Source organism: Enterobacter sp. 50793107 (assembly GCF_001463365.1).
In the GTDB taxonomy this organism is placed as follows: Bacteria; Pseudomonadota; Gammaproteobacteria; order Enterobacterales; family Enterobacteriaceae; genus Enterobacter; species Enterobacter cloacae.
Genome location: NZ_LNII01000039.1, coordinates 1 through 57,671, shown reverse-complemented (window position 1 = coordinate 57,671; position 57,671 = coordinate 1). Strand labels below are relative to the sequence as shown.

The window sequence follows — 57,671 nt, the reverse complement described above, 5'->3', positions numbered from 1 at the left end:
CTTTCCACTTTCCGTCCCATGCCTGAGACGGTCAGTCTCAAGCACCCGCCGCCACTCTAGCGAATCCCCATAAGAAAACCTTATCCACGTCACATTTCTACGAGTCGGCTCGTAATCTTTTCCGCTTCGCTCTCCCCATATTTGCCGTCAGATAACGTGATATTCATCACGCAAATACAGCGATTTATCCAGATTCAGCCTATTTATGTGGCACAGATCACTGCTGCGGCTCGCCTTTCCACTTCGAAGTGGAAAACAACTCGCTACAAACCCGCCATCGCCAACGTTAGTTTTATTCCAGAGCCATTAACGGGGTAAGACCAGTGAGTAACGGAGCGGTAATGAACGACGTTGGGGATCAGGCGGAGCAAACAGAAAAGCTCGCGAACACCATGCTACAGCAGGTTTATGCCCTGCTGGCCCGGCACAACATCATCCCCAATGCAGTACAGGAACAGATGCTCACCTCCCATGTCCGCGCGATGGCGCACCGGTCCGTGACCGGCGAGCCGCTGCCGGAAGTGGAGGCAGAGCTGTTCGACGAAATTTCACCGGATTCAATGCGGCTCGCCCGTGAAGTGGTAGCGCAGTTTGGCAACCTTCCTGATGAAGAAGCCTGGCTGCTCTCCGTTCACTTTGAAGTCGCGAAAGACAACCTTTAAGGAGCAACACATGGAACAGATTACAGTCGTGATTGGCGATCGCCTGGGTAAAGGCCAGAAAGTGGCTGCCGGTGTGGAAAAAGCGGGTGGACGTGCGGTTGTCGTGCCGGGTATGGCGGCAGATATGAAACTCGGCGACGTCATGAAAGCGGAAAACGCCACCTTCGGCATCTCCTTCTGCGGCAGCGGCGGCGCGGGTGCCATCACGGCGCAAACCAAATATGGCTACAAAGCGAAATACGGCATGCGCTCCGTGGATGAGGGGGTGACCGCCATCAACGAAGGCTGCAACGTGCTGGGCTTTGGCTTTATGGATAAAGAAGAGCTGGGCGAGCGTCTGGTGCAGGCGTGGCAGAAGAAGCACGGCGCATAAGCATGAAAGAACAGTTCACAACCACGGTGAGAGTGAAGGGGAAGGGCGACGCCAAAGCGCGCGCCTTTGCCGACGCACTCAACCACGTTCAGGCCGCGGTGATGAAAGCCTCACCGCATATCTTACTGCGTATTGAGCCACAGGATGTGCAGGTCGTTCAGGCGCAAGAAGCGGTGCGTAAAGAAGCGTTTCTGTTCTTCTTTTTGCGCCGGGAAAGACGCACCTACAGCGTGGAGCTGGATGTGACCGTCAACGTGACCGCCATCAATCTCGACCAGGTGGATTTCGTCACGCAACGCTGATTATTCATAAAAGGGCAGACTGATGTTCTTAATTATATTAATAAAATCGCTCATCATTGGCGGCCTGGTAGGCGTCGGTGTTGGAGCCGGGGCTGCACGCATGTTTCATGCGCCTACCACTCAGGGTATGGGCGCGTTTCGTACGTTGGGGGAACTGAACTCCTGCGAAGGGGATCCGGCTTCTCACTTCTCCTTTGGGTTAGGCTTCTTCTTTAACGCCTGGGCCTCTTCCGTGGCCGCAGGTGCCTTCACACAGGACGTAGACCACCGCATCATCCCAAACTGGGGTGCTGCAGCCTTGATGATCAAAAACCGTAACGTCGGCGAAACGCTGCACGATCCCCGCAAGATGGCGATTGCCTGCGGCATCATCGGCATGATTGTCGTCACCTTCCTTAACCTGACTGCCTCGTCTGTTCCGGCCGCACTGCAGGTCACCGCCGTGAAGGTGCTGGTACCGGCGGCAAACCTGCTGGTGAACACCGTGATGCCGGTGATCTTCTGGCTGGCGGCCATCGACGCGGGTAAAAAATCCGGCTTCTGGGCGACCATCTTCGGCGGCGCGGCGCAGTTGATTATGGGTAACGCCGTACCGGGCCTGGTACTGGGGATCCTGATCGGTAAAGGCGTGGAAGAGAGCGGCTGGAACCACGTCACCAAAGTGATGATGGCGGCCATCGTTCTGCTCTTCGTGCTGAGCGGCTTCTTCCGCGGCTTCGACATGAAGATGATTGAATCCTTCCATCTGACCGTGCCGAACTGGCTCGACATGATCCACAACTCGCTCAGCGGTAAATAACAGGAGCCTCTACATGGAACAGAATAAAGGTTTTTGGTATGCCGACTGGTCGTTCCCGATCTTCGTTGGCCTGCTCTCCTCCGGCGTGTTTGCCGGAACGCACATGTACTACCTCTACGGCATCGGCGCGTTTAACGAAGTGGCCTTCGTGGCGATGCTGAAAGCGGGAATTGATACCGGCGTATACGGCGCAGTGGCGGCGTTCGGCGCAAGCTTCCTGTTCGCCCGTATCATCGAAGGATCGCTGGTAGGGATCCTCGACATCGGCGGGGCGATCCAGACCGGCGTGGGTCTGGGTGTGCCAGCACTGCTGCTGGGCGCGGGGATCATGTTCCCGGTGACCAACTTCATTGCCTCGCTGATTACCGGCCTGGTGATTGGTCTGGCGATAGGCTACGTCATCATCCTGGCGCGTAAGTTCACCATCAACCAGAGCAACTCCACCTACGGGGCGGACGTGATGATGGGCGCGGGCAATGCCTCCGGTCGTTTTCTGGGGCCGTTGATTATCCTCAGCGCCATGACCGCTTCTATTCCGATTGGCGTCGGTTCCCTGCTGGGCGCGCTGCTGTTCTACATCTGGCAGAAGCCGATCACCGGCGGTGCCATCCTTGGCGCCATGATTTTAGGCTGGTTGTTCCCGGTCGCCCTTTAATACCTGCGGGCGCGCTGGCGCCCGCCTTATCAGGAGAACCCCATGTTTGATTTACTCCTGCGCCGTGCGCGCCTTAGCGACGATACCCTGACCGATATCGCCATTCTGGACGGGAAAATTGCCGCAACAGGCGACATAGACGCTCCCGCCCGCAAAACGGTGGAACTGAACGGTGACGTGTTCGTCAGCGCAGGCTGGATCGACTCCCACGTCCACTGCTACCCGAACTCCCCTATTTACCACGACGAACCGGACAGCGTGGGTATTGCCACCGGCGTCACCACCGTGGTGGATGCGGGCAGTACCGGTGCCGACGACGTGGACGATTTCTACGAAATCACCCGCAAAGCCTCAACCGAGGTCTTTGCCCTGCTGAATATCTCCCGCGTGGGGCTGATTGCCCAGAACGAGCTGGCGAATATGGCGAATATTGATGCCGATGCCGTGAAGCAGGCGGTGAAACGCCACCCTGATTTTATCGTCGGGCTGAAAGCGCGCATGAGCAGCAGCGTGGTGGGTGAAAACGGTATTACGCCGCTGGAGCGTGCGAAAGCCATTCAGAAAGAGAACGGCGACCTGCCGCTGATGGTACACATCGGCAATAACCCGCCGAATCTGGATGAAATTGCCGAGCTGCTGAGCTCGGGCGACATCATTACCCACTGCTACAACGGCAAGCCAAACCGCATTCTGACGCCCTCCGGCGAGCTGCGCGCCTCCATTACCTCTGCCCTGAAACGCGGTGTGCGGCTGGACGTAGGCCACGGTACGGCGAGCTTCAGCTTTGAAGTGGCGAAACGCGCTATCGCGATGGGCATTCTGCCGCACACCATCAGCTCGGATATCTACTGCCGCAACCGCATCAACGGCCCGGTGGGCTCGCTTTCGAGCGTGATGTCGAAATTCCTCGCCATCGGCATGTCATTGCCGCAGGTGATTGACTGCGTCACCGCCAACGCCGCCGACGGCCTGCGCCTGACGCGCAAAGGGCGTATCGAACCCGGCCTCGACGCCGACCTGACGCTGTTCACCCTTAAACGTCAGCCGACGGTGCTGACGGATGCTGAAAACGACAGCCTGCAGGCTGAACACATTCTGGTGCCGCTTGCCGCGATCCGCGCGGGCAAGGGCTACATGACCGAACAAGGGAGCACGGAACATGCCTTCGATTTATGAGAAGTACCACTTAAAGCAGGTTATCAACACCTCCGGCCGCATGACGGCGCTGGGTGTCTCCACGCCACGCCCGGAAGTGGTGCAGGCGGCGATGGACGGCATGAATCACTATTTCGAGATGAAAGATCTGGTCAATAAAACCGGGGAATACATCGCGAAGCTGCTGGACGTGGAAGGCGCGACGGTGGTCTCCTGCGCATCCGCGGGCATCGCCCAGTCCGTGGCGGCGGTGCTGGTGAAAGACAGCGACTGGCTGCTGGAAAACCTGCACGTCACTCCAGTTGAGAACAACGAAATCGTGCTGCCGAAAGGCCACAATGTTAACTTTGGCGCGCCGGTGGGCACCATGGTGGCGCTGGGCGGCGGCAAGCTGGTGGAAGCGGGCTACGCTAACGAATGCTCAGCCGAGCAGCTGGCGGCGGCCATCACCCCGCGCACCGCGGCGATCCTTTACATCAAATCGCACCACTGCGTGCAGAAAAGCATGCTCAGCGTTGAGCAGGCAGCGGTCGTGGCGCGCAAACACGATCTGCCCCTGATCGTCGATGCCGCAGCGGAAGAAGATCTGCATACCTATTACCGCTCCGGCGCCGACCTGGTGATCTACAGCGGCGCGAAAGCGATCGAAGGGCCCACCAGCGGCCTGGTGATCGGCAAGACCCAGTACGTTGAGTGGGTGAAGCGCCAGACGGCGGGCATTGGCCGCGCCATGAAGGTGGGTAAAGAGGGGATCCTCGGCCTGACCTGCGCCATCGAACACTACCTGACGGCGACTAAAGAGAGCGGGGCGGAGATGGTGGCGAAGATGACGCCGTTTATCGACGCGCTCAACACCCTGAACGGCGTTACCGCGCGCGTGGTCTGGGACAGCGCCGGTCGCGATATCGCGCGTACCGAGATTAAGTTCGACGAAGCCGTAACCGGCATCGGCACCGGCGAGCTGGTGAATGCCCTGAAGCAGGGCGAATACGCCATTTATTTCCGCGGCTACAAGGCCAACGAAGGGATTATCGAAGCGGACGTGCGCAGCGTGAACGCTGACCAGCTGAACATTGTGTACCGCCGCATAAGCGAAGTGTTAGGACAGGAGAAAAAGGCATGAAACTGACCCCCAATTTTTACCGTGACCGCGTCTGCCTGAACGTGCTGGCAGGCTCAAAAGCGAACGCCAGCGCCATTTACGAGGCGGCGGAAGGTCATGTGCTGGTGGGCGTGCTCTCCAAAAATTACCCGGACGTGCCCAGCGCGGTTGCTGATATGCGCGAGTACGCGGCGCTGATTGATAACGCGCTCTCGGTAGGCCTGGGGGCGGGTGACCCGAACCAGTCGGAGATGGTGAGCGAAATCTCCCGTCAGGTGCAGCCGCAGCACGTTAACCAGGTTTTCACCGGTGTAGCCACCAGCCGTGCGCTGCTGGGGCAGAATGAATCGGTGGTCAACGGTCTGGTCTCCCCGACCGGTACCGTCGGGATGGTGAAAATCTCCACCGGCCCGCTGAGCAGCGCGGCACCGGACGGCATTGTGCCGGTTGAAACGGCGATCGCCCTGCTGAAAGACTTTGGCGGCAGTTCAGTCAAATACTTCCCGATGGGCGGCCTGAAGTGCCGTGACGAATACCAGGCCGTGGCGGAAGCCTGCGCCCGTCACGACTTCTGGCTGGAGCCGACCGGGGGTATCGATCTGGATAACTTCGAGGCGATCCTGCAGATCGCCTTGGACGCGGGCGTGAGCAAAATCATTCCGCATATTTATAGTTCGATTATCGACAAAGCCAGCGGCGATACGCGTCCGGAAGATGTGCGTACGCTGCTTGCGATGACGAAGAAGCTGGTGAAGTAAAAACTGCCCCTCATCCCAGCCCTCTCCCCAAAGGGGAGAGGGTGTAATCGTCCCCTCTCCCCTTTGGGGAGAGGGTTAGGGTGAGGGGGGAACACACCGCACAAACCTGAAGGAGCCACCATGCACACCCGTACCCTGCTTGTCGCTTCACTCTCTTTACTGGCTAACGCCGCTATCGCCCAGCCGCAGTACGCCTGGGTCGGCACCTATAACCCCAACGGGGAAGGGCTGTACCGCTTTACCGTCGACCCGAACACCGGTGCGCTCGGCGATAAAACGCTGGTGAGTCAGCTGCCGAACGCCGCGCAGCTGGCCGTCTCGCACGATGGCAAAACGCTGTATCTGGCAAGCGAAGTGGAGCAGGGCGTGGTGCAAGCGCTACGCGTGGGCGCTAACGGCGAGCTGAGCGAGTTGAATCAGGTCTCCTCCGGCGGTGCGGGGCCGGTGTATCTTTCGCTCACGCCAAACGGTCAGCATCTGCTGGTAGCAAACTACGTAAGCGGATCGATCGCAGTGCTGCCGATCAAAGCCGATGGCAGCCTGGGTGACGCCACGGATCGACACCAGGATCAGGGTGAGCCAGGCGCTGCGAAACCGGAGGCGGCGGCAGAAGGCAGTTTTGCCATCAGCGATCATAATGGCCCCCATGCGCACATGATCGCCGCCGATCCGAGCGGGAAATATGTGTTTTCCACCGATCTGGGGTTGGATCGTATCTATCAGTACCGCTTTGACGATCGAGCCGGCAAGCTGACGCCGAACGATCCGCCGTTTATCAGCGCCTCCTCAAAAGGGGCCGGGCCGCGGCACTTTGTCTTTACGCCGAAGGGGGATGCGCTGTGGCTGATTAACGAAGAGGCGTCTACGCTCACCCATTATACGCTGGACAGCAACGGCAGGCTGAAAGAGGGCGAAACGCTCTCCGCGCTGCCAGAAGGTTACAAAGGCACCAGTTTTGCGGCCGGACTGGCGCTGAGTGCAGATGGTAAACAGCTGTACGTGGCTAACCGTTTGCATAACAGCATCGGGCACTTTACCGTAACAGCGGAGGGCACGCTGACGCATCAGGACGATGTCTGGACGCGTGGCGACTACCCGCGCACCCTGACGCTCGATAAACAGGGGCGCTGGCTGTACGTCATGAACCAGCGCAGCGACAACATAACCCGTTTCCGCGTCGGTCAGGACGGCAAGCTAAGCTTTGAGTCAGACTACACCCCGGTCGGCAGCCCATCCCAGATGGTCATTTCACCCTGAGCAGTAAGAGGACAACGACGTGCGATTTCCGAACCAACGTTTAGCGCAACTTTTCGATCTGTTGCAAAACGAGACGCTGCCGCAGGACGAGCTGGCGCAGCGGCTGTCGGTCTCCACGCGAACCGTCCGGGCGGATATTTCCGCCCTGAACGCGCTGCTGGCAAGCCACGGCGCGCAGTTTATTCTCAGCCGCGGCAATGGCTACCAGCTCAAAATTGACGATGCGGTACGTTATCAGCAGCTACAGGCTTCCCATCCGCGCGCGCTGCGCATTCCCCGTACCGGGCCGGAGCGCGTGCATTATCTGGTGGTGCGTTTTCTCACCTCGGCGTTTTCACTCAAGCTGGAAGACCTGGCCGATGAGTGGTTCGTCAGCCGCGCCACGCTGCAGAGCGACATGGTGGAGGTGCGGGAGTGGTTCCACCGCTACAACCTGACGCTGGAAACGCGTCCACGCCACGGCATGAAGCTGTTTGGCAGTGAGATGGCGACCCGCGCCTGTCTGACCGATCTGCTCTGGGAACTGGCCCAGCAGGACAGCCTGAACCCGCTGGTGACCGACGTGGCGCTCAATGCCGGAGTAGCAGAGCAGATGGTGCCCGTACTGCACGAGGCGCTGACGCGGCATCACATCCGCCTGACCGACGAAGGCGAGCTGTTCCTGCGACTCTACTGCGCGGTGTCGGTGCGCCGCATCAGCGAGGGGTATCCACTGCCGGAATTCCACGCCGAAGATGTGGAAGAGAACGTGCGTGACGCGGCGAAAGATATCGCGGTGACCATTCAGCAGCTGGCGGGCAAAGCGCTTTCCCCTTCGGAAGAGAGCTGGCTGTGCGTGCATATCGCCGCGCGGCAGATCCAGGATATCGCGCCGAGTGCCATCAATGCGGATGACGACGAAGCGCTGGTCAACTACATCCTGCGCTATATCAACACCCACTATAACTACAACCTGCTCAGCGACGAGCAGCTGCATGCGGATCTGCTTACCCATATCAAAACCATGATCACCCGCGTGCGGTATCAAATCATGATCCCGAATCCGCTGCTGGATAACATCAAGCAGCACTATCCGATGGCGTGGGATATGACGCTGGCGGCAGTCTCAAGCTGGGGCAAATACACGCCGTATGTGATCAGCGAAAACGAGATTGGCTTCCTGGTGCTGCATATTGGCGTCGGGCTGGAGCGCCACTACAACATTGGCTACCAGCGCCAGCCGCGCGTGCTGCTGGTGTGCGATGCCGGTAATGCCATGGTACGCATGATTGAGGCGGTGCTGCAGCGCAAATACCCGCAGATTGAGGTCACACGCACGCTTACGCTTCGCGAGTACGAGCAGACGGAATCCATTAGCGAAGACTTTGTGATCTCGACTGCCCGCGTCAGTGAAAAGTCTAAGCCGGTGGTGATGATCGCCCCGTTCCCGACGGACTACCAGCTGGAGCAGATTGGCAAGCTGGTGCTGGTTGACAGAACCCGTCCGTGGATGCTGGATAAATACTTCGACGCTGCGCATTTCCGTATTCTCAACGCCCCTGTGGACCAGCAAACGCTGTTCCGCGAGCTCTGCGTCCAGCTTGAAGAGGAGGGCTTTGTGGGGGCTGAGTTCCTCGACTCGGTCGTTGAACGTGAAGCCATCGTCAGCACCATGCTCGGCGACGGCATCGCGCTGCCGCACTCCCTTGGCCTGCTGGCGCAGAAAACGGTGGTCTATACCGTGCTCGCCCCGCACGGCGTCCAGTGGGGCGACGAAACCGCCCACGTCATCTTCCTGCTCGCCATCAGCAAAAGCGAATACGAAGAGGCGATGGCGATCTACGATATTTTCGTTACCTTCCTGCGCGAACGTGCGATGTCACGGCTCTGTAGCTGCGGAAATTTTGCCGAGTTTAAGACGGTGGCGATGGAAAGTTTGAGCCGGTTTTGAGAGGCGTTATCCAGAATTCGATGTAATGCGAATGTAATGCTAAACTGCATTACACATTCGATTCTCCTGGAGGCATAATGGCTACGCTTAACGTCCGTCTGGATGACAAACTCAAAAACGAGGCTTATGCCGTGCTGGAAAAACTCAATATCACCCCAACAGAAGCCGTGCGACTCCTTTTTCAGTACGTTGCGGAGACGGGGCGCATGCCGGTGAAAACGGTCACGATTAGCGACAGCGAAGATGCGCTGATACAGACAGTCCGGGAGCGACTGGCTAATCCGCAAAAGGGAATTAAGGTTAGTCTGGATAACTTATGAACTGGAATTTGACCCGAGGGTGTTAAAAGAGTGGAGCAAGCTGGGGGAGACTGTAAAAAAGCAGTTCAGGAAGAAACTTGCCGGGGTGTTGGTAAACCCCCGGATCGAATCGGCCCGTCTGCATAATCTGCCTGATTGCTACAAAATAAAACTCAGATCCCAGGGTTACCGTTTGGTCTATCAGGTTCAGGACAACGTGGTAACGGTAGTTGTCATCGCTATTGGGAAAAGAGAGAAATTAACCGTGTATCACGATGCTAACAAACGGCTATAGCGTTCAGCGCAAATGATGCACAACCTGGTTACTGCTGCCGCGCCAGATAAGCGCCGGGTCTTTTAAATCCTGTACAAATTTGCCGTCGACCAGCACGTTAATCAGATCCACCACTTCCCTTTGCTGCGCGTTCAGCTCGTTCAGCTTATAGCCCGTCCAGACCCAGATATCTTTTCCTGCGCACTCGCGGCGAATGCGTTTTACCAGCTTCAGGATCTCCGGCACGTTTTGCGGATGCAGCGGATCGCCGCCGGAGAGCGAAATTCCCTGGCGTTTGATGCGGGTGTCGTTGAGGTCGTTAATGATCCGGTCTTCCACCTCGGCAGTAAACGGCATGCCGGAATTGAGCCGCCAGGTGCTTTTGTTGTAGCAGCCAGGGCATTCGTGCACGCAGCCTGAGACAAAAAGAGTGCAGCGGGTGCCGGGGCCGTTAACGATGTCGACGGGGTAGTACTGGTGATATCGCATAGAAATGTCCAGAGAATGTATGCGCGCTGATGCCCTCACCCCGGCCCTCTCCCACGGGGAGAGGGGGAAGAGTTCCCTCTCCCTTGAGGGAGAGGGCTAGGGTGAGGGGGAGAACACGGAACTTACCCGATCTGCCCATTCCCTAAATGCTTCACGCGGCGTTTCACCTCTTCCTGCTTACCGGCGTTGAACGGACGCGCATCCGGGCTGCCAAGATAGCCGCACACGCGGCGGGTTACCGATACGCGGGCCGCATCGTGGTTGCCGCATTTCGGGCAGGTAAAGCCTTTACTGGTACACTCAAACTCGCCGGTAAAGCCGCACTCGTAGCACTCGTCGATAGGCGTGTTGGTGCCGTAATACGGCACGTGCTGATAGCTGTAATCCCACACGTCTTCCAGCGCTTTAAGGTTGTGCTGGATGTTCGGGTATTCGCCGTAGCAGATAAAGCCGCCGCTGGCGATAGGGGGATAAGCCGCTTCAAAGTCAATCTTGTCGTACGGGTTAACCTTTTTCTCCACGTCCAGGTGGAAGCTGTTGGTGTAGTAACCTTTATCAGTCACCCCTTCCACAATACCGAACTCGGCGGTGTCCAGACGGCAGAAACGGTCACACAGGTTTTCGCTCGGCGTGCTGTACAGGCTAAAGCCGTAGCCGGTCTCTTCTTTCCACTGGTCAACGGCATCGCGCAGGCGCTGAACAATGGCGATGCCTTTCTCGCGCAGCGCGTCGCTGTCATACATATGCGTGTTGCCAAACAGGGCGTTGATGGTTTCGTGAATGCCGATATAGCCCAGCGAGATCGACGCACGACCGTTTTTGAAGATCTCAGACACGTCGTCGTCTGCTTTCAGACGCACGCCGCAGGCCCCTTCCATATAGAGGATCGGTGCCACGCGTGCCTTGACCCCTTCCAGACGGGCGATGCGGGTCATCAGCGCTTTACGCGCCAGCTGTAAACGCTCATCCAGCAGCGCCCAGAAGGCGTCTTCATTTCCTTTAGCTTCCAGCGCGATGCGCGGCAGGTTCAGGCTGATCACGCCCAGGTTGTTGCGGCCGTCATGCACCTGCTCACCATTTTCGTCCTCATACACGCCGAGGAAGCTGCGACAGCCCATCGGGGTTTTAAACGAACCGGTGACTTTCACCACCAGGTCGTAGTTCAGAATGTCCGGATACATGCGCTTGCTCGCGCATTCCAGCGCCAGCTGTTTAATGTCGTAGTTCGGGTCACCAAACTTATGGTTCAGGCCGTCGCGGATGGCGAACACCAGTTTCGGGAACACCGCCGTTTTGCGGTTTTTGCCAAGACCGGAGATACGGTTACGCAGAATGGACTGCTGAATCAGACGCGACTCCCAGCTGGTTCCCAGACCAAAGCCGAACGTGACAAACGGCGTCTGACCATTCGCGGTATGCAGCGTGTTTACCTCGTACTCCAGCGACTGGAACGCGTCATAGCACTCTTTCTCGGTGCGGGAATGGGCGTAGCCGTCAGCATCGGGGATCTGCCACTCTTCCGCCGTTTTACGGTGCTTCTTAAAGCTTGCAGTAACAAACGGGGCCAGCACTTCATCAATGCGGTTAATGGTGGTGCCGCCGTAAATGTGGCTCGCGACCTGGGCGATAATCTGCGCCGTGACGGCCGTCGCCGTGGAGATAGACTTCGGCGGCTCAATCTCGGCGTTACCCATTTTAAAACCGTGGGTCAGCATGCCTTTGAGGTCGATCAGCATGCAGTTAAACATCGGGAAGAACGGCGAGTAGTCGAGATCGTGGTAGTGGATCTCTCCGCGCTCGTGCGCCGACACCACGTCGCGCGGCAACAGATGCTGACGGGCGTAGTGTTTAGCCACGATACCGGCCAGCAGGTCGCGCTGGGTCGGGATCACCTTGCTGTCTTTATTGGCGTTTTCATTGAGCAGGGCAGAGTTGGTCTGCTCGACCAGACCCCGGATTTCCTGATTCAGACGACCGCGCTTCTCACGCTGGACGTCGCGGTCGTGGCGGTACTCAATATAAGCGCGCGCTAACTGCTTGTAAGGACCAGACATCAGCTGGTTCTCAACCGCAGTCTGGATCTCGCTGATATCCACCTGGCTGCGTTCGTTCATCTGGCGGCTAACGACGTCTGCGACGGTGGCGCAGTAATCTGCGTCATCGACTCCCGCTGCTTTAGCTGCACGCAGAATGGCTTCCTGAATGCGCTCTGATTTAAACGGCACTTTACAGCCATCACGTTTCATCACATGCGGTGTCATGATCACTCCATTTTAAAAACAGGTTATCCACAGAGGTGGGGAAGTATGCACCGGGTGGATTATCAGCCAGCCCAATGACTTCCCGCGTTCCCGACCCTTGTTATCCACAATCCCGGAGAGCGGAGTCGCCGTGTTGTTGTTGGAATAGTAGACGATAAATACAAGATGTTGGGTCGGCCAGCATTTTAAGTGCTACATATAGTGATTTGCATCAAACATGTTTGCGATTTTTTTGATTCAGAACAAAGTAAAAAGACGAGAGTACAAACGGCGGGCGCTGGAGCGAATGTAAATCCGCAAAGGAAAAATCTGATTAATTATTCAACAAAAACAGTAAAGTAAGCCGGGCGCTGCTGTCGCGCCCGGCGGGAGATTACGCCTGTAGCCACCAGACGGCTTCAAACGGACGTAGCGTGGCGGTATGTGGGGCCGGGTAATTACTCATGACGGCCTGCCACTCACCGCTGAGAACATCAGATTCCCATTCATGAGACTGATGGCTGAGGTTAGCCACCACCACCAGGGTTTTCCCCTGCCACTGGCGGCGATAACACCACAGGGACGGATGTTCCGGCAGCAGATCCTGATAATCGCCCCACGTCAGCACCGGCAGGGTTTTGCGCAGGCGAATCAGCGACTGGTAGGTATAAAACACCGAATCAGGATCGTCCAGCGCCGCGCGGGCGTTGACCGTCTCGTAGTTGTCGCAGACGCCAATCCACGGCTCACCTTCGGTAAAACCCGCATTGTGCGAGGCATCCCACTGCATCGGTGTGCGCCCGTTATCGCGCGACTTACTCGCCAGAATCGCCAGTAATTCGTTCGGATCGCGGCCGTTAGCCCGCAGTTCGGCGAACATGTTCAGGCTTTCCACGTCGCGGTAATCGGTGATGCGGCTGAAGTGCGGGTTGGTCATGCCAAGCTCTTCACCCTGATAGATATACGGCGTGCCCTGCATCCCGTGCAGCACCATGCCCAGCATCTTCGCCGCCGGTACGCGGTATTCGCCTTCATCGCCAAAGCGCGACACAATGCGCGGCTGATCGTGGTTACACCAGAACAGCGCGTTCCACGCTTTGTTATGCATCCCCTGCTGCCAGTGATTGAAGAGGGTTTTCAGCGCCACGAAATCCGGTTTTGCCAGCGTCCATTTTTCGCCGCCGGGGTAATCCACCTTCAGATGATGGAAGTTAAAGGTCATCGACAGCTCGCGCCCGTCGAGAGAGGCATACTGCTGGCAGTTCTCCAGCGAGGTGGAGGACATCTCGCCCACCGTCATCAGATTACGCGGCGTAAAGACGTCGCGGCTCATCTCCTGGAGATATTCATGACTGCGCGGCCCGTCAGTGTAGAAGCGGCGACCGTCGCCAATATCGTCATTCGGGAAAGCCTGGTCTTTCGAAATCAGGTTAATCACATCCAGACGCAGGCCGTCCACGCCGCGATCGGCCCAGAACTCGCACACCTTTTTCAGTTCAGCGCGCACGGCCGGATTCTCCCAGTTGAGATCCGCCTGCTCCGGGGCGAAGAGGTGCAGATAATACTGCTCGCTCTCGGCGTGCCAGCGCCAGGCGTTGCCGCCGAATTTGGAGCGCCAGTTGTTGGGAAGCTGCTCCGGCGTGCCGTCGCGCCAGATATAAAACTGGCGGTACGGGCTGGCTTTATTCAGTGATTCACGGAACCAGGCGTGCTGGGTTGACGTGTGGTTAAACACCATATCCAGCACGATGCGAATGCCGCGTTCATGCGCCTGGGCGACCAGCTCGTCAAAGTCATCCAGCGTGCCGTACGCCGGGTCGATGGCGGTGTAATTCGCAACGTCGTAGCCGTTATCGACCTGCGGGGAGATGTAAAACGGCGTCAGCCAGATGGCGTCAATACCGAGGGTTTTCAGGTAGTCCAGCCGCTGCGTCACGCCGCACAAATCGCCGGTGCCGCTGCCGGTCGTGTCCTGAAAACTTTTTGGGTAAATCTGATAGATGACTCCGTTCTGCCACCAGTGAGGAAGGGTATTCATAGTGCGTTCCTGCAAATGCGAAGGGGCGCAACTGCGCCCCGAAAGATGAAGTTAAACAATCTGCAGCGCGCCCTGACGGAACTTACGCTGGTAAACCACGGTGGTGAGCGCCATAGGGACGATGATCGCGATGGCCATCGCCAGGGCAAACACCTGCCAGAAGGCGGGCTGAATGGAGAGAATACCCGGCAGGCCACCAACGCCGATGCCGTTTGCCATCACGCCGTTGAGACCACACACCAGACCCGCCAGACCCGAGCCGATCATGGCGCAGAGCATCGGGAAGCGGTATTTCAGGTTGATACCGTACATCGCCGGTTCGGTGACCCCGAGATACGCGGAGATGGCGGCCGGAACGGAAATTTCACGCTCGTTATGCTTACGGCTGACCAGAATAATGCCCGTTACGGCAGATGCCTGAGCGATGTTAGACAGCGCGATAATCGGCCAGACCGGCGTGCCGCCAAGGCTCTGGATCATCTGCATATCAATCGCCAGCGTGGTCTGGTGTACGCCGGTGATCACCAGCGGGGCGTACAGGAAGCCGAACAGCGCGGCACCAATCGGCGCGAAGCTGCCGGTCATCAGGTGACGGACGGCAAAGGCCACGCCGTCGCCGATCATGCGGCCAAACGGACCGATAAAGGCGTGCGCCAGGAACACCGCCAGGATCAGCGAGCAGACCGGCACCACCACCAGATAGAGGTAATCTGGCACGATGCGTTTCAGGCGCGTCTCAATAAAGCCCAGCGCCAGACCCGCCAGCAGTGCCGGGATAACCTGCGCCTGATAGCCCACTTTGGCGATGGTGAACAGGCCAAAGTTCCACACTTCCGGCGCCTGCTGGCCAAGTAAGTAAGCGTTCATTAACTGCGGAGAGACCAGCGTTACGCCGAGTACGATACCCAGAATCGGGGTACCGCCCATTTTGCGCACGGCGGACCAGCAAATCCCCACCGGCAGATAGAAGAAGATCGCTTCGCCAATCAGCCACAGGAAGTCGTAAATGGTTTTCAGCGCCGGGTACATCTGCGCCAGGGTTTTGCCGTCGCTCATCGGCACATCACCGATGACGTTACGGAAGCCTAAAATTAAGCCCCCGCTGATCAGCGCCGGCAGCAGCGGGAAGAAGATCTCTGCGAAGTGGGAGATAAGCTGCTCGTGCCATTTCATATTCTGGCGCGCGGCCTTTTTGGCCTGCTCTTTATCTGCCGCGTTGTGCCCGGTAGTGGCGAGCAGAGCCTGATAGTAATCGCCCACTTCGGTACCAATAACCACCTGGAACTGCCCGGCGTTGGTGAAGCAGCCTTTCACCATCGAAAGCGCTTCAATCGCTTTCGGATTGGCTTTGGCCGGATCGTTCAGCACGAAGCGCAGGCGGGTAATACAATGGCTGACCGTCGCGATGTTTTCGCGACCGCCCACCAGGACGATCAGCTGATCGATATCTGCTTGTTTGACTTTACTCATCATGAAACCTCATGACAGATGGGAGGGGTGTAATGACCTGAGCGCAAGCCTACTCCTTCAGCGGGACGGCGAAAATGGGAACGTTCCCGAAATCGGGCGAAGATCACAATAAACCGATTTATGGCGGTTATGAAAGATGGACGGGAATGACGATTTGGCGGGGTTCTGCGCGCCCGTTGATCTGCTCAATCAGCTGTGCGGCGGCCTGACGGCCGGACTCAGCGTAGCCCGGATCGACGGTGATGATCTCCGGGTGCAGGAACTTCATCAGCGGGGTACTGCCTACGCTGGCAACCTGCAGCTCGTCGATGCGCTGTTCCTGTAAATATTTGCTCGCACCCAGCGCCAGGGTGTCGGTCGCGCACACCAGCGCGGTGGTCTGCGGGGTCAGCACGCTGGCGACCTGTTCATAGCCCTGCTTCATGCCAAGCCCGGGCAGGGAAGCCACGGCAGAGAGGTTGTGCTTTTTGCAAAACGCCAGATAGGCTTCATGACGGCGTTTGCCGGTGGTGACGTCCGCGTGCGGTACGCCAAGATAGCTGATATGGCGATGGCCTTTATCGTACAGACGCTGCATCAGGGTAATAATCGCCCCTTCATCGTCATAGCAGACGGACGCAAATCCGTGGGCATCGCGTGCCAGCAAGACCAGCGAGGGTTGCCAGGGTTTGAGCATCTCCTCTTTAATGCCGGTAAAGCCAAACAGGACCACCCCGTCGATGTTGCGTCGCGCCAGCATCCCCAGATGCTCTTCCACCAGCTGTGGCGAGAACTGGCTCTCCATCATGATTGGATCGTAACCCTGCTCATAGAAGGCGGGCAGCATGGTTTGTACGGCGAGGTTTTCAGAGAGAGAATCCAGACGCGAGACAATAATGGCGACCACTTTATCGCTCTGTCCGCGCATGGCGCGTGCGGAACGGGAAGGTGAAAACCCGTGCTGATTCATCACCGCCTCGACGCGCTCGCGCGTGCGTTCGCTGACACCGCTCTCGTTGTTCAGCACGCGCGACACGGTGGATTTCCCCACGCCGCTTAAACGCGCAATGTCTTTAATCGTAAGGCGGTTTTGCATGCTGTATTCCCTGTAACAACGATAACGGTGTCAAATGAGCCTAATGCTATAGCGCTAATTCGCTATGGGCAAAGTCTGGTTTACGTTCGGTTTATTTGAGGGTGGGTATAATACCGCCCGACGCGCCGCTTAGGGTACGGTTAAATCCTTATACTGCGCGGCGTACCCCTTATTTTTACTTACCGGAGGCGACATGGATCCCGATCCCACACCTCTCCTGACCAGGAGAACCCCTTCTTTCCGGTAAGCCAGCCTTGTGCTGTCTCACCGGTGATGTGAGGCAGCAACGTTCTGAACGTTCCTGCTTGAAAATTTAAGTGCCTGTCAGGTACGGCTTTGCCACGCCTGCAGGAATGACTGCGTCCGCCCAGGCGGATGCGGGGGAATGACTATGTTTAAAAATATCACCCGGCAGCTGCAGGCGCTGCTGAGCCGCCACCTGCCACACCGTCTGGTTCAGCGCGATCCGCTGCCAAACGGCAAAAATTTCTCCGGCGCCACTATTCCCGCCAGCCTGACCGAGCGTTGCCTTAACGTGGCGGCGATGGATGAGAACGAAGTCTGGCGCGCCTTTAACGGACACCCGGAAGGGCTGAATGCGGCTGAAGTGCAAAAAATCCGGGCCGTGCATGGCGATAACCTTATCCCGGCGCAAAAACCAGCGCCGTGGTGGGTACATCTGTGGATCTGCTACCGCAACCCCTTCAATCTGCTGCTGACGGTGCTGGGCATTATCTCTTACGCCACTGAAGATCTGTTTGCCGCAGGCGTTATCGCCCTGATGGTGGGGATCTCCACGCTGCTGAACTTTATCCAGGAAGCGCGCTCAACCAAAGCGGCGGATGCCCTGAAGGCGATGGTCAGCAACACCGCGACCGTGTCGCGAGTCATCAACGATCTGGGTGAAAACGCCTGGGTCGAACTGCCCATCGACCAGCTGGTGCCGGGCGATCTGGTGAAGCTCGCCGCCGGGGATATGATCCCGGCGGATTTACGCATCATCCAGGCGCGCGATCTGTTCGTGGCCCAGGCCTCGCTCACCGGGGAGTCCCTGCCGGTGGAAAAGGTGGCGCGGAGCCGCGATCCGCAGCAGATGAACCCGCTTGAGTGCGATACCCTGTGCTTTATGGGCACCACGGTGGTCAGCGGCACGGCGCAGGCGATTGTCATCGCCACCGGCGGCAATACCTGGTTTGGTCAGCTTGCCGGACGTGTGACAGAGCAGGAGAGCGAGCCGAATGCGTTCCAGAAAGGGATTGGCCGCGTCAGCATGCTGCTGATCCGCTTTATGATGGTGATGACGCCGATTGTGCTGCTGATCAACGGCTACACCAAAGGCGACTGGTGGGAAGCCGCGCTGTTTGCGCTCTCCGTGGCGGTTGGCTTAACGCCGGAAATGCTGCCGATGATTGTCACCTCCACCCTGGCGCGCGGGGCGGTGAAGCTGTCAAAACAGAAGGTAATCGTCAAACACCTCGACGCCATTCAGAACTTTGGCGCGATGGACATTCTCTGCACCGACAAAACCGGCACGCTGACGCAGGATAAAATCGTGCTGGAGAACCACACCGACATCGCCGGTAAAACCAGCGAACGCGTGCTGCACAGCGCCTGGCTGAACAGCCACTACCAGACCGGGCTGAAAAATCTGCTCGATGTTGCGGTGCTGGAAGGGGTGGATGAAGAGTCTGCCCGCTCACTCTCTGGCCGCTGGCAGAAGGTGGATGAGATCCCGTTCGATTTTGAGCGCCGCCGGATGTCGGTGGTGGTCAGCGAGCAACCGGATGTGCACCAGCTGATCTGCAAAGGCGCGTTGCAGGAGATCCTCAATGTTTCCACCCAGGTGCATTACAACGGCGACATCGTGCCGCTGGACGACACCATGCTGCGCCGCATCAAACGCGTCACGGATAACCTGAACCGTCAGGGGCTGCGGGTGGTGGCGGTGGCGAGCAAATTCCTGCCTGCGCGCGAGGGAGACTATCAGCGTATCGACGAATCCGATCTGATCCTCGAGGGTTATATCGCATTCCTCGATCCGCCGAAAGAGACCACCGCTCCGGCGCTGAAAGCGCTGAAGGCCAGCGGGATCACCGTGAAAATCCTTACCGGCGACAGCGAGCTGGTGGCCGCCAAAGTATGCCACGAAGTGGGGCTGGACGCGGGTGACGTGGTGGTAGGCAGCGATATCGAACACCTCAGTGACGACGAGCTGGCTCAGCTTGCCCGGCACACCACGCTGTTTGCCCGCCTGACGCCGATGCACAAAGAGCGCATCGTCACCCTGCTGCGTCGCGAAGGGCACGTGGTGGGCTTTATGGGCGATGGTATCAACGACGCGCCCGCGCTGCGTGCGGCGGATATTGGCATCTCCGTGGACGGGGCGGTGGACATCGCCCGCGAAGCGGCAGACATCATCCTGCTGGAAAAGAGCCTGATGGTGCTGGAAGAGGGCGTGATCGAAGGGCGTAGGACTTTTGCCAACATGCTGAAATACATCAAAATGACCGCCAGCTCCAACTTCGGTAACGTCTTCAGCGTGCTGGTGGCGAGCGCGTTTCTGCCGTTCCTGCCGATGCTGCCGCTGCATCTGCTGATCCAGAACCTGATGTACGATGTCTCTCAGGTGGCGATCCCGTTTGATAACGTCGACGACGAGCAGATCCAGAAGCCGCAGCGCTGGAACCCGGCGGATCTGGGGCGTTTTATGCTCTTCTTTGGCCCGATCAGCTCCATCTTTGACATCCTGACCTTCTGCCTGATGTGGTTTGTGTTCCACGCCAATACACCGGAACATCAGACCCTGTTCCAGTCCGGCTGGTTCGTGGTGGGGCTGCTGTCGCAAACGCTGATTGTGCATATGATCCGCACACGTCGTATTCCGTTCATCCAGAGCCGTGCCGCCTGGCCGCTGATTGTGATGACGGGGATTGTGATGGCGCTCGGCATCGCGCTGCCGTTCTCACCGTTGGCCAGCTACCTGCAGCTGCAGGCGCTGCCGCTGAGCTACTTCCCGTGGCTGGTGGCGATCCTCGCGGGCTATATGGTGCTGACGCAGATGGTGAAAGGGTTTTACGCGCGTCGGTATGGGTGGCAGTAGGTTATGTTAGCCGGGTGGCGGCTTCGCCTTACCCGGCCTACTACCCGAAACGTAGGCCCGGTAAGCGCAGCGCCACCGGGCAATAGCTTTTCTCCCAAATTCAACAACCTGTGATCTCCGTCGGCGCATTCGCTTGACGACAAATTGAGCGCATGTTAACAGAATGTTTTGCCTTTATACCCTAAATAATTCGAGTTGCATGAAGGCGGCAAGGGAGTGAATCCCCGGGAGCTTACATAAGTAAGTGACCGGGGTGAACGAGTGCAGCCAACGCACAGGCAACTTGAAGTATGACGGGGATATTTGGCCCGTCAGATAAGGAACATTCATGTTACGGTACAGCCTCTTAACCGCCGGGCTGCTGCTCGGCGCGTCAGCGTTTGCCGCCCCGGCAGGCGATCTTCCCCTGATGCCCTGGCCTGCGAAGGTTGAACGCCCGACCACTCAGGGCGCGCTGGTGCTTAATAATCAACTCTCCGTAAGCGTCAGCGGAGACGATCTCGGTGACGCCGTTAACCGCCTGCGCCAGCGCATTGCCCTGCAAACCGGCTGGACGCTGCAGGCGCAGGCCGACAAACCCGAAAAACCGACCATCCGCATTGCCATCGCCAAAAAAGTGAAGCCGCAGCCGCTGCCGGACAGCGACGAAAGCTACAGGCTGACGGTGGATGCCAACGGGGTGGATATCTCCGCCAACACCCGCTTCGGCGCGCTGCGTGCCATGGAAACGCTGCTCCAGCTGGTACAAAACGGCGCGGAAAACACCTCTGTACCGTGGGTGACCATTGAAGATTCCCCGCGCTTCCCGTGGCGCGGGCTGCTGCTGGACTCGGCGCGCCACTTTATCCCGCTGGCGGATATCAAACGCCAGATCGACGGTATGGCCGCGGCAAAACTCAACGTGCTGCACTGGCATTTAACCGACGATCAGGGCTGGCGTTTCAGCTCAAAGCGCTATCCTAAGCTGACCCAGCTTGCCAGCGACGGGCTGTTCTACACGCCAGAGCAGATGCGCGAGATTGTCCGCTATGCTGCCGAGCGCGGTGTCCGCGTCGTACCGGAGATCGATATGCCAGGCCACGCCTCGGCCATTGCCGTGGCCTACCCGGCGCTGATGAGCGCGCCGGGGCCGTACGAAATGGAGCGCCACTGGGGAGTCTTAAAGCCGGTGCTGGATCCGACCAAAGAGGCTACTTACGCCTTTGCTGACGCGATGGTCAGCGAACTGGCGGCGATCTTCCCCGATCCTTATCTGCACATCGGTGGCGATGAGGTGGACGACAGCCAGTGGAAAGCGAATCCAGCCATTCAGCAGTTTATGCGCGACCACAAGCTGGCGGATAGCCACGCGCTGCAGGCGTATTTCAACCGCAAGCTGGAAACGATCCTTGAAAAACACCACCGGCAGATGGTGGGCTGGGATGAGATCTACCATCCCGATCTGCCCAAAAGCATTCTGATCCAGTCCTGGCAGGGGCAGGATGCGCTGGGACAGGTGGCGCAGAACGGCTACAAAGGGATCCTCTCGACGGGCTTCTATCTCGATCAGCCGCAGTCCACCGCTTACCACTACCGCAATGAGATCGTTCCGCAGGCTTTAAACGGCGTGGACGTGATTGCCGACACCGACAGCGCCCAGAGCTGGGCCTTCTCCATGCCGCGTCTGAAAGGCAAGCCGGTCGAAGGCAGCTTTACGCTGGTGAAAGGGGAGTCCGGCTGGCGCGGATTTATTGATTTTGCCGGCAAGTCCCGCCGCGCGGTGGACAACATTGCGTGGCGCGATGACAATCAGGTGACGTTTACCGTTGATACCTGGATGGGCGAAACGCGCCCGGTGGTGTCGGTTGATAACGATAAGCTCACGGGTTATTTCCTGGTGGGGAATGTCCGCTACCCGATCAGCGGCACGCGTCTGGATGAGGTCCCTAAAGGCACTCCGCCAGTGGTGCCGGATATCGCGCATCAGGTTAATCTGCTTGGCGGAGAAGCCGCGCTGTGGGCGGAAAACGTGGTGGCGCCGGTGCTGGATATCCGTCTGTGGCCGCGTACCTTTGCGGTGGCGGAGCGGTTATGGTCCGCGCAGGATGTTACCGATGTCGACAACATGTACACCCGCCTGCAGGCGATGGACAGCTGGTCGACGGTCTCGGTCGGGCTGCAGCAGCACACCCAGCAGCAGGTGCAATTCACGCGCCTTGCCGGGAATGCCGATACGCTGCCGCTGCAAATCCTCGCCCAGGCTGTGGAGCCTGCGCAGTATTACACTCGTCAGCATCTCAAATTCCAGGCCGGAAACTACCATCAGTTTGAGCCGCTCAACCGCTTCGCGGATGCGCTGAACGCTGAAAGCGCCACTGTGCGCCAGATGAACAAATGGGCCGACCGTCTGGTGAGCGACGCCGAGGATACCGAAAGTGCCGACGCGCTGCGCCATGTGTTTAACCGCTGGCAGAGCAATATCAGCGACGCGCTGGCACTGAGTGAAAACAGCTATCAGCTGAAGGCGATCAAGCCGGTGATTCAGGAGGTGGATAAGCTGGCCTCGATTGGCCTGAGGCTCACCGATCTGGTAGCGCGTCAGGGCACGCTGGACGATAAAGAGATCGCCTCAATTCAGAGCGAGCTGGATAACGCGGCGAAGGTTCAGGACGAAGTGGTGATTGCGGCGGTGTACCCGCTGGAGACGCTGCTGCGCGCGACGCGGAATCAGTAGACCCCCTCACCCTAACCCTCTCCCAGGGGGAGAGGGAATTAATACACCCTCTCCCTTTGGGAGAGGGCCGGGGTGAGGGAATCAGACGACTCAGTGCTTAAGCACCCACGCCTCTTTCCAGTGTGAACCGGTGCCCGGCTCAAACTGGGTCGCATACTTGCTCCACTGCACGCAGTAGCCGCTGTACGGGAAAGGCTTACACTGGTAGGTCTTACCGTCTTTTGGCTGCAGCACCACAGTGCCTGCTTTGTACGACGCGATGTTATCCGGGAAGATGTAATCATGCTGACCGGTGCTGTTGTCCGCCGCGGCTTCCTCTTCCAGCATCAGGTTCAGCACATCCTGCGCAAACAGCGTGCCGTCTTTATTGGTGGCGTAGTACTTCAGCATGTGGTGACCCGCCTCAACGCCGGTCAGCGTCAGGGTGACGTCCTGATTCACGTTATTCATCTCCTGCTTCAGGTACCCTTTTTCCGCCCCGTGATGGTTCATGACGTGGGCTTCGAAATCGACGTTACCGTGGGTATTCACATGGAAGGTGACGGTCGCATTGCCGTTCTCGATTTTGCTGTAGTGCAAATTGCTGACGGCGATGGTTTCATTGACCTCTGCCTTCTGCTCTTCGTACGAAATCGCAACGGACTGCAGGGCGCTGCCCTCTTTGACGAATACGCTGTTCGCGCCATGGACCGGGCTAATCTCGCCGCCCTCATCCTTCACGCCGACGCGAATGTCCTGGTGCGCGGTGTTAATTTTCTGCGCCAGATCGTACGACCACTGGTTGGCATCCCCCTGCGCGGCCGTGGCGATCGTTATTTCCGTGCGCAAGGACGTCACTTCACCGTGCGCATCGAAGAAGCGGGCAATGACCTTATCGCCGACGTTCAGGTTATTTCCCGCAATCTGGCCGCTGAGGACCTTGCTCCACTCTGATTCGATACCGGCACCGTCATCCGGGGTAACATTGCCGCCGTTACCAAAATCAACGTCAATGGCCTGGTAGAAACTGTTCGAGGTATCCGCTATTTCCCAGACGCCATAAATCACCTGGTAACCCGTTCGCGCAGGTACATTACAGGTCATGGCTTTGCGCATCGCGGGGGCCTGGCCATTTCCATTCACGGTACAGAACGGGGTTAATTCAAACTGATCGCGGGTCAGGGGTTTATTCGGATCCCAGTTTTGTTTGGTGATGTAGTAACGCCAGTTGGTGGTTTTGTGCGGCGCGGTGTGATACCAGACAAACTCATGCGGGCCGGCGGTCATGGGGCTTTTCGTCCACGCGTTCAGGCTCTGTTTATCCAGCTGGGAGTAATTCGCAATCCCCGCGCTGGCAAGCTGGCCGTCTGGCGGCATCGCACCGCCCGGGAAGCCGGAGGTTTTCTCCACGCTCTGCGGTTCATACTGAACGGAGCCACAGTCAATGTTTTGACCGAGCTTGCACATATAAGCGCGGCTGGCAGGAGACTCAATATATCCGTGCGCTAAAGCGGATGAGGCAACGGTCAGGGTCGCCATCGCAAGGGCAATCTTTGATAATTTCATTGTTAGTCCATTAATAATAAATACGCAGGGTGATGTTATTAATGGCGGGTGGGGAAGGTCATGCTGTGGTGAGAGGAAAAATAACCAAAAAAAATGGACAGCCGAAGCCGCCCATTCTCTGCTGCTATCAATCAGCGACGTACGGCAATCGCTTCGATTTCAATTTTCACGTCTTTTGGCAGACGAGCCACTTCCACGCAGGAGCGCGCCGGGAAAGAGGCGTTATGCTCGGTGAAGAACGCTTCATAAGTGGCGTTAACGGTGGCGAAATCGTTCAGATCTTTCACGAAAACGGTGGTTTTCACGATGTCGCCCACTTTCAGGCCTGCGGATTCCACGATCGCCTGCACGTTTTCCAGCGACTGACGTGCCTGCGCCGCTACGTCGGCTGGCACTTCACCGGTCTTCGGGTTCACCGGGATCTGGCCAGAGGTAATAATCATGCTACCCAGATCAACGCCCTGAACGTATGGGCCGATAGCCGCTGGTGCATTTTCCGTCGCGAGTACTTTGGTCATGATTTCTCCAGAATAACAGCTGATTTAAGAGTCCCGGCCATTATAGGGAGGCCGGGATCCTTTACCAACCTCAATTAGTTGGCCAGCACCACATAATGAGAAAACTCTTTTTCGCAGTATTTGCATTTGAGTGCGATGTCATCGGCGCGTTTTTTCACTGCGAAGCTGGAGGAGACCGGCTCCGCGTGGCTGATGCAGTTGCTGTTCGGGCAAACCAGCACGCTCTCAATCCGCTCCGGCAGGCTTGGGCGTGATTTGCCCACCACGTCGTAATTGTCGATGCGGTTAACGGTGGCGTCCGGCGCGTACAGCGACAGCTGGTTAACCTGCTCGTCGGTCAGGAAAGTATTCTCGATCTTGATCAGGTCCTTGCGGCCCATTTCGCCTGACGGCAGATTCAGGCCGATGGTGATGCGCTGGTCGGTTTCGGTCAGTTTAAACAGCGTCAGCAGCTTAAAGCCGACCTGCGCAGGGATGTGGTCAATCACGGTGCCACGTTTGATGGCTTCAACCTGGAGTTTGTTATCGTGTGTCATTGTCGTTTCCCCTTACAGAGCCAATTCGCGATTCAGAACCAGTGCCAGTAACGCCTGGCGGGCGAAGATGCCGTTTCCGGCCTGCTGGAAGTACCAGGCGTGCGGCGTTTTATCCACGTCTGTGGTGATCTCATCGATGCGCGGCAGCGGGTGCAGCACCTTCATGTTGTCGCGCGCGCCCTCGAGGTCGCTGGCGCGCAGCACAAACTGCGCCTTCACGTTGGCGTACTCGGACGGATCCAGACGCTCTTTCTGCACGCGGGTCATATACAGAATATCCACGTTGCCCATCACCTCTTCGATGCTGGCGTGCAGGCTCCACGGAATGCCTTTTTCATCCAGCATGTCGAGAATGTACTGTGGCATCGCCAGCGCGTCCGGGGCGATGAAGAAGAAGCGGTTGCCGTTGAATTTCGCCAGCGCCTGGGTCAGGGAGTGAACCGTGCGGCCATATTTCAGGTCACCTACCATGGCGATGTTCAGGTTTTCCAGACGGCCCTGGGTCTCCTGAATGGTGAACAGATCCAGCAGGGTCTGCGTCGGATGCTGGTTGGCACCGTCACCGGCGTTCAGCACCGGAATACCGCCGGAGAACTCGGTCGCCAGACGGGCCGCGCCCTCCTGCGGGTGACGCATTACAATCGCGTCAACGTAGGTGCTAATCACTGAAATGGTATCCGCCAGGGTTTCGCCTTTTTTACCCAGCGACGTGTTGCTGCTGTCTGAGAAGCCCACCACGCTCGCGCCCAGGCGGTGCATGGAGGTTTCAAAGGAGAGGCGCGTGCGGGTCGAGGCTTCAAAGAAGCAGCTCGCAATCACCTTGTGCTTCAGCAGCTCCGGTTGCGGATTGGCCTTCAGTTTTGCCGCGGTTTCCAGAACCAGTTCCAGCTCTTCGCGGCTGAGGTCGTTTATGGAAATGATGTGTTTTTGATAAAGCGGATTCATGTTTATCTCCTGACGCCGGGCAAAAAAAAGCCCCTCAAATGAGGGGCTCTGGGAATAGGTTTAGCAACGGGAAGAAAAACGGCAGGCCAGCGTCTGATTTCAGACGCGGTAAGACGTTATGTCGAACACGCTTGACCATGCTTCCTCCCGGCAAATTGTCGGGCATTATACGCACCCCGATGTCCGGATCAAGCAATTTAATGCACGCTTTACTTAATACAAACGGTTCTTTGTGAATATTAATGCGTTCTGAGTAAATAATTAATTTGCTTATGCACCAGCGCGGTACGTTTCACCACCCGGGGGGCGACCCAGACAATACTGCTTCCGGCAACCACGCCTAAAATTTCCGGTAACTGGTGATAATCCAGAATGCGCGCCACCGCGCGGCCATATCCGGCCACGGTATGAATAAGGATAAATTCGCTATTATGCTCCACGCTGACCACCATTTCGGAAACTGTACGTGCGGCGTCGGGGGCAGGGCGCAGAAGAGGATTCAACGAATAAATCTTTAGCCCTTTGGCATTTCGAATTTTTATGACACCAAGCAACTTGAGCAGACGTGAAACGGTGGACTGGCTGATGGTCTCAAAACCACGCTCCTGCAAATCGCGGCGAATCTCTTCCTGGGAGAGATAGCTCTTTTCTGCGATCAGGCGCTGACAGACCGTCAGCTGTAGCTGTTCTTTTGGAGAGTAATCACCATATTCCGTCATAACTATTTCCCATGTAAGTGGCTGAAACAAAACGCCCGGTGGCGCTACGCTTACCGGGCCTACAACGTCAAAACATCACAATACTGCCCCCAGGCTTAACGCCACCATGATCACCACCGTGAGTATCCCCAGCAGCGGCGCCACCCATTTCAAGTAGCGCACATAGGGCACGCGGGCGATAGCCAGCCCGCCCATAACCACCGCGGAGGTGGGCGTCACCAGGTTAACGATACCGGAGGCTGACTGGTAAGCCGTGACTACCAGGTCGCGGTTGACGTTAGCGAAATCGGCAAGCGGTGCCATGATCGGCATCGTCAGAACGGCCAGGCCGGATGAAGAAGGCACAAGAAACGACAGCACCACTTCCAGCCAGTACATCACGTTGATAAACGCCACCGTGGATAACCCGCTGACCAGCCCTTCCGCGCTGTGCAAAATGGTGTGGGTAATCATGCCCTTATCCATGATGACTACGATACCGCGGGCGATGCCGATAATCAGCGCGACGCCCAGCAAATCTCGTGCGCCGTTGATAAACGTTGAGGTCAGCTCCTCTTCGCTCATGCGGGCGATAAGCCCCACGATAATGGCGCTGGCGAGAAACACCGCCGAGATCTCCGCCATCCACCAGCCCAGCACCGCCACGCCGTAAATCATCACCGCGAAGGCGAGGGCGAAAATGACCAGGATGATTTTGCGTACCGGGGTAAATTCCAGCGTCTGTGCGTCTTTGTTACCGAGGAAATGGGCGCGGTTCTCTTCCTGTTTGTCTGCAACGATGGAAAGAGACGGATCCTGGCGCACCTTACGGGCGTAACGCATTACCCATGCCACGCAGATGATCCAGCCGATGACCAGCAGCGCCACGCGCAGGGCGATCCCGTTGGTGAAGGGGATCCCGGCGGCGTTGGCGGCGATCACCGTGGCGAAGGGGTTGATGGTAGAGCCGAGCGTGCCGATCCCCGCGCCGAGCAACACGGTGGAGGCCGCAACAACCGGATCAAAACGGGCGGCCAGCATCACCGGCACCAGCAGGGTGTAGAACGGCAGTGACTCTTCGGCCATGCCGTAGATGGTGCCGCCTGCGGCGAACAGCGCCATCAGGATCGGGATCATCCACTCTTCACGCCCGCGTAATCGCGTGGTGACGCGCTCGATCCCGGCGTCGATCGCCCCGGTTTTGGTGACGATCCCGAGAAATCCCCCGATGATCAGAATAAACAGCGCTACGTCGATCGCCCCGGCCTGGCCGGACTCCGGATCGTACAGCCCGGCAATGGGAGCCATCAGTACGGAAACCAGCCCCTGCGGGTGGGCCGCCACGTGCGCGTAGGTCCCGGCAACCGGCACGTCCTTGCCGAGCGCCTCGTTCATTGCCATATGGTACTGTCCGGCCGGAATAATCCACGTCAGCACGGCCACGACGGCAATCAGAAAAAAGAGAATGGTGTAAGCGGAGGGAAACTTAAACTTGCCCATGATGTTCTCCTGAACCCCGGCGCACCCCGTGGCGCGCCGGGCGGTGATTAGTCGCCGAGTGTCGCCACCATGACGGCTTTTATGGTGTGCATACGGTTTTCTGCTTCGTCGAAGACAATAGAGTTTGGTGATTCAAAGACCTCTTCCGTCACCTCCAGCCCTTTCAGGCCGTAGGCCATCTCAATTTCGCGGCCCACTTTGGTGTGTTCGTTGTGAAACGCCGGCAGGCAGTGCATAAACTTGACGTTCGGGTTGCCGGTGGCCTTCATCACCTGCGCATTGATTTGATACGGCTTCATCAGGCTGACGCGCTCGGCCCAGGCTTCCTTCGGCTCTCCCATGGAGACCCACACGTCGGTGTAGAGGAAATCGGCTCCCTGCACACCTTCTTCTACGTCGTCGGTAAGGGTGATGCGTGCGCCCGTTTCTTTGGCGATGGCGCGGCACTGCTCAACCAGCCCCGCTTCCGGCCAGAAGGACTTTGGTGCCACCAGGCGGATATCCATCCCCATCTTGGCCGCACCGACCATCAGCGAGTTGCCCATGTTGTTGCGCGCGTCGCCCAGATAGGCAAAGCTCAGCTCCGGCAGGGTTTTGCCCGGCGAGTGCTCCAGCATGGTCATCAGATCGGCGAGGATTTGAGTGGGGTGGAACTCGTCAGTCAGGCCGTTCCATACCGGCACACCCGCGTACTCGCCCAGCTCTTCGACGATGGCCTGGCCGTAGCCGCGATACTCGATGCCGTCATACATGCGGCCCAGCACGCGGGCGGTGTCTTTCATCGACTCTTTATGACCAATCTGCGAGCCGCTTGGGCCGAGGTAGGTGACCTGCGCGCCCTGGTCAAATGCGCCCACTTCAAAGGCGCAGCGGGTGCGGGTGGAGGTTTTCTCAAAAATCAGGGCGATGTTTTTCCCGACCAGGGTTTGCTTTTCACGTCCGGCTTTTTTGGCGGCCTTCAGTTCGATGGCGAGGTCGATCAGGTACTGGATCTCCGCCGGGGTATAGTCCAGCAGTTTGAGGAAGTTGCGGTTTTTCAGGTTGATGGTCATGTGGGAAATCCTTTTTAAAATTTTGCGGTCTGGTGCCCTCACCCCGGCCCTCTCCCACGGGGAGAGGGAGAGTCGGGTGAGGGGGAAGTTATTCAGTTACGAATCAACGTGCCTTTCTCGCCCGCGAGGATCTCCGCGCCGTCAGCCAGCGCGCCGATCCCGGCAATCCCGTTGCAGGCCTCAACAAATTCGCGGCAGGCGGCCACTTTCGGCCCCATTGAACCGGCGTCGAACGCCATGCCCTTGAGCAGTTCCGGCGTCACCTGTGCCAGCGGACGCTGGGTTGGTTTGCCCCAGTCGAGGTACACCGCGTCGGCATCGGTGAGGATCAGCAGGGCATCCGCCTCAATCTGGCGCGCCAGCAGGGCGGCGGAGAGGTCTTTGTCGATCACCGCCTCAATGCCGTGATAGCCATTGGCGTTTTCCACCACCGGCACGCCGCCACCGCCGTTGCAAATTACCAGGTGGTCGCGCTGGATTAGCGCCGCGATGGCATCGCTCTCAACGATGCGTTTCGGCTGCGGAGAGGGCACCACGCGGCGGAAGTAGCTGCCGTCGGCCTTGAACACCCAGCCTTTCTCTGCCTGTAGCGTTTTTGCCTGGGCTTCGCTGTAGACCGGGCCGATGTACTTGGTCGGGTTGCTGAAGGCCGGGTCGGCGGCGTCCACCTCCACCTGGGTGAGCAGGACGCTCACCTCGCGCTGGGGCAGGCTGTTTTTCAGCGCCTGCTGGAGCATGTAGCCGATCATCCCCTGGCTTTCGGCACCGAGAACGTCCAGCGGGTAGGGGGCGACTTTGTCGTAGGCGCTGTTCTGCAACGCCAGCAGCCCGACCTGCGGCCCGTTGCCGTGCACCAGCACCACGCGCCACTGCTCCGTCAGCCCGGCGATGGTTCGGGCCGCGAGATCGATGTTTTTACGCTGGATCTCGGCTTCTAGCGGTTCGCCGCGTTTGAGCAATGCGTTGCCGCCCAGGGCCACAACCAGAGTGGGTTTTCGTTCCATAGTGGCTCCTTAAATTCCGTCGCGTTCCAGTGGGCAGCTCATGCAGCGCGCGCCGCCGCGACCGCGTCCCAGTTCGTCGCCCGGGATAGGCAGCACGGTGATCCCCGCTTTGTCGTATTTCTCGTTGGTCCAGACGTTGCGCTCGTAGCCGATCACCACGCCCGGGCGGATGGTGAGCACGTTGTTGGCGTCGTTCCACTGCTCGCGTTCAGCTTCAAAGGCGTCGCCGCCGGTGGTGATCAGGCGTACCTGATTAATACCGAGCGCTTTCTCGATGGCGTGCAGCAGGTCGGTTTCCTGGGTGCGCAGCAGGCCGCCGCGTCCGTCCGGGGTGAGCGTCCAGCACTGGGCGTCTTTACGCACCACTTCCGGGTAGACGGAGAAGGTGTCCACGTCGATGTGGGTCATGACGGTGTCGAGGTGCATGCAGGAGCGGTGTTTTGGCAGCTCAACGGCAATCACGCGCTCGGCCTGGCGATGTTTAAACAGGCTGTTAGCGAGGAACTCCACGCCCTGCGGGGTGGTGCGTTCAGACATGCCAATTAATACCGCACCGCGGCCAATCACTAATACGTCGCCGCCTTCCAGGGTGGCGTGGTCATAATTAATATTCTCGTCGCCGAAATACTTAATAAATTCGCCATCGGCGAATGCCGGGTGCCAGCGATATATGGCTCGCAGGTTATTGGTTTCACGCTGGCGGGCCGGTTTGGCCATCGGGTTAATGGAGACGCCGTTATAAATCCAGCACGAGGTATCGCGGGTAAATAAATGGTTTGGCAGCGGCTTCATAATAAAATCATTCGCCGTGTGGGTATCCACCACCATATTTTTAATCGCCGCCGGAATTTCACCGTAGGTTAATCCGCCGCTCAGTCTGCGCGCCAGTTCCCGGTGCGGCATATCTGCCAGCCAGCCGCGCACGTCGCTGGCAAAGGTTGGGCCGAGGCGGTAGTCGGAGATTTGCGTCTCCAGCAGCCAGGCTTTCGCCTCTGCAATATCAAGCGTTTGAGTGAGAAGGTCGGTCAACAGCAGGACTTCCACACCCTGCTCGCGCAGCGTGTTTGCGAAAATGTCATGCTCCTCACCCGCCCGCTCAACCGAGAGCACATCATCAAATAACAGCTCCTTACAGTTTGATGGCGTTAAGCGTTTAAGACTTAAATTTGGGCGGTGCAGCATCACGCTACGCAATTGACCAATTTCAGAACCGACATAATGCTTTTCCATAATTATTCCTTTAACTGTTTTTCAGAATAAAAAGGGCATGCGCCATATTCGTGTAATGATATGGCGGCTAAGCTCAATTGATTTCGTGGTCAATAGTAGGCGCTTAAATAAACCGTATTGTGATGTTGCTCACGTGAAATTAGGTATTGAGTGGTTTGTTTTCATTTGCATGATTCGCATCAGATAATGATTAATTTGATATTATTAGCCGGTGAATAGCTAAGCAGGATCCGTTGGCATTATTTGAGGTTGTTATTATTTTGTAGAATTTAATGTTTTGACATATTTAGTTATGATATTGATTTTAAATGATTTTATTTTATGTGCAGAATGACTATGCACAATAGCCAATTAACTATTTTTGACTTAAGAAAAATCAATAAATAATTATGGAATTTAATAGCAAATAATCAAAATGATAAAGTGTGAAGCTGGCGCGAGTTTTATGATGAAGGCAGTACAATCAGTGAGTTAGCGACACGGCATCGTCACGACGCGCTGAGGTTATGCATAACAACTGCATAAATGCCTGTGAGGGATTAACAGCAGATTAACACCTTTCCCGATAAACATGCGTTCGCGCAACTCTCCGCGAAAAAGGGCTGGTATGGCAGTTTGAATTCTCGTATAAAAGATAAAAATGAAACGGTGTTTTATTATGAGGGTTTAATTATGATTATCGGCAACATCCACCATCTGCAAGCCTGGCTACCGGAACCCCTGCGTCAGGCCATCGAGCACGTTAAAGCCCACGTCACCGACGCCACCCTGCCGGGCAAACACGACATCAACGGCAACAACCTGTTTTATCTGGTCTCCGAAGACATGACCCAGCCGTTTGCCGAGCGCCGCGCGGAGTACCATGCGCGCTATCTGGACATTCAGATTGTGCTCAAAGGGCAGGAAGGGATGACGTTCAGTACCTTGCCACACGGCACGCCGGACACCGACTGGCTGGCGGATAAAGACATCGCGTTCCTGCCGGAAGGCGAGCAGGAGAAAACCGTGGTGCTGAGCGAAGGGGATTTCGTGGTGTTCTGGCCGGGTGAAGTACATAAGCCGCTGTGCGCGGTGGGGGCGCCTGCTAAGGTCAGGAAAGTGGTTGTTAAGATGTTGGTGGAGTAATTTCCCCTCACCCCGGCCCTCTCCCCGTGGGAGAGGGCCGGGGTGAGGGCACCAGACCGCACCCACGCAATATGTGATCCAGCTTAAACTTCCCACACTCCCTCCTCATCTCTCATTTACCTGTGCTTTTTCTGCGTCATAGTATGATCGTTAAATTAATGAACGCCGTTCTATAATGTAGAACAAAATAATTCAGCAAGGAGATCTCATGCCGCAGTCCGCGTTGTTCACGGGAATCATTCCCCCTGTCTCCACCATTTTTACCGCCGATGGCCAGCTTGATAAGCAGGGCACCGCCGCGCTGATCGACGATCTGATCGCGGCAGGCGTTGACGGCCTGTTCTTCCTGGGCAGCGGCGGTGAGTTCTCCCAGCTCAGCGCCGAAGAGCGTAAAACCATTGCCCGCTTTGCTATCAATCATGTCGATCGTCGTGTGCCGGTGCTGATCGGCACCGGCGGCACCAACGCCCGGGAAACCATTGAACTGAGCCAGCACGCCCAGCAGGCGGGGGCGGACGGTATCGTGGTGATCAACCCCTACTACTGGAAGGTGTCTGAAGCGAACCTGATCCGCTATTTCGAGCAGGTGGCCGACAGCGTCACGCTGCCGGTGATCCTCTATAACTTCCCGGCGCTGACCGGGCAGGATCTGACGCCGGCGCTGGTGAAAACCCTGGCCGACTCGCGCAGCAACATCGTCGGCATTAAAGACACCATCGACTCCGTGGCCCATCTGCGCAGCATGATCCACACCGTCAAAGCCGCCCATCCGCACTTCACCGTGCTGTGCGGCTACGACGATCATCTGTTTAATACCCTGCTGCTCGGCGGCGATGGGGCGATCTCGGCCAGCGGCAACTTTGCTCCGCAGGTGTCGGTGAATCTTCTGAAAGCCTGGCGGGATAAAGACGTGGCGAAAGCGGCTGAGTATCATCAGACCTTACTGCAAATACCGCAGATGTATCAGCTGGATACGCCGTTTGTGAACGTCATTAAAGAGGCGATTGTGCTCTGCGGCCGCCCGATTTCTACCCACGTGCTGCCGCCCGCCTTTGCGCTGGACGAGCCGCGTAAGGCGCAGCTGAAAACCCTGCTGCAACAGCTCAAGCTCTGCTGAGTCGGACGATAACCATGACCATCGAGAAAATTTTCACCCCGCAGGATGATGCGTTTTATGCCGTCATCACCCATGCGGCGGGGCCGCAGGGCGCGCTGCCGCTGACTCCGCAGATGTTGATGGAATCCCCCAGCGGCAACCTGTTCGGCATGACCCAGAACGCCGGGATGGGGTGGGACGCCAACAAGCTGACCGGCAAAGAGGTGCTGATTATTGGCACTCAGGGCGGCATCCGCGCCGGTGACGGACGGCCGGTTGCGCTGGGCTACCACACCGGGCACTGGGAGATCGGCATGCAGATGCAGGCCGCGGCGAAGGAGATCACCCGCAACGGCGGGATCCCGTTTGCGGCCTTCGTCAGCGATCCGTGCGACGGGCGCTCGCAGGGCACACACGGGATGTTCGACTCCCTGCCGTACCGCAACGATGCGGCGATTGTGTTTCGTCGTCTGATTCGCTCCCTGCCGACGCGCCGGGCGGTCATTGGCGTGGCGACCTGCGATAAAGGGCTGCCTGCCACCATGATTGCGCTGGCCTCGATGCACAATCTTCCGACCATTCTGGTGCCGGGCGGGGCGACGCTGCCACCGACCGTGGGCGAAGACGCGGGCAAGGTGCAGACCATCGGCGCGCGCTTCGCCAACCATGAACTCTCCCTGCAGGAGGCCGCCGAGCTGGGCTGTCGCGCCTGCGCGTCGCCGGGCGGCGGATGTCAGTTCCTCGGCACGGCGGGCACCTCGCAGGTGGTGGCCGAAGCGCTGGGTCTGGCGCTGCCGCACTCCGCGCTGGCGCCGTCCGGGCAGGCGGTGTGGCTGGAAATTGCCCGCCAGTCGGCGCGGGCGGTGAGCGAGCTGGATAACCGCGGCATCACCACGCGCGATATCCTCACCGATAAAGCCATCGAAAACGCCATGGTGATCCACGCGGCGTTCGGCGGCTCCACCAATTTACTGCTGCACATCCCGGCCATCGCCCACGCGGCGGGCTGCACGATCCCGGACGTAGAACACTGGACACGCGTCAACCGCAGGGTGCCGCGCCTGGTCAGCGTGCTGCCCAACGGCCCGGACTATCACCCGACCGTGCGCGCCTTCCTTGCGGGTGGCGTGCCGGAGGTGATGCTCCACCTGCGCGATCTCGGTCTGCTGCACCTGGATGCCATGACCGTCACCGGCCAGACGGTGGGCGAGAACCTCGACTGGTGGCAGGCGTCCGAGCGCCGTAAGCGCTTCCGCCAGTGCCTGCGCGAGCAGGATGGCGTGGATCCGGATGATGTGATCCTCCCGCCGGAGAAGGCAAAAGCGAGAGGGCTGACCTCGACGGTCTGCTTCCCGACGGGCAACATCGCGCCGGAAGGATCGGTGATCAAGGCCACGGCCATTGACCCGTCGGTGGTGGGTGACGATGGCGTTTACCGTCATACGGGCCGGGCGAGGGTGTTTGTCTCGGAAGCTCAGGCCATTAAGGCCATCAAGCAGGAAGAGATTAAACAGGGCGATATCATGGTGGTGATCGGCGGCGGGCCGTCCGGTACCGGCATGGAAGAGACCTACCAGCTCACCTCTGCGCTGAAGCATATCTCGTGGGGCAAGACGGTGTCGTTAATCACCGATGCGCGCTTCTCGGGGGTGTCGACGGGCGCCTGCTTCGGCCACGTGTCGCCGGAAGCGCTGGCAGGCGGGCCGATTGGCAAGCTGCGCGACAACGACATCATTGAGATTGCCGTGGATCGCCTGACCCTGACGGGCAGCGTCAACTTTATCGGCACCGCAGAAAACCCGCTGACGCCGGAAGAGGGCGCGCGCGAGCTGGCAGTAAGACAGACGCACCCGGACCTGCACGCTCATGACTTTTTGCCGGACGATACCCGCCTGTGGGCGGCATTACAGTCGGTGAGCGGCGGCACCTGGAAAGGCTGTATTTATGACACCGATAAAATTATCGAGGTAATTAACGCCGGTAAAAAAGCACTCGGACTTTAATTATTTTCTGAGCGATACCGTCTACGGGAAATAACCCGTGGACGGTTTTCGCGTATCTGAAATTTATCAATTTAAACAATGTTTTGCGATATATCGGTGGCGTCACAAAAGCAAAATATCGTAATTCGGAAATAAGATATGACCATTGCTGGTTAATTGAGCAGCTCATTACACTCCATTAACACGATGTTGTGAAATCAGCATACGAAAATAAAGGTGCGATGATGATGCAATTAACCATGAAAGATAAAATTGGCTACGGGCTGGGTGACACCGCCTGCGGCTTTGTCTGGCAGGCCACTATGTTCCTGCTGGCCTACTTTTATACCGACGTGTTTGGCCTGTCGGCGGGCATTATGGGCACGCTGTTTTTGGTCTCCCGCGTGCTCGACGCCGTGACCGACCCGCTGATGGGGCTGCTGGTGGACCGCACCCGCACGCGCTACGGCCAGTTCCGCCCGTTCCTGCTGTGGGGGGCGATCCCGTTTGGCATCGTCTGCATGCTGACCTTCTACACGCCGGATTTCTCTGCGCAGGGCAAAATCATCTACGCCTGCGTAACCTACATTCTGCTGACCCTGGTTTACACCTTCGTTAACGTGCCGTACTGCGCCATGCCGGGCGTGATTACCGCCGACCCGAAAGAGCGTCACGCCCTGCAGTCGTGGCGTTTCTTCCTGGCGGCGGCGGGCTCGCTTGCCATTAGCGGCATCGCGCTGCCGCTGGTGAGCATCATCGGCAAAGGGGACGAGCAGGTGGGCTATTTCGGCGCCATGTGCGTGCTGGGGCTGACCGGCGTGGTGCTGCTCTACGTCTGCTTCTTTACCACCAAAGAGCGCTACACCTTTGAGGTTCAGCCGGGCTCGTCGGTGGCGAAAGACCTTAAGCTGCTGCTGGGCAACGGCCAGTGGCGGATCATGTGCGCGTTCAAGATGATGGCGACCTGCTCCAACGTGGTACGCGGCGGGGCGACGCTTTACTTCGTCAAATACGTGATGGATCACCCGGAGATGGCGACCCAGTTTTTACTCTACGGCAGCCTCGCCACCATGTTCGGCTCGCTCTGCTCCTCCCGTCTGCTGGGCCGCTTTGACCGGGTAAAAGCCTTCAAGTGGATCATCGTCGCCTACTCGCTGATCAGCCTGCTGATTTTCGTCACCCCGGCGGAGCATATTGCCTTGATTTTCGCCCTCAACATCCTGTTCCTGTTCGTCTTCAACACCACCACGCCGCTGCAGTGGCTGATGGCCTCTGACGTGGTGGATTACGAGGAGAGCCGCAGCGGGCGACGCCTCGACGGGCTGGTGTTCTCCACCTATCTGTTCAGCCTGAAGATTGGCCTGGCGATTGGCGGGGCGGTGGTGGGCTGGATCCTCGCGTATGTCAACTACTCCGCCAGCAGCAGCGTGCAGCCGGTGGAGGTGCTGACCACCATCAAAATTCTGTTCTGCGTGGTGCCGGTGGTGCTCTACGTGGGCATGTTCATCATGCTGTCGTTCTATAAGCTCACCGATGCCCGCGTGGAGGCCATCAGCCAGCAGCTGATCAAGCACCGCGCGGCACAGGGCGAGGCCGTTCCCGACGCTGCGACAGCCGCATCCCATTAACCGGAGGCAATATGGAAATCACCAACCCAATACTCACCGGCTTCAACCCGGACCCGTCTTTATGCCGTCAGGGCGAGGACTACTACATCGCCACTTCGACCTTCGAGTGGTTCCCGGGCGTGCGCATCTATCACTCCCGTGACCTGAAAAACTGGTCGCTGGTCAGCACCCCGCTGGACCGCGTGTCGATGCTGGACATGAAGGGCAACCCGGACTCCGGCGGCATCTGGGCACCGTGCCTGAGCTATGCCGACGGCAAATTCTGGCTGCTCTACACCGACGTAAAGATTGTCGACTCGCCGTGGAAAAATGGCCGTAACTTCCTGGTCACTGCGCCGTCCATCGAGGGGCCGTGGAGCGAGCCGATCCCGATGGGCAACGGCGGGTTTGACCCGTCCTTGTTCCACGACGACGATGGCCGCAAGTACTACCTCTACCGTCCGTGGGGGCCGCGCCACCACAGCAACCCGCACAACACCATTGTGATGCAGGAATTCGATCCGCAGACCGGCACCCTCTCGCCCGAGCGCAAAACGCTGTTTACCGGCACGCCGCTCTGCTACACCGAAGGCGCTCACCTGTATCGCCACGCGGGATGGTACTACCTGATGGTGGCCGAAGGCGGCACCAGCTACGAGCACGCGGTTGTGGTGCTGCGTTCAAAAACCATCGACGGGCCGTACGAGCTGCACCCGGAGGTGACGATGATGACCAGCTGGCACCTGCCGGAGAACCCGCTGCAGAAGAGCGGCCACGGCTCGCTGCTGCAGACCCACACCGGAGAGTGGTACATGGCCTACCTAACCAGCCGCCCGCTGCGCCTGCCCGGCGTGCCGCTGCTGGCCTCCGGCGGACGCGGCTACTGTCCGCTGGGCCGCGAGACCGGTATCGCCCGCATTGAATGGCGCGACGGCTGGCCATACGTGGAAGGCGGCAAGCACGCGCAACTAGCCGTGAAAGGCCCGCAGGTGCCGGAACAGCCTGCATCCGTTCAGGGCAACTGGCGGGAGGACTTTGACGGCAGTACGCTTGACCCGGAACTGCAGACCCTGCGCATCCCGTTCGACGACACTCTCGGCTCACTCACCGCGCGTCCCGGCTATTTACGGCTCTACGGCAACGACTCGCTCAACTCGACCTTTACCCAGTCGACCGTGGCGCGCCGCTGGCAGCACTTCGCCTTCCGCTCCGAAACACGGATGCAGTTCTCGCCGGTTCACTTCCAGCAAAGCGCCGGACTGACCTGCTACTACAACAGTAAAAACTGGAGCTACTGCTTTGTGGACTACGAGGAGGGGAAGGGGAGAACCATCAAGGTTATTCAACTCGACCACAATGTGCCGTCATGGCCGCTGCATGAGCAGCCGATTCCGGTGCCGGAGAGTGCGGAGAGCGTCTGGCTGCGGGTGGATGTGGATACGCTGGTCTACCGCTACAGCTACTCGTTTGACGGCGAGACGTGGCACACCGTGCCGGTAACGTATGAGGCGTGGAAGCTGTCGGACGACTACATCGGCGGGCGCGGTTTCTTCACCGGCGCGTTTGTGGGGCTGCACTGCGAGGACATCAGCGGCGACGGCTGCCACGCGGACTTCGACTACTTCACCTACGAGCCGGTTTAACGGCTCAGGCCGGGTAGCCCAGCGCGCGTGAGAGCTGGAGCCCGGCCTGCTGAAGCTGCTCGCGGAAATTAGCCAGCCCGGCATCGTCCACGCGCGAGGTCAGCGTCGACAGGCTCAGGGCGGCAATCACGCGGGATTCATGGTTCCACACCGGCACCGCCACGCAGCGCACGCCCTGCTCGTTCTCTTCGCTGTCCAGAGCGTAACCCTGCTCGCGGGTCTGCGCGAGGGCGCTCATTAAGGCTTCGCGAGAGGCGAGGGTGGAAGGGGTATAGGTGGTGTACTGATAGCCCTCAAGCAGGGCGTTCAGCTCGGTCTCGCCCAGCCAGGCAATCAACACCTTGCCGATGGCGGTGGCGTGAACCGGCAGACGGCGGCCAATGCGCGAATAGGCGATGGCGGCCAGCTTGCCTTCAATCTTCTCGATATAAACCCCTTCACGCCCGTCCAGGATCCCCAGATGGGTGGTCTGCCCGGTCCGTTGGGACAGCTCCGTCAGCCAGCCTTTCGCCTTCTGCCGAATATCGATGGAGCCCACGACGAAATGACCGCGCTCGACCAGCTTCATGCCGAGGCGATATTTGCCGTTCTCCGGGTTCTGATCGATATAGCCATGAAGCTGCAGGGTTTTCAGCAGCGAGTGGAGGGTACTCTTGCTCAGCCCCATCAGTTTGCTGATGTCGGTGATCTTAAGCTCGGTGGCCTGCTCGTTGAACAGGTCGAGGATCTGCAACGCACGTTCAACAGACTGAATAATCGGCATAATGCTGGTATGTCCACGCTGGAATTAAGGCGAAAACGTACCTTTTTCGGGGTGAAAAATCAATGAAATGGAGGTAAAAGCAAAAACGACAACCCTGTTGTCGTTTTTTAGTGTTTTCCCCCTCTCCCTGTGGGAGAGGGCCGGGGTGAGGGCACCAGACCGCAGAGGACTCAACCCCCAAGCGTCGCCACCATCACCGCCTTAATCGTATGCATCCGGTTTTCCGCCTGGTCAAACACGATGCTCGCCGCCGACTCAAACACCTCGTCCGTCACTTCCATCCCGCCGTGCAGATCGAACTCCTTCGCCATCTGCTTGCCGAGCGTGGTCTGGTCGTCATGGAACGCGGGCAGACAGTGCAGGAACTTCACGTTCGGGTTGCTGGTGAGCGCCATCATCTGCGCGTTCACCTGATACCCGCGCAGCAGCGCAATCCGCTCCGCCCACTTCTCTTTGGCTTCGCCCATCGACACCCACACGTCGGTATAGATAAAGTCTGCGCCCTTCACGCCCGCCGCCACGTCTTCCGTCAGGGTGATTTTGCCGCCGTGCTTCTCCGCCAGCGCGCTGCACTCCGCCACCAGGCTCTCTTCCGGCCAGCAGGCCTTCGGAGCCACCAGACGCAGATCCAGCCCGGTCAGCGCCGCCGCTTCCAGCATTGAGTTGCCCATGTTGTTGCGCGCGTCGCCCGCGTAGACCAGCGTCATCTCGTTAAACGCCTTGCCCGGCAGGTGCTCCTGCATGGTCAGCAGGTCCGCCAGCAGCTGCGTTGGGTGGAACTCGTTGGTCAGCCCGTTCCACACCGGCACGCCCGCGTACTGCGCCAGCGTCTCGACCACTTCCTGGCCGTGACCGCGATACTGAATGCCGTCGTACATCCGCCCAAGCACGCGCGCGGTGTCCTTAATTGACTCTTTATGCCCAATCTGGCTGCCGCTCGGCCCTAAATAGGTAACGCGCGCGCCCTGGTCAAATGCGGCAACTTCGAAAGAGCATCGTGTACGGGTTGAGTCTTTTTCGAAGATGAGCGCGATGTTTTTGCCAGTAAGTTTTTGTACTTCCTTGCCATTTTTTTTATCGGCTTTGAGCTGTGCGGCAAGAGTCAGCAGAGAAGTGAACTGTGCAGGGGTAAAGTCGAGCAATTTCAGAAAGTGTTTCTTGTACAGATCAGACATTTTATCCTCACATGGCGAACGCCACTTATTGAATTAAAATTCACTTTATATGTGTAATTATTCATTTGCAACCCCGTTTAACAAATCTTTCTTACAAAGGTGGAGGCAAACACGTCCGTGTGTGAAAATAGAAGTATCTGCCGCACTTTAAAGAGGAATGAGCCATGGCAAACCCGGAACACCTGGAAGAACAACGCGAAGAGACGCGTCTGATTATTGAAGAGCTGCTGGAAGACGGTAGCGATCCGGACGCGCTGTACACCATCGAGCACCATTTCTCTGCGGATGATTTCGACGCGCTGGAAAAAATGGCGGTGGAAGCTTTTAAACTGGGTTACGAAGTGACCGAGCCGGAAGAGCTGGAAGTGGAAGAGGGCGATACCGTCATCTGCTGCGACATCCTGAGCGAAGGCGCGCTGAAGGCGGAGCTGATCGACGCGCAGGTAGAACAGCTGATGAACCTGGCCGAGAAGTTTGACGTGGAGTACGACGGCTGGGGAACCTACTTCGAAGATCCGAACGGTGAAGACGGCGAAGAGGGCGACGACGAAGATTACGTCGATGAAGACGACGACGGCGTGCGTCACTAAGCGTTTCAGGCGGTGGCGCGCGCCACCGCTTTTTCAAGGCAGAACCATGGATTACCCGCAGATACTCTCCCCCGTACTTAACTTCCTCCAGTGCCCGACTCCGCAAGCATGGATTGATAAAGCCCGCGACCCGGCGAACCTGTCGCTGCTGCTCACCGACCACATGGTGTGCGAGCTCAAGGCCGCCCAGACCGCGCTGCTGCTGGTGCGTAAATACGTCGCCGACGAAAGCGGTGCCGACGCGCTGCTCGACTGGCTCAAACCCTACGAACTGTTCACCTTCCGCGACGGCCCGGAGCCGGACTTCATCGCCCTGCACAGGCAGATTGGCAAAAGCGTGATGCCCAAAACCGAGGACCCGTGGGGCCAGGCGCTTATCGACAGCATGGTGCTGCTGATTAAAGAGGAGTTGCACCACTTCTGGCAGGTGCGCGAGGCGATGCTGGCCCGCGACATTCCGTACGTCAAAATCACCGCCAGCCGCTATGCCAAAGGGATGCTGAAGGAAGTGCGCACCCACGAGCCGCTGACGCTGATCGACAAGCTCATCTGCGGCGCCTACATCGAAGCCCGCTCCTGCGAACGCTTCGCCGCGCTGGCCCCGTTCCTCGACGACGACCTGCAGAAGTTCTATCTCTCGCTGCTGCGCTCGGAAGCGCGCCATTATCAGGACTACCTGACGCTGGCCCAGCAGGTGAGCGACGACGATATCTCACCGCGCATACAGCTTTTTGGCGAAATTGAAGCCACACTTATCTCGACACCGGACAACGAGTTTCGCTTCCACAGCGGCGTGCCGGTGTAAACCGGCATAACTCAAGGATAAGGATGCGAGATGAATAAAACGTGGACCCGTATTGTGATTGTCGTCATTGCGGCTGCCGCCGTGGCGTTCTGGGTATTTTTCGACAGGCAGCGCGCCCCGGAACGGCAGATGGATAACGCCCTCAACGCGATGCCCGCCTGGCAGGTGATTAAGGAGCAGGAGCCCGCGCTGCATCAGCGCATCCTCGACCAGATGGCCGCCCTGCAAAAAGCGGGCGAGCCGGAGCAGCAGATTATCGACACCATCCAGCCGCAGATCCTGCATCTGCAGATGACGCGCCTGCAAAACGCCCCGGACGCCAACGTGGTGAACTACATGACCATCAACATGGAGCAGACCGCCGCCATCCAGAAGGTGAGCGATGACGCCTGCTTCCGCTTCCTCTACCCGATGGTGAAGGGCGGCGTAAACCCGATGCGCATGCTGGATAAAGACCTGATGGCGCGGCGCATGCAGGCCGACGCCGACATGATGCGTGCGGCCTACGGCAAAAACCGCCACACCGTGACCCAAGCCGAGCGTGAGGCGGCAGTCGAAGATGTCCGGCCGATTATGAAAGAACTTGCCGATAAGTACGGCGAGGACATCCAGCTGCTGCAGACGCCGGAGAAGGCGGTGGGCAAAGAGAAGCTCTCCTGCGATATGGTGCAGGAGATGTGGGCCAAGGTGCTGGCGCTGCCGGAGCAGAAGGCGGCGAGAGTGATTCGGCTGGCGGTGTCTGAGCTGGACTGACGGTAGCGCTGTTTTTTTGGGCACTTAGCGCGGGTTTCGCGCGTCGTCGCTTGCATGGCGGCGCGCGACAGGTATAATCCACAACGTTTCCGCATCCCCTTCAGTGCCGAAGTGGCGAAATCGGTAGACGCAGTTGATTCAAAATCAACCGTAGAAATACGTGCCGGTTCGAGTCCGGCCTTCGGCACCATAAAAAGCTTTTTTCAAGTCTACCAACGTCTACTTTAGTCCATAAAAACAGTAAGTTAAGCAGAGTTTTGGCCTTTCTTAGTCTGTTCACGTCTACTTACTTCTATCCACATATACCAACGAATGATGGTATAACTGGTGGTATCTTCGGTTCGATTGATTTTGATACCAACAGCGGAGGTATCAACTGATGGCACTTACTGATATCAAAGTTAGGACTACCAAGCCCTCCGACAAACCTTTCAAACTCACAGATGGGCAGGGTATGCACCTGCTGATCAACCCCAATGGTTCAAAATACTGGCGACTCCAATACCGTTTCGATGGCAAACAGAAAGTTTTAGCATTGGGTGTTTATCCAATGGTCTCTCTTGGTGAAGCTCGCAGGAAACGAGATGAGGCTAAAAAGTTGGTATCTGATGGTATCGACCCTTCCGAGAAGAAAAAGGCAGACAAGATCGAGCAGAGCGAAGCTCTTACTTTTGAATCTGTTGCCAGGGACTGGCATAAGGCTTGTAAAAGGAAATGGTCAGATTCCCATAGCGAGAGAGTTTTAAAAAGCATGGAAGATGGTCTCTTTACTGCTATTGGTAAAAGAAAAATATCCGAGCTTAATACCAGAGATCTTCTTGCCCCTATCAAGGCTGTTGAAGCTTCTGGGCGACTGGAAGTTGCTTCCCGCCTACAGCAAAGAACAACGGCAGTGATGCGATATGCTGTCCAGAACGGGCTGATAGATTACAACCCTGCCCAGGAGATGGCAGGAGCTATTGCAGTAGCTAAAAGAGTCCACAGGCCAGCTTTGCCATTCGAACGATTCTCAGAACTTTTAGAACGAATTGATAGTTTCAAGGGTAGAAAACTCACGAAGTTAGCCGTAAAGCTGACATTGCTCATTTTCATTCGTTCCAGTGAACTTAGGTTTGCTCGTTGGTCAGAGATAGATTTCGACAATGCCATGTGGACTATCCCTGGGGAACGTGAGCCATTGCCAGGGGTCAAACATTCTCATCGAGGCTCAAAAATGAAGACCCCACACCTCGTGCCGTTAAGTCGCCAGGCTATAGAACTCCTCAAAGCTATCAAAGAAATCAGCGGTGAATGTGAACTTGTGTTCATTGGTGATCATGATTTTAGAAAGCCTATGAGTGAAAACACGGTAAACAAGGCTTTAAGGTCTATGGGCTACGACACTACGGTTGAAGTATGTGGACATGGTTTTCGTGCGATGGCATGTAGTGCGTTGATCGAATCGGGAAAATGGTCAAGGGATGCTGTTGAACGGCAGATGAGCCACCAAGAGCGAAACTCCGTTCGTGCTGCCTACATTCATAAAGCAGAACACCTTGATGAAAGAAGGCTTATGTTGCAGTGGTGGGCTGATTACCTTAATGCCTTGAAAGATAGGTTTATCAGTCCCTTTGATTTTACAACAAAGTAGCTTGATCAACGATTAACTATCCACTGGCATAGCCGTGTGATATGATTACAATGGCTATATTTTTAATTTAAATTTAATAGGTAAAAAATGTCCACAATTAACCCCGCAATTTTTTCTTTTTTCTCTGGTTCAGGATTTCTTGATCTTGGATTTGAAAAAAATGGTTATGAAGTGGTTTTCGTGAATGAATACCATGCTCCGTTTATGGATGCATATAAACATTCGAGGAAAAAATTAAATATAGCACCACCTCGTTTTGGGTATGCAGAGTGCAGTATTGAAGATGTAGAACATGAAAAAATTAAGTCTTCTATGCTTCAACTTAAAAATGAGGGGCGATTGACTGGATTTATTGGTGGTCCACCATGCCCGGATTTCTCTGTAGCGGGTAAAAATAAAGGTCGAGATGGTGAAAACGGTCGGCTTTCACAAAGCTATATTGATATCATTCTTGAAATGAAACCAGATTTCTTTCTTTTTGAGAATGTTAAAGGTCTATACCGTACCAGTAAACATAGGGAATTTTTTGACCATTTAAAAACTCAATTAGAATCGGTTGGTTATTGTTTGCATGAAAAACTAATAAATTCTATTGAATATGGTGCTCCTCAAGATAGGCAACGAATCATATTGATTGGTTTCCTTGATGAAAAATATGCAAGCCAATTCAATTGGGGGCAAAGAGTCTACCCTGAAAGAACTGCATTTGAATATAAATGGCCCACGACAAACCAATTTTCAGAAAACACTTCTGTTATAAAACCAAAGGGTATCCCAGAAGAGTTAACAGTAGAGCATTGGTTCAAGAAAAACCAGGTTGATAATCATCCAAATGCAAAGCATGTATTCGCGGCAAGAGCAGGGCTTGCGAGGTTTTTGACTGTCGAAGAAGGGGATGATAGTAAAAAATCCTATAAAAGGTTACATAGATGGAGATTTTCACCAACTGCTGCTTACGGTAATAATGAGGTACATTTACATCCTTATAAACCAAGAAGAATTACTGTTGCCGAAGCATTAGCAATTCAGTCTTTACCAAAAGAATTTGAATTACCTGCTTATATGACTCTGTCTAATATGTTTAAAACTGTCGGTAACGGTGTACCCTACTTAGCAGCGGCCGGTATTGCCAAATCTATTATAGAGCATTTAGGAATCGAATATGAGAGTAACTGCGGCGAACTTAGCACAGGCGATTGCCAATCTACCAAGAAACACGCAGTTTAATTATGTAAATGTGCGAAATTCGGGAAGAATCATTGTAACGAATGTTCAACTTCCCGAAGGCCCAATAGAATTCAAAAGATTCGATCCAAAAAAGGGTGAGACACTGCATAGTTCTAAATCGGAAAGCATCTCCACACAAATGTTGTGGAGATTGGCTAATGCTTTACAGGAAGATGTCCCTGTCAATTTGGATCGTATTTTTGGTGCAAGCTATAATACACGTGCTGTTCTCGAAAGCCTTTTGGCCCATACTCCTGAGTTTTATTGGTGTAAGCTTGATCGCCTTGAGGTAATGAACACTCAGAAAAATATTAAAAAAGGTCACAAGCACCTTATTTATAGACCAAATGACCCACATGAAAATGGTGTAGCAATAGAACATACTACTAATGTTATAATTTCTGAAATGAATTTAGATGTTGTCCATCAATCAGTTGATATAGAGACAATCTTACCTACTAAAGGAATGACGATTGAGGAAAAAAGACGTCATGCACAAATTCAAATCTCATTAGTAAAAATAGGTCATTACTTAGGTTATCGGACATGGGTTGCAGCAAATGATCGTGGCCTCCAATATAATGGAAAATCTATAGCCCAAATGGATGGGGTCATAGATAATTTAAGAAATGAACAAGTGCTTCAATCATATGATAAAGCTATCAAAGAAGCTCGGCTTATAGATTGTATTTGGTTTCGAAATGGAAAATTAATGCCTGCAGTTATGGAGATTGAGCATAGCACTGGTATTAAAAGTGGTTTGGTAAGGATGAAACAATTTTATGATTATGCACCACAGTTAAAAAATATACGTTGGACCGTTGTGGCACCTGACGAATATAGAAATAAAGTTATAGAGTTTTCTAATATGCCACAATTTAAAGAATTAGATACTCGATTCTTCCCCTATTCTGCTGTAGAGGAACTCTATTCATTATGTGCAAGAAGGAATCCTCAAGGAATTACAGACGATTTCCTTGATGCATTCATGGAAAAGTGTGTGACGCATTAATCCTTCATAATCAGTTACCGGAGCAAATTACTTTTCTCCGGTTGGTTAACTGAATATTAGTATTAAAATCTGATGGTGTTTATTTTATAAATATCAAATGTAATGGTATTTTCAATAATTATATCTAAGAGCGGTTTATGAGAGTAATTAGCCCCTTTGAGGAATTAAAGAACTGGTTCAATCTTGATAACTATGAACCGATAAAATCGTTTACAATCAAGGAACTACATAGAGAGATTGTCTTTAGAGAAGCGATTTTCGACAGTGTAAATTTTGGATGGGAAGATGATAATCAAAATTTAAGGTCTATCCTTGAAGGTAATCCTATTTTAAGCAGACAAGATAATAATCATGGTCATTTTGGCAAGGGCCAAAGACATGTTGCGCAGGTTAGCTTTGGTGATATAAAAAAATTAGAGAATAAGTTGATAATGTTTAGCATGGATTTTTTTGAAGAAAATGGTGATTTCAAAAAAGAGTTGAAAAAGAAACCAATAACAAAAACTATGAGAGACTTTTTTCTCAACAAAAATAGCAGCAAGATGTATGTATCATTTGATTTGGGGTTATCTAGTGATGAGGAAATTATATCAGCCCTGCAAACTATGCTTCCAACTCTAAGGAAAGAATACGAGATTGACCCAGTAAAAACAGAAAAGATAGGGCTCGCAAAAATAAGAAAACTTGTCGATTACAACATTATTCCTATGATGGATCTACTAATTTGGTCAAAATTCAAAAAAGCAAAAATCTCAAATATGGTCTTGTCTCGTGTGTTGTATCCTGATTTCACTCACGAGATTAGAGGCGAAGATCACATTAAAGATACAGATAGGCCCGTTGCTGAGAAGGCTTTAAATGGAGAGATAACTCGTAGTTTGGAGTACTTTCTTAGTAAAAACAGTCATCTCATCAACATACCGATTTCAGAACTCGGATCTCTCTAGATATAAATCATCATGCAATTGTCAAGGGGATGGTGAAAATATTTTTCTTCCCCTAAATTTCTCTCCATTCTTCCCTCATCTAAATTTTCAGTTATCAGCCCTCCCTTCATAGATACAAATCTGTGTGGCTAATATCTCCTTAACGGAAGCGGAGGAGACAGCCAAATGAATACAACCAATCAAAGCTTAATTCGTTTACCAGAAGTCTTGAAACGAACTGGTTTCGGCAGGGCCTGGATCTATCGTCTGATTAGTGAAGGTCGGTTTCCGGCACCCGTTAAGATCGGGGTTCGTGCCGTTGCTTTTGTCGAGAGTGAAGTTGACGAGTGGATTCAATCAGTTATCGAAACAAGCAGAATTAAAGCTGCTTAATTAAACGTGGGAGAGATTTTTATGAATATCGAAGAATTTATGAATGAAGAAAACCATATGTGCAATTTAGGCGAGGATCTTTTTTGCAAGATCTTCGAACCCGGAGCGATTTATGATTTGCCGAATAGCGATTTTAATAAAGAAATCATTTACTGGCTCAGTCAGTATCTTGTCGGAAATTTGAGACAACCTTTAGACGCGATCTCTGAGCTTGATATTTTCGAGCAGTTTTATGTTTACGAGACATGGTTCTCGCTAATTAAATGCCCAGATGAAATTAGAAATTTATCGAAACGGATAATTCGATATCAGATTGGGTTGAAAACCATTCTTTGAAAGAACCTATATTTAGTACTATTTTGTAAATTGCATTGTTGAAATGATAGTGCTATTTGCTTTTTGATTTACAAAACACCTTTAACTTCTTTTAAAATAATGGGTTAACTATTTCAAGTGAAAAGAAAGGATTATAATATCCCTCTAGAGGGATATTATAAATTTTCGGCCGGTATGCGTCATTGTAAAAGGGAATAATGTTAAATTCAGGAAAATATATTTGTAAATTGCTTATGTTATATGCTTTATTTATTTTCACTGACAATTAAATGTAAATAGAGGCGATATGACTTTGAAATATAAAATAAAAAGATTGAAGAATAAAGATGGTATCAGAAGTTGCATTATTATTAATGAGAGCAACGGATTACCCTTGGTTTATTCTAACTTATATATGAGTGTTATTTCACGAACAAATAGCTATTCATTTTCAACAATGGAAGCAATAGCAAATGCTTTGCTTTTATTTGAAAGATATAATGCTTACATGAATGTGGATGTTTTTGATATGGTAAATCCTGACATCGAAAAACTTGTCTCGAACAAAGGATATTTATTCGGGTTAATGAATGCCCTTTCTTACAGAAACGACTTAGAGAATGTTACAAGCATTCTTAAAGAACAACATGTCTCTAAAAGAACCCTTTATTTCAAGATAATGACAATTGAAAATTACGTCAAATGGTTTTTTGATAACATTGCTATCAATAATATTGATTCTTCTCGTTATGAAGCAATCAGTCGAGCATTTGATTTTATAAAGCCAAGAATAGAGAACGGAAAGAATTACAATATTGAAAGCGAAAGCAAATCATTGACAAATGAGCAAGTTACAATTTTGACTGATATGGTAAGTGTTAAATCTAAGATTAATCCATTTTCGGAGCATGTAAGGTTTCGAAATAATCTAATAATTAAAATTTTGTTAGAGACAGGTATTAGGGGAGGGGAACTACTTAATATTAAGTTGGTTGATTTTGACTATGTCCACAAAAGTCTATGCATAGTAAGAAGGCCAGATGATCAAAACGAACCACGATTAAGGCAACCATTGGTTAAAACTTTAGAAAGAAAAATACCATTGAGTATAGAATTGACTGAGTTAATACAGAATTATATTAGTGATTTCAGAGGTAAGCAGTGTCATGCAGGGGAGCATGACTATCTGCTTGTTACTCATAGCAGTAAAGGTCAATTAGGTCATGCATTAACTATTTCAGGTTATCAGAAAATTTTCGAACAAATTAGGAAAAATAGTAATGTATTGAGCGATATTGTGGGGCATTCGCTAAGACATACTTGGAATGTGAAATTCTCAGAAATGATGCTCATGAATTCGAACTCTCAGGAATATATTACTTATGAGAAAGTAAGAAATTATCTTATGGGGTGGAAAAAGAATAGTACAACCTCAGATATCTATAACCAAGCATTTATAGCACAAGAAAGCCGAAAAATAATGGCTGTTATTAATCCACTCAAAAACATAGTAGAGGACAAATCCAATGTTTCAAACGCTAAGAAAGCTACAAGAAAGTCAATATTCGGTTTTTGAAACCAAGGATGGTAATTTCAAAGTGAGCTTTTCTTATTCCAAGTGGAAGATAAGTGAAAGTATAACATTGAACATTGATTCTTTAAGAGTGGTCATCAGTGCATATATACCTATCAAAACCACTTTGGCATATTTCGCTATAAATTATAGTGCCAGTTATACTAAGAAAATGTTTTATGCAGTAAAGCATTACATTAAGGCCTGTAATACGAATGATAGCTTGTTTTCTAAAGATTGCATAAAGTATTACTATAAAGTTGTGAGCTCATTAGATTACACACATGCAGAGACAGTCAAATATTTTTTTATGAAGATGAGTAGTCTTTACCCATCTTTGTTTTCGGCAGAAGCAATCATATTTTTAGAAAATATTAAAGTTAAAAAAACAAATGCAAACAAGTCTATAAAGACACATGATTATAAAAAAGGTCCCTTTAGTGACTCGCAATTAAAGGTAATTATAGATTCTGTAGCGATAGCTTATAAGGAAGAAAAGGTAAGTCTGTCAAACTATCTGCTAACCTTCCTTGTTGCATATTCCGGGCGGCGACCTATGCAAATATCTCAACTTGAAGCTGGTGATCTCTTTGCTTTTAATGGAGAGTACTTTCTCAATATCCCAAGAATTAAACAACGAAATGGATATAGAAAAGAGTTTAGAAAATTACAAATTCCAGAAGAGCTTTTTAGCCAATTGACATATCTCGTTGAAGCTGTGAATTCGCTGGTCAGTGACACATTAAAAATCGATTTAAGTGAAAAACAAAAGAGAAAACTACCAATTTTTATAAACACATATCCATTCAAAAAAGGATGTGTTGAGCTAAACATGATTGAAAGTGGTGGATTAAAACTTAACCCCTATGCCATAACACTAAAAATAAGGAACACTATAAATCGTTCAATAAATGAATATCAAGCCTATCTGGGGTGTATAAATTCGCGCAGATTTAGATATTCATTAGGCACTAAGGTTGCACAATTGGGTTATAGTCCTTCACTGATAGCAAATGTTTTGGACCATTCTTCAATCAATTCTGTTATGAGTTATATAGAAAATACAGCGGAAAATGGCAAGAGAATTAATGAAGCTGTAAATGAACTAATGAAGCCACTGGCTAACAAATTTATTGAGGGAAAAGAGCTTCAGAAAGAGTTAGATTCTTTGAAGCATTTGATAGAAGAATACTGCGGTGGATATAAAACTAACTCTTTTGATAATACAGCAATATCGTTAGTAACTAATTCTATCGACGATATGATCAATAGCATTTAAAAGAAGGATAAAGTGATGAAAGAAATCCATGATAAAATGATTAATAACTTCATTATCGCTAATAAGGCCCATGCGAAAAATTTTGGAAATTTTGAGTGGGATAATTCAAGTTGGGGAGGCGGAATTACATTTTTTAGCGGAATCAAGGTTAGAATGGGGAACAAGAATAAGAAATTAATGAATTATAACATTGCAGAGTTCGCAAAAGCATATGTATGGCATGAGTGCTTTCATGATTTATCTGTAGCTTTCAGAGTGCTGAGATTATTTAGGATATTAGAAATTGCCATAGATAAAACAAATAAAGAAGTTAAGATTTCAAGTATAGATCATAAAGTATTAGATGAAGTTATGACTATTGTTCAAGAAAATTTTGCAATATCCACTTCTTATAGAATATATTTAGATCTTAGGGTATTATGTTCTTTTATGTCTAAGAACGAAATGTTGCCAGAATCCATTACACGATGGTCATATCCATTTAAGGCATATGATGCTTACACAAATAGCACAATGGATTCGATGGGAAATTTATCCAATCAGAAAAAACTTCCTGATGAAAAGGCTATAGATTTTATTGGTAAAATATTTAGCTCTAATCCAGTTAATGAAAGGGATATATTTACATCTTCTATTTTTGCATTGCTCTTATGTGCTCCATCTCGAATTAGTGAAATTATGCTTTTAGAAGAGGACTGTGAAGTTATAGTTGAAGATAGTAATGGCATATCAAGATATGGTTTGCGATTTCTTTCTTTGAAGGGCTTTGGATACAATACCAAATGGATTCCAGACTGTATGGTTTCTGTAGCTTCAAAGGCTATCATGCGATTGAAAAAACTTACAAGGAATGCAAGGGTTGTTTCTCGGTTAATAAAATCAGGGGAAATTAATTTATACGAGTCATTAAACAAAAGTGCGTTTGATTGTTTAACAATTGAAGATCTCCACAAACTTGGCTTTGTTATAAATCAATTAAATATCTCCCAAGAAAATCTAAAATTCTTGGCTAAGATAAAACATGGTACAGTCAGTGTAAAAGCATTTTGGATTTATATAGAGCGAAAGAATGTTAATTCTGAAAATATTAATGCTAATTTATGCTCCATAAATCATAATTTATTGGACTCTATCAAGGGTGCTGATATTTTTACAACAATTAAGGCATCTTCAAAGTATTTTAGAGCGGATTTTCGCACCGATAATATGAATAACATATTTCATAGGAATATACATTTTAACTGTGATGGTTCTGTTTTAATTTTCCGCAGCCATCAAATTAGACATTTACTTAATACTATAGCTCAACGAAGCGTATTGTCAGAGATACAAATTGCCCAATGGTCTGGGAGAAGGAGTGTTAAGCAGAATTCAGTATATGATCATATGTCTCACAACGAGTTATCAGAACTATCAAGGAAACTATTGAACGGAAACACCTACGAAGAAACAAAAAATTCAGCATCTTCATTTAATGAACAATCGATTATTATGAATTTGATTAAAGATAAATTTGAAAAACTAGAATTAAAAATCCAAAATTCAGATCCAAGAAAAAGAAAATATATTCTGGAAAAAATTAAAAATTTAAGATTGGAAATTGAATACATATTAATGTGAGGAGATTATATGGCAAGAAAGTTTTATGATAAAGAAATAAAAGCTATTGTTAAACTTATTGAAACCTGGAGTAAGCCTGATTTCACTTGGGATTCTTTATGCGTGGCTTGCAAAAAAATTTTAGGTAAAGTACCTACACGGCAAGCATTAAGCCAGCATAGTGAGATTGTCGTTGCGTATAGGACCAGAAAAAGATCTGGTATGGTTAAACGTCAAAATACGAAGTTACCCGGTAGCCTGAGCCTTGCGGCGAAAAGAATAGAACGACTTGAAAATGATAACTCGGCACTAAAATATGAAAATAATAATTTACTGCTTATGATTCAAAGAATGCACGAAAATGCTTACAGGCATAATATATTGGCTTCTATTCTTGAAGAAGAATTTCCACAGAGAGCAAGAAAATAATATTTTGATAGGTTTTACCTATTGACAGGTTATGTTAATATGGTATTTGTATATATAGTCAGGAAGACAAAACTAACTTGCAAGGATGCAATTTATGGACAAACAAAACAACTTTCCAGTGGTAACACTGGAAGAGCAGCTTATCGTCATCGTAGATAAATATATCTCTAAGCAATATCAGCCACATGATAAAAGTTTCTCCTATCATTTATACTTAGTGTTCGTTGGCTATCACTTAAAGTATTTCTATCCAAAACAACTATACACCCGTTCTAACCGAAACATAGACAATATTATGACGATGTTTAGTTCTGTGTATAAATGCCTTACGAGTAATCTGTTACAGCGATTAAACAATAAAGAAGCTGTTCTCAGAGAACTAAACTCGCTTGTTAACTACATAGATAGCAATCAAGAACGAGCAGAAGAAATCTTTATGGCTATCAAAACTCAATATGAGATAAAAGCAATAGAGAAAGAACTAACCCATGAAGTCGTTAGAGTAAAAAATGTTAGATTATAAAAGCTCCCTTTCGGGAGCTTCATTTTACTAATTTACTTTATTAATAACTTCCTACTTGCCAGCCATCATCTGATTTTATTAATTTAACTGTTCCAGCTTGCTTTGTTCCGCTCATATCCATAATTATATTGCACTTATAGCTTTTATCAGATTCTTTTGTGCAATCTACTTTTTTTACTGAAGTCAGATAGCTTCCAGTCCATTTTCGCATAGCTTTAAAAATATCATCTTGGGAAGGCTCACTGCTACATGCAGTAAGAAGAAATGCAGAAATAATAACAGCAAGAACCGAAGATATTTTCATTAGACTTGTTCCTGATTAAGTATTTTACTGGAGAATGCCAGATTTTGTATTGTTATTATCAGTAGAGAATGTCCATTTGCTTACGGTTTCTCCTTTGAAGTCGATTTCGAGAGTTTTAGACTGAGTCTGGGAACCGCCAGTTAGAAGCCCAACTACAGGAATGAAAGTTGAGGCATTGAACTGATTGTTATACATAAAGTATCTCCATTGCTCGTTGCCACTATCGAGTGTAGTTCTTGTATCAGGCTCACCTAACATAGTGATTAATTCTGTCTTAGTTGTTTTGTTTTTAATGATCTTTGACTGGAGGCTTTGAGGTGTTTCGTTTTTAAGGTTCTGGTTCCCTGATGTTGAACAGCCAGAAAGCAGGAAGACAATAATAAAAAAAGAGGACTTTATAAATCGGTTCATTTACTTTCTCATTTTGGGTTTGCGGTTGTGTGAAATTAATTTCACCGTATAAAAACAACTCTGTCTGCATACGTTTTTTTAATTTTATAGATAAGAATAATGATGCTTACGAAAAACGTAATGACTGATACAAGAGTGCTGCCAGTCCACGAAAATGCTAACCACGCGAGCCCAAATGCAACGAATTGAAACAGGAATGCCACACTGAGCGGGCTTTCACCGTAAGCGATCTTTGCATGGCAGCCTTTACAAATCCGCACACCATGAGGACTTTGTGTAAAGCAGAACGGGCACTTAATTGTTTCGTTTTTCATAGCAACCCCAGGGTGGAAGATTTACTGCGTGTTTGTAGGGATTCTCGATGACTCGTTGGCTTTAGTAAAATTGCTTGTACCGATCGATGATCGTCACTTGATAGCTTTTGACTATCATAACTAATTTATCGATCTGTAATAACGATCAATTTGTTGTTGACTTATCCTAAATTAACAACTACACAAACGATATTGCTGTCAGGGGTAAGCGGTAAGCTATTGTCTATAAATGAATTTTCCTTTCTTTATGTAGAAGTCGGGTTGCATAGAGTTTTGAGAATCCAGGGAGGGGCTTGTGAAGAATGCTCTTACCATAGCTTCGGAGAAGCTCTGCAAGCCTTCTAAGAAATGGAAGCCAGCCGATAAGCCTGAGATGCTTTTGCTGTTGTACTGCGTTTTTTTGAAGAATCTTTTCTACTATTTCTTTTCTTCTGTCTTCTCTGAGTCGCAGTTCGAGTTCAGCAATTTTTTCACTTATGCTTTCCCTTGGAATATCCGTTGTTGCAACATCTTTTGCAGGAGCAGGAGCAGGAGCAGGAGCAGGAGCAGGAGCAGGAGCAGGAGCAGGAACAGGTATTGGCATGGGAGCTTGAGAAACTTCCTTTGCAGGTATGTCGATTCGCAGAGCTTCTAAGTGGCCGGGGTTATAGTTAAGACGGTTACTAAGATTTGCCCAGGAGTAACTCTTGCCTAACTGCGAAGCTTTGAAAGCTATATCTCGGTAAGAGAATGAGAAGCCGTTCATCCTACCGGTAGAAGCAATGTTAGCCGTCCAAGATACTTCGGCTTCTTCCAGTCGTTTTGTGAAGGTTAAAAGGTCAGGTGTATCTGCCAAACTTTTATCAAGTATCTGTTGGAGAGCTTCTTTAGGGGAAGGAAGGCCAGTCCGTTCTGAAAGCATCTGTTCATTGCGGGAAACCTTTCTTCGCTTCGGTTGCTTTGGTGCTGTCATGGTCACTGTCAGGTTATGAGTGATTTCAAGTTCACTGATGATCCGTGTGCTTATAAGATTTTCGTTCCTACCTAAGTAGAGCTTCCCACCGGCTATGTCGATTCTGCTGGCGATAATGTGTATATGCTGGCCTTCGTCGTCATGTAAGACATAGCAACGGAGATGGGTATCACTGAATCCCATTCGTTTCATATAGTCATCTGCGATACTAGACCACTGTTCATTCGTTAGTGATTCACCGTTGGGTAAGCGAAGCGAGTTGTGCCAAACTGATTTTGCGACATCCTGGCGAAGATGTTTGGTGCTATCGAATTCAGCGATCAGTTCAAGGGCTGAATCACCTAACATGTTCCCGCCAATGATGATGGGATCACTTTTATGATGTGCTCCCGGTTTCAATGCATATTGAACCACACCAGCAAAGTTCTTACCCCTGCGAATCTTTCGCATACCCTTCATTCGGGAGGCTCCATATACTGTCACTTAAAAGATTCGTGCGAAGCTCTTCCAGTTGTCGCTTCACAGCGAACAATTCAGTATGGGTAAGCTGACTGTCCTTGCTTTTACAATCTATATGGGTCGCAATTCGATTTAGCTTTTGCGATATATCAGTTAAAGCTTTCCAGGCTTTGGTATTAATGGTTGGTATAATAGGAGGCAACTTTTGAAGGGAAGCCATACGAAGCCACTCTCCTTTTTTATAAGAGCCTCGCTTAATATTCAGGAGTTGCAGTTCTTCAACATTCAAACGGACACTGACACAATAGCTTCTTACTGCTTCTGAAGGTATTTTATTTTTATTAAAACTACCACGGCGGGTGGTTTTGGTTAGATCTATTTCATCTGTATAATTTATCTTATGCATATAAACTCCATTTTATATGATATTTATTGGTAAGCATAATCCATATGCTTTATATATAACTTATATAATGAATGAGTTTTTTGTCAATCTATAGGCTTGATTGTTTTGCTTTTCTTTTATTGCCTGACTGAAAGGAAGCAAGAAAAGCAAGAGCTTTATAGAACGGTGCAACCGCTTCTATAAATTAGCTCTTGCTTTTTATTGTAATTATATTGACAACGGTGAAAAATATTTATAGACATTATATGTATGATAACTTATTTGGAGGATTAATATATGCCAATTCTATTGTTTATAGCAGTTTTCACCGGTTTTAATTTATTAGGGTTTGCTTTCCCTTTTATGAATCCGATTGTTGTTGTTTCTGATATACTCATTATGATCCTTAGTTTTATTGGAGCATTGTTTTTCAGAAAGGAACTTAATGATTTCTAATGTTTTTTATTTTTGATGTTGTTTAATAAATTAATGGTTGATGATATATCATTGATTAGTAGGGATTTTGAATTATACTTTTTGTCGATCTCCATCTTCCGCTCTGAGTAAAACTCAATCGCGGAAATAAATATTTTTGCGAATGAACATATTAGGATCAGAGTTTTAAATATAGCTAAGGTATGAATGTTAATAATGCCCTCTAATTGTGCAATCAGATCATCTT

56 protein-coding genes, 1 tRNA gene and 1 pseudogene are annotated in these 57,671 nt (G+C 52.7%); 34 read left to right on the top strand and 24 right to left on the bottom strand.

Annotation, left to right across the window (positions count from 1 at the left end):
* The first annotated feature begins 323 nt into the window (after positions 1-323).
* From APU11_RS05500 to APU11_RS05445, 12 genes are all read left to right on the top strand, one after another.
* Positions 324-662: a glycine dehydrogenase gene (locus APU11_RS05500; RefSeq protein ID WP_028027887.1), complete on the top strand. Its 339-nt coding sequence runs from the start codon at positions 324-326 to the stop codon at positions 660-662.
* Between the two features lie 10 nt (positions 663-672).
* Entirely contained in the window at positions 673-1,035 is a 363-nt protein-coding gene (locus APU11_RS05495) for an SFCGS family glycine-rich protein (RefSeq protein WP_006179053.1), read from the top strand.
* A 2-nt stretch (positions 1,036-1,037) separates the two neighbouring features.
* The gene (locus APU11_RS05490) at positions 1,038-1,337 is read left to right on the top strand and encodes a DUF4312 family protein (RefSeq protein WP_006810338.1); all 300 of its coding nucleotides are present in this window, start codon (positions 1,038-1,040) and stop codon (positions 1,335-1,337) included.
* A 22-nt stretch (positions 1,338-1,359) separates the two neighbouring features.
* Positions 1,360-2,136 (top strand): DUF4311 domain-containing protein, encoded by a 777-nt coding sequence (locus APU11_RS05485; RefSeq protein WP_006810337.1) that lies wholly within the window; start codon positions 1,360-1,362, stop codon positions 2,134-2,136.
* A 13-nt stretch (positions 2,137-2,149) separates the two neighbouring features.
* Positions 2,150-2,791 carry a DUF4310 family protein gene (locus APU11_RS05480; RefSeq protein ID WP_013095350.1) on the top strand — a complete coding sequence of 214 codons (642 nt, stop codon included), beginning with the start codon at positions 2,150-2,152 and terminating at the stop codon, positions 2,789-2,791.
* Positions 2,792-2,833: 42 nt separating this feature from the next.
* The gene (locus tag APU11_RS05475; protein WP_038418558.1) at positions 2,834-3,967 is read left to right on the top strand and encodes an amidohydrolase/deacetylase family metallohydrolase; all 1,134 of its coding nucleotides are present in this window, start codon (positions 2,834-2,836) and stop codon (positions 3,965-3,967) included.
* The gene (locus tag APU11_RS05470; RefSeq protein WP_038985649.1) at positions 3,951-5,069 is read left to right on the top strand and encodes a DgaE family pyridoxal phosphate-dependent ammonia lyase; all 1,119 of its coding nucleotides are present in this window, start codon (positions 3,951-3,953) and stop codon (positions 5,067-5,069) included. The genes APU11_RS05475 and APU11_RS05470 overlap by 17 nt, the downstream gene beginning before the upstream one ends.
* Complete coding sequence (locus APU11_RS05465; protein WP_058651174.1) at positions 5,066-5,806, top strand: KDGP aldolase family protein; 741 nt, start codon at positions 5,066-5,068, stop codon at positions 5,804-5,806. The genes APU11_RS05470 and APU11_RS05465 overlap by 4 nt, the downstream gene beginning before the upstream one ends.
* A gap of 120 nt (positions 5,807-5,926) precedes the next feature.
* Positions 5,927-7,063 carry a lactonase family protein gene (locus APU11_RS05460; RefSeq protein WP_058651173.1) on the top strand — a complete coding sequence of 379 codons (1,137 nt, stop codon included), beginning with the start codon at positions 5,927-5,929 and terminating at the stop codon, positions 7,061-7,063.
* Between the two features lie 19 nt (positions 7,064-7,082).
* Complete coding sequence (locus APU11_RS05455; protein WP_058651172.1) at positions 7,083-8,993, top strand: PRD domain-containing protein; 1,911 nt, start codon at positions 7,083-7,085, stop codon at positions 8,991-8,993.
* A gap of 77 nt (positions 8,994-9,070) precedes the next feature.
* Positions 9,071-9,313 (top strand): type II toxin-antitoxin system RelB/DinJ family antitoxin, encoded by a 243-nt coding sequence (locus tag APU11_RS05450; RefSeq protein WP_058651171.1) that lies wholly within the window; start codon positions 9,071-9,073, stop codon positions 9,311-9,313.
* Positions 9,303-9,587 carry a type II toxin-antitoxin system RelE/ParE family toxin gene (locus APU11_RS05445; protein ID WP_058651170.1) on the top strand — a complete coding sequence of 95 codons (285 nt, stop codon included), beginning with the start codon at positions 9,303-9,305 and terminating at the stop codon, positions 9,585-9,587. The genes APU11_RS05450 and APU11_RS05445 overlap by 11 nt, the downstream gene beginning before the upstream one ends.
* A 3-nt stretch (positions 9,588-9,590) precedes the next feature.
* Here APU11_RS05445 and nrdG read toward each other — a convergent pair whose 3' ends face one another.
* The 5 genes from nrdG to treR form a co-directional block, all read right to left on the bottom strand.
* Positions 9,591-10,055, bottom strand: coding sequence for an anaerobic ribonucleoside-triphosphate reductase-activating protein (nrdG, locus tag APU11_RS05440; RefSeq protein WP_058651169.1), 465 nt, complete (start codon positions 10,053-10,055; stop codon positions 9,591-9,593).
* 122 nt (positions 10,056-10,177) lie between these two features.
* Entirely contained in the window at positions 10,178-12,316 is a 2,139-nt protein-coding gene (gene nrdD, locus APU11_RS05435; protein ID WP_058651168.1) for an anaerobic ribonucleoside-triphosphate reductase, read from the bottom strand.
* Between the two features lie 373 nt (positions 12,317-12,689).
* Entirely contained in the window at positions 12,690-14,333 is a 1,644-nt protein-coding gene (gene treC, locus APU11_RS05430) for an alpha,alpha-phosphotrehalase (RefSeq protein WP_058651167.1), read from the bottom strand.
* A 51-nt stretch (positions 14,334-14,384) separates the two neighbouring features.
* Positions 14,385-15,803 (bottom strand): PTS trehalose transporter subunit IIBC, encoded by a 1,419-nt coding sequence (treB, locus tag APU11_RS05425; protein ID WP_038420863.1) that lies wholly within the window; start codon positions 15,801-15,803, stop codon positions 14,385-14,387.
* A 127-nt stretch (positions 15,804-15,930) separates the two neighbouring features.
* Positions 15,931-16,878: a trehalose operon repressor TreR gene (gene treR, locus APU11_RS05420; protein WP_048971362.1), complete on the bottom strand. Its 948-nt coding sequence runs from the start codon at positions 16,876-16,878 to the stop codon at positions 15,931-15,933.
* Positions 16,879-17,269: 391 nt separating this feature from the next.
* Here treR and mgtA point away from each other — a divergent pair, with 391 nt between their 5' ends.
* Positions 17,270-19,978 carry a magnesium-translocating P-type ATPase gene (gene mgtA / locus APU11_RS05415; RefSeq protein ID WP_058651187.1) on the top strand — a complete coding sequence of 903 codons (2,709 nt, stop codon included), beginning with the start codon at positions 17,270-17,272 and terminating at the stop codon, positions 19,976-19,978.
* Positions 19,979-20,306: 328 nt separating this feature from the next.
* Entirely contained in the window at positions 20,307-22,691 is a 2,385-nt protein-coding gene (locus APU11_RS05410) for a family 20 glycosylhydrolase (protein ID WP_058651166.1), read from the top strand.
* Positions 22,692-22,781: 90 nt separating this feature from the next.
* Here the strand turns inward: APU11_RS05410 and gbpA are convergent, their stop codons facing one another.
* From gbpA to arcA, 10 genes are all read right to left on the bottom strand, one after another.
* Complete coding sequence (gene gbpA, locus APU11_RS05405) at positions 22,782-24,236, bottom strand: N-acetylglucosamine-binding protein GbpA (RefSeq protein ID WP_038418565.1); 1,455 nt, start codon at positions 24,234-24,236, stop codon at positions 22,782-22,784.
* Between the two features lie 131 nt (positions 24,237-24,367).
* A complete protein-coding gene (gene ridA, locus APU11_RS05400; protein WP_006810315.1) occupies positions 24,368-24,754 on the bottom strand; it encodes a 2-iminobutanoate/2-iminopropanoate deaminase in 387 nt (128 codons plus the stop codon).
* Between the two features lie 74 nt (positions 24,755-24,828).
* Positions 24,829-25,290, bottom strand: coding sequence for an aspartate carbamoyltransferase regulatory subunit (gene pyrI, locus APU11_RS05395; protein ID WP_013095364.1), 462 nt, complete (start codon positions 25,288-25,290; stop codon positions 24,829-24,831).
* A 12-nt stretch (positions 25,291-25,302) separates the two neighbouring features.
* On the bottom strand, positions 25,303-26,235 hold the full coding sequence (gene pyrB, locus APU11_RS05390; protein WP_014830458.1) for an aspartate carbamoyltransferase: 933 nt from the start codon (positions 26,233-26,235) through the stop codon (positions 25,303-25,305).
* Between the two features lie 34 nt (positions 26,236-26,269).
* Positions 26,270-26,374: a pyrBI operon leader peptide gene (locus APU11_RS26545; RefSeq protein ID WP_022646880.1), complete on the bottom strand. Its 105-nt coding sequence runs from the start codon at positions 26,372-26,374 to the stop codon at positions 26,270-26,272.
* Between the two features lie 100 nt (positions 26,375-26,474).
* Positions 26,475-26,954: an ArgR family transcriptional regulator gene (locus APU11_RS05385; RefSeq protein ID WP_013095367.1), complete on the bottom strand. Its 480-nt coding sequence runs from the start codon at positions 26,952-26,954 to the stop codon at positions 26,475-26,477.
* A gap of 75 nt (positions 26,955-27,029) precedes the next feature.
* Entirely contained in the window at positions 27,030-28,433 is a 1,404-nt protein-coding gene (locus tag APU11_RS05380; protein ID WP_029883481.1) for a YfcC family protein, read from the bottom strand.
* Between the two features lie 47 nt (positions 28,434-28,480).
* Positions 28,481-29,485: an ornithine carbamoyltransferase gene (argF, locus tag APU11_RS05375; protein WP_013095369.1), complete on the bottom strand. Its 1,005-nt coding sequence runs from the start codon at positions 29,483-29,485 to the stop codon at positions 28,481-28,483.
* Positions 29,486-29,577: 92 nt separating this feature from the next.
* Positions 29,578-30,489, bottom strand: a complete 912-nt coding sequence (locus APU11_RS05370; RefSeq protein ID WP_013095370.1) for a carbamate kinase — start codon at positions 30,487-30,489, stop codon at positions 29,578-29,580.
* Positions 30,490-30,498: 9 nt separating this feature from the next.
* Positions 30,499-31,719, bottom strand: coding sequence for an arginine deiminase (gene arcA / locus APU11_RS05365; protein ID WP_058651165.1), 1,221 nt, complete (start codon positions 31,717-31,719; stop codon positions 30,499-30,501).
* Positions 31,720-32,391: 672 nt separating this feature from the next.
* Here arcA and APU11_RS05360 point away from each other — a divergent pair.
* From APU11_RS05360 to APU11_RS05340, 5 genes are all read left to right on the top strand, one after another.
* The gene (locus APU11_RS05360) at positions 32,392-32,844 is read left to right on the top strand and encodes a YhcH/YjgK/YiaL family protein (protein ID WP_058651186.1); all 453 of its coding nucleotides are present in this window, start codon (positions 32,392-32,394) and stop codon (positions 32,842-32,844) included.
* Positions 32,845-33,052: 208 nt separating this feature from the next.
* A complete protein-coding gene (yagE, locus tag APU11_RS05355; protein ID WP_058651164.1) occupies positions 33,053-33,961 on the top strand; it encodes a 2-keto-3-deoxygluconate aldolase in 909 nt (302 codons plus the stop codon).
* Positions 33,962-33,975: 14 nt separating this feature from the next.
* Entirely contained in the window at positions 33,976-35,943 is a 1,968-nt protein-coding gene (gene yagF / locus APU11_RS05350; RefSeq protein ID WP_058651163.1) for a xylonate dehydratase YagF, read from the top strand.
* 224 nt (positions 35,944-36,167) lie between these two features.
* On the top strand, positions 36,168-37,550 hold the full coding sequence (locus APU11_RS05345; RefSeq protein ID WP_013095375.1) for an MFS transporter: 1,383 nt from the start codon (positions 36,168-36,170) through the stop codon (positions 37,548-37,550).
* Between the two features lie 11 nt (positions 37,551-37,561).
* A complete protein-coding gene (locus APU11_RS05340) occupies positions 37,562-39,172 on the top strand; it encodes a glycoside hydrolase family 43 protein (RefSeq protein ID WP_058651162.1) in 1,611 nt (536 codons plus the stop codon).
* 4 nt (positions 39,173-39,176) lie between these two features.
* Here the strand turns inward: APU11_RS05340 and xynR are convergent, their stop codons facing one another.
* From xynR to APU11_RS28760, 3 genes are all read right to left on the bottom strand, one after another.
* Positions 39,177-39,935, bottom strand: coding sequence for a DNA-binding transcriptional repressor XynR (xynR, locus tag APU11_RS05335; RefSeq protein ID WP_058651161.1), 759 nt, complete (start codon positions 39,933-39,935; stop codon positions 39,177-39,179).
* Positions 39,936-40,105: 170 nt separating this feature from the next.
* Positions 40,106-41,110 carry an ornithine carbamoyltransferase gene (argF, locus tag APU11_RS05330; RefSeq protein WP_058651160.1) on the bottom strand — a complete coding sequence of 335 codons (1,005 nt, stop codon included), beginning with the start codon at positions 41,108-41,110 and terminating at the stop codon, positions 40,106-40,108.
* Positions 41,080-41,175 (bottom strand): hypothetical protein, encoded by a 96-nt coding sequence (locus APU11_RS28760; RefSeq protein ID WP_213014347.1) that lies wholly within the window; start codon positions 41,173-41,175, stop codon positions 41,080-41,082. Before APU11_RS28760 ends, argF (APU11_RS05330) begins: the two co-directional genes overlap by 31 nt.
* A gap of 99 nt (positions 41,176-41,274) precedes the next feature.
* Here APU11_RS28760 and rraB point away from each other — a divergent pair, with 99 nt between their 5' ends.
* The 15 genes from rraB to APU11_RS05255 all read left to right on the top strand — a co-directional run bounded on the left by rraB (position 41,275) and on the right by APU11_RS05255 (position 54,164).
* Positions 41,275-41,700, top strand: coding sequence for a ribonuclease E inhibitor RraB (rraB, locus tag APU11_RS05325; protein ID WP_006810300.1), 426 nt, complete (start codon positions 41,275-41,277; stop codon positions 41,698-41,700).
* Positions 41,701-41,746: 46 nt separating this feature from the next.
* Entirely contained in the window at positions 41,747-42,505 is a 759-nt protein-coding gene (gene miaE, locus APU11_RS05320; RefSeq protein ID WP_058651159.1) for a tRNA isopentenyl-2-thiomethyl-A-37 hydroxylase MiaE, read from the top strand.
* Positions 42,506-42,535: 30 nt separating this feature from the next.
* The gene (locus APU11_RS05315; protein WP_058651158.1) at positions 42,536-43,258 is read left to right on the top strand and encodes a hypothetical protein; all 723 of its coding nucleotides are present in this window, start codon (positions 42,536-42,538) and stop codon (positions 43,256-43,258) included.
* Between the two features lie 105 nt (positions 43,259-43,363).
* A tRNA-Leu gene (locus APU11_RS05310) sits at positions 43,364-43,448 on the top strand.
* Between the two features lie 189 nt (positions 43,449-43,637).
* Complete coding sequence (locus APU11_RS05305; RefSeq protein WP_060578360.1) at positions 43,638-44,888, top strand: integrase arm-type DNA-binding domain-containing protein; 1,251 nt, start codon at positions 43,638-43,640, stop codon at positions 44,886-44,888.
* Positions 44,889-44,975: 87 nt separating this feature from the next.
* Complete coding sequence (locus APU11_RS05300; protein WP_001399625.1) at positions 44,976-46,115, top strand: DNA cytosine methyltransferase; 1,140 nt, start codon at positions 44,976-44,978, stop codon at positions 46,113-46,115.
* Positions 46,051-47,127, top strand: coding sequence for a hypothetical protein (locus APU11_RS05295; RefSeq protein ID WP_004171733.1), 1,077 nt, complete (start codon positions 46,051-46,053; stop codon positions 47,125-47,127). Before APU11_RS05300 ends, APU11_RS05295 begins: the two co-directional genes overlap by 65 nt.
* 137 nt (positions 47,128-47,264) lie before the next feature.
* Complete coding sequence (locus tag APU11_RS05290) at positions 47,265-48,074, top strand: DUF6387 family protein (protein ID WP_060578359.1); 810 nt, start codon at positions 47,265-47,267, stop codon at positions 48,072-48,074.
* A gap of 165 nt (positions 48,075-48,239) precedes the next feature.
* Complete coding sequence (locus tag APU11_RS05285) at positions 48,240-48,446, top strand: AlpA family transcriptional regulator (RefSeq protein ID WP_060578358.1); 207 nt, start codon at positions 48,240-48,242, stop codon at positions 48,444-48,446.
* A gap of 21 nt (positions 48,447-48,467) precedes the next feature.
* On the top strand, positions 48,468-48,782 hold the full coding sequence (locus APU11_RS05280) for a hypothetical protein (protein ID WP_001399628.1): 315 nt from the start codon (positions 48,468-48,470) through the stop codon (positions 48,780-48,782).
* Between the two features lie 286 nt (positions 48,783-49,068).
* Positions 49,069-50,337 (top strand): site-specific integrase, encoded by a 1,269-nt coding sequence (locus APU11_RS05275; protein ID WP_060578357.1) that lies wholly within the window; start codon positions 49,069-49,071, stop codon positions 50,335-50,337.
* Positions 50,288-51,613: a tyrosine-type recombinase/integrase gene (locus APU11_RS05270; protein WP_060578356.1), complete on the top strand. Its 1,326-nt coding sequence runs from the start codon at positions 50,288-50,290 to the stop codon at positions 51,611-51,613. The genes APU11_RS05275 and APU11_RS05270 overlap by 50 nt, the downstream gene beginning before the upstream one ends.
* 15 nt (positions 51,614-51,628) lie before the next feature.
* Positions 51,629-53,233, top strand: a complete 1,605-nt coding sequence (locus tag APU11_RS05265; RefSeq protein ID WP_060578355.1) for a hypothetical protein — start codon at positions 51,629-51,631, stop codon at positions 53,231-53,233.
* Between the two features lie 9 nt (positions 53,234-53,242).
* Positions 53,243-53,641, top strand: coding sequence for a hypothetical protein (locus APU11_RS05260; protein ID WP_004200789.1), 399 nt, complete (start codon positions 53,243-53,245; stop codon positions 53,639-53,641).
* Between the two features lie 94 nt (positions 53,642-53,735).
* On the top strand, positions 53,736-54,164 hold the full coding sequence (locus APU11_RS05255; protein WP_060578354.1) for a hypothetical protein: 429 nt from the start codon (positions 53,736-53,738) through the stop codon (positions 54,162-54,164).
* 40 nt (positions 54,165-54,204) lie between these two features.
* Here the strand turns inward: APU11_RS05255 and APU11_RS26540 are convergent, their stop codons facing one another.
* The 6 genes and pseudogenes from APU11_RS26540 to APU11_RS28650 form a co-directional block, all read right to left on the bottom strand.
* Positions 54,205-54,468 carry a cell wall-binding protein gene (locus APU11_RS26540; protein ID WP_072200369.1) on the bottom strand — a complete coding sequence of 88 codons (264 nt, stop codon included), beginning with the start codon at positions 54,466-54,468 and terminating at the stop codon, positions 54,205-54,207.
* A gap of 24 nt (positions 54,469-54,492) precedes the next feature.
* Positions 54,493-54,879, bottom strand: a complete 387-nt coding sequence (locus APU11_RS05250; protein WP_060578353.1) for a hypothetical protein — start codon at positions 54,877-54,879, stop codon at positions 54,493-54,495.
* 41 nt (positions 54,880-54,920) lie between these two features.
* Positions 54,921-55,193, bottom strand: a complete 273-nt coding sequence (locus APU11_RS28755) for a hypothetical protein (protein WP_000787429.1) — start codon at positions 55,191-55,193, stop codon at positions 54,921-54,923.
* Positions 55,194-55,416: 223 nt separating this feature from the next.
* A complete protein-coding gene (locus APU11_RS05240) occupies positions 55,417-56,604 on the bottom strand; it encodes a relaxase/mobilization nuclease domain-containing protein (protein ID WP_060578352.1) in 1,188 nt (395 codons plus the stop codon).
* Positions 56,573-57,010, bottom strand: coding sequence for a hypothetical protein (locus APU11_RS05235; protein ID WP_060578351.1), 438 nt, complete (start codon positions 57,008-57,010; stop codon positions 56,573-56,575). The genes APU11_RS05240 and APU11_RS05235 overlap by 32 nt, the downstream gene beginning before the upstream one ends.
* A gap of 431 nt (positions 57,011-57,441) precedes the next feature.
* Positions 57,442-57,671 (bottom strand): annotated as a pseudogene (locus APU11_RS28650) (hypothetical protein); the annotation flags it as partial.

Bases quoted from the DNA above. Each gene is read 5' to 3' on its own strand.
- APU11_RS05315 (WP_058651158.1), top strand. From the start codon at position 42,536: ATGAATAAAACGTGGACCCGTATTGTGATTGTCGTCATTGCGGCTGCC.
- yagF (WP_058651163.1), top strand. From the start codon at position 33,976: ATGACCATCGAGAAAATTTTCACCCCGCAGGATGATGCGTTTTATGCC.
- APU11_RS05370 (WP_013095370.1), bottom strand. From the start codon at position 30,489: ATGGAACGAAAACCCACTCTGGTTGTGGCCCTGGGCGGCAACGCATTG.
- APU11_RS05300 (WP_001399625.1), top strand. From the start codon at position 44,976: ATGTCCACAATTAACCCCGCAATTTTTTCTTTTTTCTCTGGTTCAGGA.
- APU11_RS05360 (WP_058651186.1), top strand. From the start codon at position 32,392: ATGATTATCGGCAACATCCACCATCTGCAAGCCTGGCTACCGGAACCC.
- APU11_RS05490 (WP_006810338.1), top strand. From the start codon at position 1,038: ATGAAAGAACAGTTCACAACCACGGTGAGAGTGAAGGGGAAGGGCGAC.
- APU11_RS05260 (WP_004200789.1), top strand. From the start codon at position 53,243: ATGGCAAGAAAGTTTTATGATAAAGAAATAAAAGCTATTGTTAAACTT.
- APU11_RS05380 (WP_029883481.1), bottom strand. From the start codon at position 28,433: ATGGGCAAGTTTAAGTTTCCCTCCGCTTACACCATTCTCTTTTTTCTG.
- APU11_RS26545 (WP_022646880.1), bottom strand. From the start codon at position 26,374: ATGGTCAAGCGTGTTCGACATAACGTCTTACCGCGTCTGAAATCAGAC.
- mgtA (WP_058651187.1), top strand. From the start codon at position 17,270: ATGTTTAAAAATATCACCCGGCAGCTGCAGGCGCTGCTGAGCCGCCAC.
- APU11_RS05465 (WP_058651174.1), top strand. From the start codon at position 5,066: ATGAAACTGACCCCCAATTTTTACCGTGACCGCGTCTGCCTGAACGTG.
- nrdD (WP_058651168.1), bottom strand. From the start codon at position 12,316: ATGACACCGCATGTGATGAAACGTGATGGCTGTAAAGTGCCGTTTAAA.
- APU11_RS05450 (WP_058651171.1), top strand. From the start codon at position 9,071: ATGGCTACGCTTAACGTCCGTCTGGATGACAAACTCAAAAACGAGGCT.
- APU11_RS05345 (WP_013095375.1), top strand. From the start codon at position 36,168: ATGATGCAATTAACCATGAAAGATAAAATTGGCTACGGGCTGGGTGAC.
- APU11_RS28755 (WP_000787429.1), bottom strand. From the start codon at position 55,193: ATGAAAAACGAAACAATTAAGTGCCCGTTCTGCTTTACACAAAGTCCT.
- APU11_RS05385 (WP_013095367.1), bottom strand. From the start codon at position 26,954: ATGACGGAATATGGTGATTACTCTCCAAAAGAACAGCTACAGCTGACG.
- gbpA (WP_038418565.1), bottom strand. From the start codon at position 24,236: ATGAAATTATCAAAGATTGCCCTTGCGATGGCGACCCTGACCGTTGCC.
- argF (WP_013095369.1), bottom strand. From the start codon at position 29,485: ATGACCATCAACCTGAAAAACCGCAACTTCCTCAAACTGCTGGACTAT.
- APU11_RS05470 (WP_038985649.1), top strand. From the start codon at position 3,951: ATGCCTTCGATTTATGAGAAGTACCACTTAAAGCAGGTTATCAACACC.
- pyrB (WP_014830458.1), bottom strand. From the start codon at position 26,235: ATGAATCCGCTTTATCAAAAACACATCATTTCCATAAACGACCTCAGC.
- treR (WP_048971362.1), bottom strand. From the start codon at position 16,878: ATGCAAAACCGCCTTACGATTAAAGACATTGCGCGTTTAAGCGGCGTG.
- APU11_RS05270 (WP_060578356.1), top strand. From the start codon at position 50,288: ATGTTTCAAACGCTAAGAAAGCTACAAGAAAGTCAATATTCGGTTTTT.
- ridA (WP_006810315.1), bottom strand. From the start codon at position 24,754: ATGACCAAAGTACTCGCGACGGAAAATGCACCAGCGGCTATCGGCCCA.
- APU11_RS05295 (WP_004171733.1), top strand. From the start codon at position 46,051: ATGAGAGTAACTGCGGCGAACTTAGCACAGGCGATTGCCAATCTACCA.
- APU11_RS05285 (WP_060578358.1), top strand. From the start codon at position 48,240: ATGAATACAACCAATCAAAGCTTAATTCGTTTACCAGAAGTCTTGAAA.
- APU11_RS05340 (WP_058651162.1), top strand. From the start codon at position 37,562: ATGGAAATCACCAACCCAATACTCACCGGCTTCAACCCGGACCCGTCT.
- argF (WP_058651160.1), bottom strand. From the start codon at position 41,110: ATGTCTGATCTGTACAAGAAACACTTTCTGAAATTGCTCGACTTTACC.
- yagE (WP_058651164.1), top strand. From the start codon at position 33,053: ATGCCGCAGTCCGCGTTGTTCACGGGAATCATTCCCCCTGTCTCCACC.
- treC (WP_058651167.1), bottom strand. From the start codon at position 14,333: ATGAATACCCTTCCTCACTGGTGGCAGAACGGAGTCATCTATCAGATT.
- rraB (WP_006810300.1), top strand. From the start codon at position 41,275: ATGGCAAACCCGGAACACCTGGAAGAACAACGCGAAGAGACGCGTCTG.
- APU11_RS05475 (WP_038418558.1), top strand. From the start codon at position 2,834: ATGTTTGATTTACTCCTGCGCCGTGCGCGCCTTAGCGACGATACCCTG.
- xynR (WP_058651161.1), bottom strand. From the start codon at position 39,935: ATGCCGATTATTCAGTCTGTTGAACGTGCGTTGCAGATCCTCGACCTG.
- APU11_RS05410 (WP_058651166.1), top strand. From the start codon at position 20,307: ATGTTACGGTACAGCCTCTTAACCGCCGGGCTGCTGCTCGGCGCGTCA.
- APU11_RS05460 (WP_058651173.1), top strand. From the start codon at position 5,927: ATGCACACCCGTACCCTGCTTGTCGCTTCACTCTCTTTACTGGCTAAC.
- APU11_RS26540 (WP_072200369.1), bottom strand. From the start codon at position 54,468: ATGAAAATATCTTCGGTTCTTGCTGTTATTATTTCTGCATTTCTTCTT.
- APU11_RS05290 (WP_060578359.1), top strand. From the start codon at position 47,265: ATGAGAGTAATTAGCCCCTTTGAGGAATTAAAGAACTGGTTCAATCTT.
- APU11_RS05485 (WP_006810337.1), top strand. From the start codon at position 1,360: ATGTTCTTAATTATATTAATAAAATCGCTCATCATTGGCGGCCTGGTA.
- treB (WP_038420863.1), bottom strand. From the start codon at position 15,803: ATGAGTAAAGTCAAACAAGCAGATATCGATCAGCTGATCGTCCTGGTG.
- APU11_RS05255 (WP_060578354.1), top strand. From the start codon at position 53,736: ATGGACAAACAAAACAACTTTCCAGTGGTAACACTGGAAGAGCAGCTT.
- APU11_RS28760 (WP_213014347.1), bottom strand. From the start codon at position 41,175: ATGAATAATTACACATATAAAGTGAATTTTAATTCAATAAGTGGCGTT.
- APU11_RS05280 (WP_001399628.1), top strand. From the start codon at position 48,468: ATGAATATCGAAGAATTTATGAATGAAGAAAACCATATGTGCAATTTA.
- nrdG (WP_058651169.1), bottom strand. From the start codon at position 10,055: ATGCGATATCACCAGTACTACCCCGTCGACATCGTTAACGGCCCCGGC.
- APU11_RS05235 (WP_060578351.1), bottom strand. From the start codon at position 57,010: ATGCATAAGATAAATTATACAGATGAAATAGATCTAACCAAAACCACC.
- APU11_RS05265 (WP_060578355.1), top strand. From the start codon at position 51,629: ATGAAAGAAATCCATGATAAAATGATTAATAACTTCATTATCGCTAAT.
- APU11_RS05480 (WP_013095350.1), top strand. From the start codon at position 2,150: ATGGAACAGAATAAAGGTTTTTGGTATGCCGACTGGTCGTTCCCGATC.
- pyrI (WP_013095364.1), bottom strand. From the start codon at position 25,290: ATGACACACGATAACAAACTCCAGGTTGAAGCCATCAAACGTGGCACC.
- miaE (WP_058651159.1), top strand. From the start codon at position 41,747: ATGGATTACCCGCAGATACTCTCCCCCGTACTTAACTTCCTCCAGTGC.
- arcA (WP_058651165.1), bottom strand. From the start codon at position 31,719: ATGGAAAAGCATTATGTCGGTTCTGAAATTGGTCAATTGCGTAGCGTG.
- APU11_RS05250 (WP_060578353.1), bottom strand. From the start codon at position 54,879: ATGAACCGATTTATAAAGTCCTCTTTTTTTATTATTGTCTTCCTGCTT.
- APU11_RS05275 (WP_060578357.1), top strand. From the start codon at position 49,069: ATGACTTTGAAATATAAAATAAAAAGATTGAAGAATAAAGATGGTATC.
- APU11_RS05305 (WP_060578360.1), top strand. From the start codon at position 43,638: ATGGCACTTACTGATATCAAAGTTAGGACTACCAAGCCCTCCGACAAA.
- APU11_RS05495 (WP_006179053.1), top strand. From the start codon at position 673: ATGGAACAGATTACAGTCGTGATTGGCGATCGCCTGGGTAAAGGCCAG.
- APU11_RS05240 (WP_060578352.1), bottom strand. From the start codon at position 56,604: ATGAAGGGTATGCGAAAGATTCGCAGGGGTAAGAACTTTGCTGGTGTG.